The 57,671-nt window shown below is 69.8% G+C and carries 46 protein-coding genes and 1 tRNA gene (1 of these 47 running past the window's edge); 28 read left to right on the top strand and 19 right to left on the bottom strand.

The features are described from left to right. Positions 1–1,511 carry the 3' portion of a TIM-barrel domain-containing protein gene (locus tag DLJ58_RS22680; RefSeq protein WP_244219083.1) on the top strand. 1,264 nt of this gene lie to the left of the window's left edge, so the window shows 1,511 of its 2,775 coding nt (coding positions 1,265–2,775); its start codon lies off the left edge, out of view; the stop codon is at positions 1,509–1,511. Between the two features lie 88 nt (positions 1,512–1,599). Here DLJ58_RS22680 and DLJ58_RS22675 read toward each other — a convergent pair whose 3' ends face one another. Genes DLJ58_RS22675 through DLJ58_RS22660 form a run of 4 tightly spaced genes read right to left on the bottom strand, consistent with a single transcriptional unit; the run spans position 1,600 to position 7,241 of the window. Beyond that, positions 1,600–3,198: an RICIN domain-containing protein gene (locus tag DLJ58_RS22675; protein WP_124859046.1), complete on the bottom strand. Its 1,599-nt coding sequence runs from the start codon at positions 3,196–3,198 to the stop codon at positions 1,600–1,602. Then, entirely contained in the window at positions 3,199–3,792 is a 594-nt protein-coding gene (locus tag DLJ58_RS22670) for a LamG domain-containing protein (RefSeq protein ID WP_158629619.1), read from the bottom strand. Then, positions 3,789–6,140 carry a family 20 glycosylhydrolase gene (locus tag DLJ58_RS22665; protein ID WP_124859042.1) on the bottom strand — a complete coding sequence of 784 codons (2,352 nt, stop codon included), beginning with the start codon at positions 6,138–6,140 and terminating at the stop codon, positions 3,789–3,791. The genes DLJ58_RS22670 and DLJ58_RS22665 overlap by 4 nt, the downstream gene beginning before the upstream one ends. A 27-nt stretch (positions 6,141–6,167) precedes the next feature. Next, positions 6,168–7,241, bottom strand: a complete 1,074-nt coding sequence (locus DLJ58_RS22660; protein ID WP_124859040.1) for a right-handed parallel beta-helix repeat-containing protein — start codon at positions 7,239–7,241, stop codon at positions 6,168–6,170. 397 nt (positions 7,242–7,638) lie between these two features. Between DLJ58_RS22660 and DLJ58_RS22655 the strand changes: the two genes are divergently transcribed. From DLJ58_RS22655 to DLJ58_RS22645, 3 genes are read left to right on the top strand one after another with little or no spacing between them, the layout of a single operon-like run. Next, positions 7,639–8,658, top strand: a complete 1,020-nt coding sequence (locus DLJ58_RS22655; RefSeq protein ID WP_244219082.1) for a 1-phosphofructokinase family hexose kinase — start codon at positions 7,639–7,641, stop codon at positions 8,656–8,658. After that, entirely contained in the window at positions 8,634–9,530 is an 897-nt protein-coding gene (locus DLJ58_RS22650; protein ID WP_124859038.1) for an SIS domain-containing protein, read from the top strand. The genes DLJ58_RS22655 and DLJ58_RS22650 overlap by 25 nt, the downstream gene beginning before the upstream one ends. A gap of 9 nt (positions 9,531–9,539) precedes the next feature. Beyond that, the gene (locus DLJ58_RS22645) at positions 9,540–10,382 is read left to right on the top strand and encodes a class II fructose-bisphosphate aldolase (protein WP_124859036.1); all 843 of its coding nucleotides are present in this window, start codon (positions 9,540–9,542) and stop codon (positions 10,380–10,382) included. 64 nt (positions 10,383–10,446) lie between these two features. On the opposite strand, the gene DLJ58_RS22640 is transcribed toward DLJ58_RS22645, so the two are convergent. Next, on the bottom strand, positions 10,447–11,640 hold the full coding sequence (locus DLJ58_RS22640) for an ROK family transcriptional regulator (protein ID WP_208741275.1): 1,194 nt from the start codon (positions 11,638–11,640) through the stop codon (positions 10,447–10,449). A gap of 103 nt (positions 11,641–11,743) precedes the next feature. After that, complete coding sequence (locus tag DLJ58_RS22635) at positions 11,744–14,176, bottom strand: family 20 glycosylhydrolase (RefSeq protein ID WP_124859034.1); 2,433 nt, start codon at positions 14,174–14,176, stop codon at positions 11,744–11,746. Positions 14,177–14,505: 329 nt separating this feature from the next. On the opposite strand from DLJ58_RS22635, the gene DLJ58_RS22630 reads away from it, so the two are divergent. From DLJ58_RS22630 to DLJ58_RS22605, 6 genes are read left to right on the top strand one after another with little or no spacing between them, the layout of a single operon-like run. Continuing rightward, entirely contained in the window at positions 14,506–15,321 is an 816-nt protein-coding gene (locus DLJ58_RS22630; RefSeq protein WP_208741273.1) for an ABC transporter permease, read from the top strand. Further along, on the top strand, positions 15,318–16,100 hold the full coding sequence (locus DLJ58_RS22625; RefSeq protein WP_124859032.1) for an ABC transporter ATP-binding protein: 783 nt from the start codon (positions 15,318–15,320) through the stop codon (positions 16,098–16,100). The genes DLJ58_RS22630 and DLJ58_RS22625 overlap by 4 nt, the downstream gene beginning before the upstream one ends. Then, positions 16,097–17,095, top strand: coding sequence for an aliphatic sulfonate ABC transporter substrate-binding protein (locus DLJ58_RS22620; protein ID WP_124859030.1), 999 nt, complete (start codon positions 16,097–16,099; stop codon positions 17,093–17,095). Before DLJ58_RS22625 ends, DLJ58_RS22620 begins: the two co-directional genes overlap by 4 nt. Positions 17,096–17,123: 28 nt before the next feature. Next, entirely contained in the window at positions 17,124–18,536 is a 1,413-nt protein-coding gene (locus DLJ58_RS22615) for a sulfatase family protein (protein ID WP_208741271.1), read from the top strand. Then, a complete protein-coding gene (locus tag DLJ58_RS22610) occupies positions 18,533–18,919 on the top strand; it encodes a YidH family protein (RefSeq protein ID WP_208741269.1) in 387 nt (128 codons plus the stop codon). Before DLJ58_RS22615 ends, DLJ58_RS22610 begins: the two co-directional genes overlap by 4 nt. A gap of 32 nt (positions 18,920–18,951) precedes the next feature. After that, complete coding sequence (locus DLJ58_RS22605; RefSeq protein ID WP_124859028.1) at positions 18,952–19,275, top strand: DUF202 domain-containing protein; 324 nt, start codon at positions 18,952–18,954, stop codon at positions 19,273–19,275. Positions 19,276–19,335: 60 nt separating this feature from the next. On the opposite strand, the gene DLJ58_RS22600 is transcribed toward DLJ58_RS22605, so the two are convergent. The 4 genes from DLJ58_RS22600 to DLJ58_RS22585 all read right to left on the bottom strand — a co-directional run bounded on the left by DLJ58_RS22600 (position 19,336) and on the right by DLJ58_RS22585 (position 29,999). Beyond that, positions 19,336–21,969: a discoidin domain-containing protein gene (locus DLJ58_RS22600; protein ID WP_158629618.1), complete on the bottom strand. Its 2,634-nt coding sequence runs from the start codon at positions 21,967–21,969 to the stop codon at positions 19,336–19,338. A 75-nt stretch (positions 21,970–22,044) separates the two neighbouring features. Then, positions 22,045–24,315, bottom strand: a complete 2,271-nt coding sequence (locus DLJ58_RS22595; protein WP_124859025.1) for a family 20 glycosylhydrolase — start codon at positions 24,313–24,315, stop codon at positions 22,045–22,047. 31 nt (positions 24,316–24,346) lie between these two features. Beyond that, entirely contained in the window at positions 24,347–27,100 is a 2,754-nt protein-coding gene (locus tag DLJ58_RS22590; protein ID WP_158629617.1) for an alpha-L-fucosidase, read from the bottom strand. 109 nt (positions 27,101–27,209) lie between these two features. Beyond that, complete coding sequence (locus DLJ58_RS22585) at positions 27,210–29,999, bottom strand: glycosyl hydrolase family 95 catalytic domain-containing protein (protein ID WP_124859021.1); 2,790 nt, start codon at positions 29,997–29,999, stop codon at positions 27,210–27,212. Positions 30,000–30,215: 216 nt separating this feature from the next. Here DLJ58_RS22585 and DLJ58_RS22580 point away from each other — a divergent pair, with 216 nt between their 5' ends. Continuing rightward, positions 30,216–31,094: an amidohydrolase family protein gene (locus tag DLJ58_RS22580; RefSeq protein WP_244219081.1), complete on the top strand. Its 879-nt coding sequence runs from the start codon at positions 30,216–30,218 to the stop codon at positions 31,092–31,094. 287 nt (positions 31,095–31,381) lie between these two features. Here DLJ58_RS22580 and DLJ58_RS22575 read toward each other — a convergent pair whose 3' ends face one another. Then, positions 31,382–32,113 carry a FadR/GntR family transcriptional regulator gene (locus DLJ58_RS22575; RefSeq protein ID WP_124859017.1) on the bottom strand — a complete coding sequence of 244 codons (732 nt, stop codon included), beginning with the start codon at positions 32,111–32,113 and terminating at the stop codon, positions 31,382–31,384. 138 nt (positions 32,114–32,251) lie between these two features. Between DLJ58_RS22575 and DLJ58_RS22570 the strand changes: the two genes are divergently transcribed. From DLJ58_RS22570 to DLJ58_RS22535, 8 genes are all read left to right on the top strand, one after another. Next, entirely contained in the window at positions 32,252–33,877 is a 1,626-nt protein-coding gene (locus DLJ58_RS22570) for an ABC transporter substrate-binding protein (protein ID WP_124859015.1), read from the top strand. A gap of 102 nt (positions 33,878–33,979) precedes the next feature. Further along, positions 33,980–34,936, top strand: a complete 957-nt coding sequence (locus DLJ58_RS22565) for an ABC transporter permease (RefSeq protein WP_124859013.1) — start codon at positions 33,980–33,982, stop codon at positions 34,934–34,936. Continuing rightward, on the top strand, positions 34,936–36,894 hold the full coding sequence (locus tag DLJ58_RS22560) for a dipeptide/oligopeptide/nickel ABC transporter permease/ATP-binding protein (RefSeq protein ID WP_124859011.1): 1,959 nt from the start codon (positions 34,936–34,938) through the stop codon (positions 36,892–36,894). Before DLJ58_RS22565 ends, DLJ58_RS22560 begins: the two co-directional genes overlap by 1 nt. Beyond that, positions 36,891–37,964, top strand: coding sequence for an oligopeptide/dipeptide ABC transporter ATP-binding protein (locus DLJ58_RS22555; protein ID WP_124859010.1), 1,074 nt, complete (start codon positions 36,891–36,893; stop codon positions 37,962–37,964). The genes DLJ58_RS22560 and DLJ58_RS22555 overlap by 4 nt, the downstream gene beginning before the upstream one ends. Continuing rightward, on the top strand, positions 37,961–38,899 hold the full coding sequence (locus DLJ58_RS22550; protein WP_124859008.1) for a dihydrodipicolinate synthase family protein: 939 nt from the start codon (positions 37,961–37,963) through the stop codon (positions 38,897–38,899). The genes DLJ58_RS22555 and DLJ58_RS22550 overlap by 4 nt, the downstream gene beginning before the upstream one ends. 2 nt (positions 38,900–38,901) lie before the next feature. After that, the gene (locus DLJ58_RS22545; protein WP_124859006.1) at positions 38,902–39,849 is read left to right on the top strand and encodes an ROK family protein; all 948 of its coding nucleotides are present in this window, start codon (positions 38,902–38,904) and stop codon (positions 39,847–39,849) included. Continuing rightward, positions 39,846–40,526 (top strand): N-acetylmannosamine-6-phosphate 2-epimerase, encoded by a 681-nt coding sequence (locus tag DLJ58_RS22540; RefSeq protein ID WP_124859004.1) that lies wholly within the window; start codon positions 39,846–39,848, stop codon positions 40,524–40,526. Before DLJ58_RS22545 ends, DLJ58_RS22540 begins: the two co-directional genes overlap by 4 nt. Before the next feature lie 86 nt (positions 40,527–40,612). Continuing rightward, complete coding sequence (locus DLJ58_RS22535) at positions 40,613–41,578, top strand: acetylxylan esterase (protein ID WP_124859002.1); 966 nt, start codon at positions 40,613–40,615, stop codon at positions 41,576–41,578. A gap of 22 nt (positions 41,579–41,600) precedes the next feature. Here the strand turns inward: DLJ58_RS22535 and DLJ58_RS22530 are convergent, their stop codons facing one another. Together DLJ58_RS22530 and DLJ58_RS22525 are read right to left on the bottom strand one after the other, a co-directional pair. Then, complete coding sequence (locus DLJ58_RS22530; protein ID WP_030333674.1) at positions 41,601–42,056, bottom strand: RrF2 family transcriptional regulator; 456 nt, start codon at positions 42,054–42,056, stop codon at positions 41,601–41,603. Positions 42,057–42,063: 7 nt separating this feature from the next. After that, entirely contained in the window at positions 42,064–43,056 is a 993-nt protein-coding gene (locus tag DLJ58_RS22525) for a helix-turn-helix transcriptional regulator (RefSeq protein ID WP_124859000.1), read from the bottom strand. A 202-nt stretch (positions 43,057–43,258) separates the two neighbouring features. On the opposite strand from DLJ58_RS22525, the gene DLJ58_RS22520 reads away from it, so the two are divergent. Beyond that, entirely contained in the window at positions 43,259–44,035 is a 777-nt protein-coding gene (locus tag DLJ58_RS22520; protein WP_091402122.1) for a glucose 1-dehydrogenase, read from the top strand. Between the two features lie 114 nt (positions 44,036–44,149). Here DLJ58_RS22520 and DLJ58_RS22515 read toward each other — a convergent pair whose 3' ends face one another. Beyond that, a complete protein-coding gene (locus DLJ58_RS22515) occupies positions 44,150–44,581 on the bottom strand; it encodes an SsgA family sporulation/cell division regulator (protein ID WP_007457244.1) in 432 nt (143 codons plus the stop codon). Positions 44,582–44,875: 294 nt separating this feature from the next. Between DLJ58_RS22515 and DLJ58_RS34295 the strand changes: the two genes are divergently transcribed. Both DLJ58_RS34295 and DLJ58_RS22505 read left to right on the top strand, forming a co-directional pair. Continuing rightward, positions 44,876–45,526, top strand: coding sequence for a TIGR02611 family protein (locus DLJ58_RS34295; RefSeq protein ID WP_425271336.1), 651 nt, complete (start codon positions 44,876–44,878; stop codon positions 45,524–45,526). 50 nt (positions 45,527–45,576) lie between these two features. Beyond that, positions 45,577–45,648, top strand: a tRNA-Val gene (locus DLJ58_RS22505). 731 nt (positions 45,649–46,379) lie between these two features. On the opposite strand, the gene DLJ58_RS22500 is transcribed toward DLJ58_RS22505, so the two are convergent. Further along, positions 46,380–46,838, bottom strand: coding sequence for a carboxymuconolactone decarboxylase family protein (locus tag DLJ58_RS22500; protein ID WP_124858998.1), 459 nt, complete (start codon positions 46,836–46,838; stop codon positions 46,380–46,382). Between the two features lie 87 nt (positions 46,839–46,925). On the opposite strand from DLJ58_RS22500, the gene DLJ58_RS22495 reads away from it, so the two are divergent. Next, entirely contained in the window at positions 46,926–47,801 is an 876-nt protein-coding gene (locus DLJ58_RS22495) for a sigma-70 family RNA polymerase sigma factor (RefSeq protein WP_124858996.1), read from the top strand. Positions 47,802–48,183: 382 nt separating this feature from the next. Here DLJ58_RS22495 and DLJ58_RS22490 read toward each other — a convergent pair whose 3' ends face one another. Together DLJ58_RS22490 and DLJ58_RS22485 are read right to left on the bottom strand one after the other, a co-directional pair. Next, positions 48,184–48,762 (bottom strand): HD domain-containing protein, encoded by a 579-nt coding sequence (locus tag DLJ58_RS22490; protein ID WP_124858994.1) that lies wholly within the window; start codon positions 48,760–48,762, stop codon positions 48,184–48,186. After that, positions 48,759–49,886, bottom strand: a complete 1,128-nt coding sequence (locus DLJ58_RS22485) for a helix-turn-helix domain-containing protein (RefSeq protein ID WP_124858992.1) — start codon at positions 49,884–49,886, stop codon at positions 48,759–48,761. Before DLJ58_RS22485 ends, DLJ58_RS22490 begins: the two co-directional genes overlap by 4 nt. Before the next feature lie 778 nt (positions 49,887–50,664). Between DLJ58_RS22485 and DLJ58_RS34115 the strand changes: the two genes are divergently transcribed. After that, on the top strand, positions 50,665–50,838 hold the full coding sequence (locus tag DLJ58_RS34115; RefSeq protein ID WP_167362340.1) for a hypothetical protein: 174 nt from the start codon (positions 50,665–50,667) through the stop codon (positions 50,836–50,838). Positions 50,839–50,967: 129 nt separating this feature from the next. Continuing rightward, positions 50,968–51,228, top strand: a complete 261-nt coding sequence (locus tag DLJ58_RS22470) for a hypothetical protein (RefSeq protein WP_124858986.1) — start codon at positions 50,968–50,970, stop codon at positions 51,226–51,228. 87 nt (positions 51,229–51,315) lie between these two features. Here DLJ58_RS22470 and DLJ58_RS22465 read toward each other — a convergent pair whose 3' ends face one another. Next, positions 51,316–51,558, bottom strand: a complete 243-nt coding sequence (locus DLJ58_RS22465; protein ID WP_124858983.1) for a hypothetical protein — start codon at positions 51,556–51,558, stop codon at positions 51,316–51,318. Positions 51,559–51,760: 202 nt separating this feature from the next. Between DLJ58_RS22465 and DLJ58_RS22460 the strand changes: the two genes are divergently transcribed. Both DLJ58_RS22460 and DLJ58_RS22455 read left to right on the top strand, forming a co-directional pair. Next, positions 51,761–53,098: an MFS transporter gene (locus tag DLJ58_RS22460; RefSeq protein WP_124858981.1), complete on the top strand. Its 1,338-nt coding sequence runs from the start codon at positions 51,761–51,763 to the stop codon at positions 53,096–53,098. Between the two features lie 141 nt (positions 53,099–53,239). Beyond that, positions 53,240–54,652: an FAD-dependent oxidoreductase gene (locus tag DLJ58_RS22455; RefSeq protein ID WP_124858979.1), complete on the top strand. Its 1,413-nt coding sequence runs from the start codon at positions 53,240–53,242 to the stop codon at positions 54,650–54,652. 48 nt (positions 54,653–54,700) lie between these two features. On the opposite strand, the gene DLJ58_RS22450 is transcribed toward DLJ58_RS22455, so the two are convergent. Continuing rightward, a complete protein-coding gene (locus tag DLJ58_RS22450) occupies positions 54,701–55,519 on the bottom strand; it encodes an NAD(P)-binding domain-containing protein (protein WP_124858977.1) in 819 nt (272 codons plus the stop codon). Between the two features lie 267 nt (positions 55,520–55,786). Between DLJ58_RS22450 and DLJ58_RS22445 the strand changes: the two genes are divergently transcribed. After that, a complete protein-coding gene (locus DLJ58_RS22445) occupies positions 55,787–57,439 on the top strand; it encodes a WxL domain-containing protein (protein WP_124858975.1) in 1,653 nt (550 codons plus the stop codon). The last annotated feature ends 232 nt before the right edge of the window (positions 57,440–57,671 follow it).

Genomic DNA, 57,671 nt, shown 5'->3' with positions numbered 1-57,671 from the left:
GGGACGACATGCGGTGGACCGTGCCTGCCGTCGCGGGCGCCGGGTTGTCCGGCCTCAACTACGCAACGGGTGACGTCGACGGGATCTTCGGTGGCAGCCCGAACACCTACGTGCGGGACCTGCAGTGGAAGTCGTTCACACCGGCGTTCATGACGATGTCCGGCTGGGGCGCGACCAATCCGGCGCCCGGCTACCAGGACAAGCAGCCCTGGCGCTACGCCGAACCGTACCTGTCGATCAACCGCCGTTACCTGCAACTCAAGATGCGGCTGATGCCGTACCACTACACGATGAGCCGGGTGGCAAGCGTGACAGGCGTGCCGGCGACTCGGGCCCTGGTGCTGGAGTACCCGAACGACCCGGTCGCCCGGGGCAACGCCACGTCTGGTGAGTTCATGGCGGGCGACGCGTTCCTCGTGGCGCCTGTGGTCTCCGACACCGAGCTGCGCGACGGCATCTACCTGCCGGCCGGCACCTGGACCGACTACTGGACCGGGCGGGTGTACCAGGGACCGCTCACCCTCAACGGGTACGCGGCACCGCTGGACCGGCTGCCCCTGTTCGTCAAGGGCGGCTCGATCGTGCCGATGTGGCCGCAGATGAACTACACAGGTGAGAAGCCGGTCTCCACGCTCACCTACGACCTGTACCCGCGCGGCTCGTCGAGCTTCACGCTCTACGAGGACGACGGCATCACCCGCGCCTACCAGGGCGGGGCTTACGCCACCCAGCAGGTCCGGATGGCCGCGCCGACGTCCGGCACCGGAACGGTCACCGTCGACGTGGGTGCCTCCACCGGTGCGTACGCCGGCAAGCCGTCGTCGCGCTCCTACGAGTTCAGCGTGCACCTGTCGGCCGCCGCACAGGCGGTCACGGTCGCCGGCCAGACGCTGCCGAGGTTGAGCACGCGCTCCGCGTACGACTCGGCGAGCAGCGGTTGGTTCTACGCGGACGGGATCCTGTGGATCAAGGCCGGTGCGAGGAGCACCGCGTTCCAGACCCGGATCGACGGCGCCGTGCTGCCGGTCCCCGGCACCGGCACGGCGACACCGCCGATCCCGAACGACAGCTGGCGGCTCGTGTACGCCGACAGCGAGGAGACGAGCGCGGAGAACGGCAGGGCCACCAACGCGTTCGACGCAGACCCGGGCACTTTCTGGCACACCGCCTGGTCGTCCACGCCCGCGCCCCTGCCGCACGAGATCCAGATCGATCTGGGCGCCACGTACCAGGTGGACGGGCTGCGGTACCTGCCACGGCAGGACGGGGGCGTGAACGGCCGCATCGGCCGCTACGAGGTGTACGTCTCGGACAGCCCGAGCGCCTGGGGCACGGCCGTGGCGTCGGGGACGTTCGCCGACACGTCGACGCAGAAGGTGGTGCCGTTCGGCGCTGTCCGCAGCGGCCGGTACGTGCGGCTGCGGGCGTTGAGCGAGGCTGGTGACCGGGGGCCGTGGACGACGGTGGCCGATCTGGCGATCACCGGAACCGCGGTGACGTCGGGGAGTTGATCCCCGCGCGGCCCGTCGGACAGGGTTGCCGCCCTGTCCGACGGGCCATCAGCACATCCCGAGACCGGGATTGGTGCCGGCGCGCGGACTAGGACAATGACCACTGTTGGCGGGTCGCGCCGGTGGCGGTTCGCTGGATGACGTCAGCGCCGTTGTTCGTGATCGTTCCGTCGAGATCGAGCGCTCGACCACTGTTGCGGTTCGTGATGGTGAAGTGGGTGCCGACTCGCGTGATGCGCCACTGCTGGTTGGCCGCACCCGTGTACGTCCACTGGATGACGTCGGCGCCGTCCGCGGTCGAGTTGCCGGCCACGTCGAGGGCGCGGCCACTACGGCGGTTGACGATGCGGTGGAACCCGTCGCCGACGGGAACGATCGACCACTTCTGGTGCAGGGCACCGTTGTCGGCCCACTGCACCGCGTCGCCACCGTCACCCGGCGCGGCGACCGCGACCTCCATGACCTTTCCACTGGCCCGGTTGGTGAGCGTGTAGTTCGCGTTCGGGTCGAACGAGCCGTTCAGGGCGTCGAGTTCCTTGAGGCTGAACCGGGTGGTCATGATGTACGGGTAGCTCGTGTCGGTCGGGTCGAAGTATCCGTACGACGTCAGCACGAACGTACCGTCCGGAAGCACGACGTTGCCCGCGTAGCCGGTGTCGCCGCTCTTGACCGAGGGCGTGAAGTCCTCCAACAGTCGGACCCGGTACTGACCCTCGCGGGAGTTGACCAGATCGTCGTAGGTCCCGACCCAGGCCACCCAGTCGCCGGCCACCCACGCCCCGGTGTTGCTCACGCTGTTGCGGATGATGTCGCGGAAGGTGATGACGAGCCGACCGGTGGCCGGGTCGTACGTCGCGGCGTGGCGTTCGCCCATGAGGGCGCCCTGCATCTCGCGCGGCTCGGTCCAGGTGGTTCCCTCGTCGTTCGAGAACGCCACCATGGCGTTGGTGCGCTTGTTCTGCGCCCGGGCGAGCAGCGCGAGCTGGCGACCGTTCGGCGAGCGGATGATCTCGATCTCGCAGAGGCCGGCATATTTCTCGATGGTGTTGTGCGCGGCGAGGAGCCGGGTCGGCGTGCTCCAGACGGCGTTGCCGGCGGCGTCGAACGTCAGGTAGGTCTTCCAGTTGTTGTATCCACCGTCGTGGAAGATGCCCATGTAGCGGAAGTCCCAGGACCCGTCGGCCTTCTTGAGGCGGACCAGGGTGGCGTGGGCCACGAAGCCGCTGAAGCCGGCGTCGGCGAAGTGGTGGGTGAATTCGGACCAGGACTGGCCGTTGTCGTCGGAGTACGCGGTCTTGAACCCTCCGGGACTCGCCGGAAGGCCGCTGATCAGCAGCAGTCGGATGCCCCCGGTCGGCCTCACCACCTTGTAGAGGGTGGGGGTTTCCTTGCTGGTGGCCCAGCTCGCTGGCGTGGGGAGGCGACCCGACCAGGTGCGCCCACCGTCGTCGCTGCGCTTCAGGATGATCTGGCCGGTGCCGTGGCCCATGGGGTAGACGGTGAAGATCGTGCGTCCGTCGTCGAGCAGGACGGAATCGGGGTGCCCGAGGTACTGCCCTGCCTGGCGGTCGGTGAGCACCTGGCGGCGCGTGTCGTCCTTCAGGTCCAGGAACGGGATCGTGTAGTCGATGCGCATGCTGAGGTCGCTGATCTCACCCGCCGAGAGCGTGGTGCCGTACACGCGCACTTAGTCGAGGTCACCGCTGTAGTGCCACTGGGCTCCCTGCGCGTCGACGTTGCGGCCGATCCACATTCCGTTGAGGTCTCGGACGTTCGCGAAGAACCTGGTGGATTGGTGCGTGGCGCGCACCGATCCGTCGACGTAGAGGCGGGTGCCCTCGGCGCCGACGGTCAGGATGGCGGTGTGCCAGACGCCGTCGTTGTAGGGGCCGCCGGTCGACGTCACCTGGGTGGCGTAGGCCCCGTTCTCCCGGTTCTCGAAGTAGACCGATCCGCCGTTGAGGGAGAACGACAGGTTGCTGGACTCGTCGACGGTGTGCGACGCGCTGAAGAAGCTCTTCGCGACGGCGGAACTCGTGGACCGGAACCGGACCGCGATCGCCCCCTGGGTCAGGTTCGCCACGCCGGACACGTCGGCCGACTTGTCGAGGAAGGTGCTGCTGCCGTTGAACGGCTGGTTGACCGGATAGTTCAGAGTCGCCGTTGCCGCGTGTCCGGCGGATGCCGGCATCAGCAGGCTCAGGAGGAGCGCCAACGCGACTGCGGCGGCGGTGCCGGCCCGGGCCGCCAGGCCCGGACGCGCCCTCGAACGGCCGTTCATCGGGTGATGGTCCATTGCTGTTCGGTACCTCCGCGGTAGGTCGACTGGACGACGGTGGCACCGTCGTTGGTCGCGGCATTCGCCACGGTGAGCGCCTTGCCGGAATTCCTGTTGATGATCTTGTAATGCGTGCCGGCCGGAATGACGCTCCACAGCTGGTTCGCGCCGCCGTGGCTCGTCCACTGGACGACGCTCGCTCCGTCGGCGGTGGACGAGCCCGACACGTCCAACACCTTGCCGCTGCTGCGGTTGACGATGCGGTGGTAGCCGCCGCCGGCCTCGACGAGATTCCACCGTTGGTGCGCCGCACCGTTGCTCGACCACTGGATGGCGCCACCGCCGTCCCCACTGCCGACCGGCACCTCGAGCACCTTGGTGCTGTTGCGGTTGACGACCCGGTACTCGGTCGACGGGTCGAACGCGGCGGCCGGGGTCGCCGCCCGGGACACCTCGACCTTGTCCGCCGTGACCGCGGTGCCGGACGAACTGGCGTTCCTGCTGTTCAACACCCGCACCCGCAGGACGTGCGAGCCCTGGGCGAGCAGCCCACTGGTGAAGACCATCGCCTGGTCCACCCGCGTCGGGGAGTACAGGTCGACCACCGTCTCGGGACCGCCGTCGATCGAGATGCCCGCCCGCCCGTGATTCGCCGCCCTGGCGGCGAAGAGCTTGACCTTGTTGCCGGTGAACCGGACCTGGTACGCGCTGTCGAGCGTGCTGCTGTAATGGTCGTCGCCCTGGAACTGTCGGGCGCCGTTGGTCCCGTACTGCCAGGTGCCCGAGTAGCTGAACTGGTTGTCGCCGGTTCCCGTGGTGTTGTCGTTGACCTGGACCACGCTCGGCACGCCCGGGGCGTCCCCGATTGCGTCCACCCGGGTGAAGAACGCCTCCACGGTGCTCGATCGCGGGCCGCCCCACAGCCGCTCGGCGAGGACCTCCGTCGGCCGCTTCGCGTACTGGTCGAACCACTCGTCCGTCTGGTGTTCCACAGCATCCGACCAGCGCGCGATCTTGTAGCCGTTGACCTTCACGTTCGGGTCCGGAGCCCAGCTCTCGTAGACGTTCTTCGCGTTGACGTAGAGGTTCAGGCCGGGAGTCACGTACAGGGTGCTCTCCGGTACGCCGACCACCGTGTAGCCCAGGTTGTAGAAGTAGTTCAGCGACCCGGTGTACGGCGTGAGGACGATGCTGGTCGCCGGCTTGATGCTCGTCTGCTGGCCGTTCGTCTCCCACCAGTTCCAGAGCTGGGCCGTCTTGCCGTACGACCGCACCTTGTCGTTCATCAGGTTCATGAACTCGGTGAAGACGTCACCCGCGTGGGGGAAGCCCCGTGCCTGTGCATAGCTGACCAGCTCCGGACAGCTGTTCTTGGCGGCGTCGGTCTGGTATTCGTCGCCGCCGATGTGGAAGTAGGGGCCGTCGAACAGCGGCACGAACTCCGACAGCAGGTTCATGACGAACGTTCGCGCGGAGTCCTTGGTCAGGTTGAGCGTCCAGCCGCCGTTCGATCCACCGGGCCAGGGCGCGTAGTCCATCGACGCGCAGGAGAACCGCATCGTCGGGTCGTACGTCGTCATCGTGGTCGCGTGGCCCGGCAGGTCGATCTCGGGAACGATGGTGATGTGGTACCGCTTGGCGACGTCCTGCATGCGGCGCAGGTCGGCCTTGCTGTAGGACTGGGCAGAGGCCAGGCCGGGGTACCGGTCGCTGCGCAGACGAAAACCGTTCCACTCGGTGAAGTGCATGCGCAGTGTGTTCAGACGCAGCCACGCCATGCGCCGGAGAAGATTCTCCAGGTAGTCCATCTCGTAGAAGTGCCGGCCGACGTCGAGCATCACCCCGCGTTCGCGGTACTGCGGGTAGTCGCGGATGGTTCCCGCCGGCACTGTGGTCGCCGTCGCGCTCTGCTTGATCATTTGCAGCAGGGTCTGGGTCCCGTAGTACACACCGGCCGTGGCGTTTGCGCGGACCACCACCTGCGACCCGACGGTCATCAGGTATCCCTGGTCGCCGATGCCGGCATCGCTGACGGCGAGCGTGAGCAGGATGTCGCCGGTCCCCGATGTTGCCGACGAGATGATCGGCACGTCGACACCGCTGATCGCGCCCAGGTCGACGCGTAACGACGTCGCCGCCACCGACAACTGGGCGGCATGCGCGGGGTCCACCAGGATCCGGGACGCTGTGGTCAGCGTCCAGGTCCCCGTCCCCCCGGTCCACTCCCGGACGCTCGGTGCGACCTGGGGCGCGGGGTTGGCCGCGCGCGCCGCCGACGGAACCTGAAGCCCCAGGCCCGCCAGCAGGGCGGCGAGTGCGAGAAGAAGTCGCTTCTTGCGGGTGGAGAACACTGTTGCGTACCTCCGGTCGGGAAACGCTCAGAGCGGCAGGAGATCCTTGACGTTTCCCTGCAGCACGGGCAGGCCGCCGCTGTTGGCCTGATTGCCCAGCAGGTGCACCGGAGCGGTGCCGGTGCAGCTCACTGTGAGATTCGACAGGGTGCAGCCGGACAGCATCCAGCGGGTGCCCTGCAGGTTCGTGGCGCGGATGTCGCTGTACCAGAGGGTGTTGCCGGTGAAGGTCGGCGGCAGGACGCCGTCGACGACCACGCCGGTGCCGGGATTGCGGCCGACTCCGCCGATCGGGAAGGACAGCGCGCTGCTCCATCGCACTGGTACGCCGCCGTTGCAGTGGTTGATGGTGTTGCCGGTCAGGCTGCCGTGCCCCCAGTTGTCACTGGCCAGCGAGCCGTACGGGCTGGTCTGGGCGAATGAGTAGTAGGCGCCGTAGCAGCCGACGACGACGTTGCCGTTGATGGTCCAGTTCCCGGACGAGTTCCAGATCGCGAGTCGGCAGGATGTGAAGCTGTTGGCGGTCAACTGCGAGTATTCGCTGCGGTCCGCCAGTGAGACACCGAAGTGGCAGCGGTGAAAGGCGTTGCCGCTCACCTTGAGCCGGTAGCCGAAGTAGTCGTCCGCCGCCGATCCGGTCACCGCCAGGCCGGCGCCGCGCCAGTTCGTGAAGTCGCAGTCCAGGATCCGTACGTTGTTACTGCGGCTGATCCGGACGCCCACGTGCGCGAACTGCGGTGCCGAGTCGACCGGGCTGGTCTGGCGTCCGAGGAAGTGGACGCCGCTGACGCTGACGTTGTCGCGGCCCACTATGGACAGCGCGCCGGCCTGGTCGGTCGGAACGGTGACCGTCGCGCCGTTGCCGACGATGAGGCAGCGATCGGGCAGGGCGACCGTGGCGGGCAGGGTGTAGGTGGCACCGGGTGTGAGCTGCACCTGAGGTGTGCGGGCCAGGACGGTGTTCCAGTCGTCGGCCACGCCGAGGACCGGTAGGGACGTCGAGGCGATCGCGGCGTCGGCCCGGCCGGGCGGCACGACGGCGGCGAGCGCGCCGGCGGCGCCCGCCAAGGTGATCGCGCGGCGGGGGATTCGTGTGGTCATGGTGGCCCTTCGGGCTGCGGGGTGAACGTCCCACGTCAGATGTCGGACGAACTTACGAGCGTTATCGACGTCCGTCAAGGCGTTCGTCGTGCCATCAGGAAGACCGCGGTGCGGATCGGTCGGCCACTCCGACGCGCTTGCAACTTTCTGCAATCAACCTGGGGCTGGACGCGTGCCGCACCGGATTCGCGACAGGCTCCTGCTGCCATCGCTGATCGACCGCACGGCTGGCTTTCCCGTGTAAAGAGGGGATCGGAGCGTGGTCGACGGGCCTTGACGGCGGCCGGGCCAGATCCCTAGGGTCTGCAATATCGTGATTGGTTCCGTCGCCACAGTGTCACGAAAGATCACGAGTGCTCGTGTAACCGGCACCTTCCGAAAGGGGCGGATCAATCACATGACCGCAGACGGTGCGCCGCAGACCCGCAAGCGCCGTGACCTGATCATCTCGGTGTCGCTCAATCCAGCCTTGGACATCACCTATGTCGTGCCCGAGCTGGTGCCCGACACGTCGCATCGGGTGACGAGCGTGGTTTCCCGGGCCGGAGGCAAGGGCCTCAACGTCGCCCGGGTCCTGCGTCAACTGGGCGCCGATACCCTCGTCCTCGGCCTGCTCGGCGGTGCCGCCGGCGAGCACATCCAGGCCGAACTGGCGACGGCCGGCCTGCCGGCGCAGTTCACCCATCTCAGCGGCGAGACCCGCCGGACGGTGACCGTCCTCGCGCAGGACACGGCGACGGTCCTCAACGAACCCGGCCCGCACGTCACGGCGGCGCAGTGGGCGGCGTTCCGGGACGTGTTCGCCGAGCGGGTCCGCGCGGCGCGAGTGGTGGTGCTGTCCGGCAGCCGGCCGCCGGGCGTGCCCGACACCGCGTACGCCGATCTCGTCACCATGGCGCAGGTCGCCGGGGCCGAGACCATCGTGGACGCCGAAGGATCGGCGCTCCGACACGCGCTGGCTGCCGCGCCGACGCTGGCGAAACCGAACGCCCACGAGGCGGCGGACCTGCTCGGCCGCCCGGTACGCAGCCGCGACGAGGCTGTGGCGGTGGCACACCGGCTCGTCCGAAGCGGCGCCAGCGCCAGCGTGGTGTCCCGCGGCGCGGACGGATTCGTGGCGGTTACCGGCGGGGCCGCCTACAACGTGCGTGCGCCCGAACGGGTGGCAGGTAACCCGACCGGCGCCGGCGACGCCCTCGCGGCCGTGCTCGCGTACGGGCTCCTCACCCGCGCGCCCTGGCCGGACGTCCTCGCCCGGGGCGCGGCCGTCTCGGCGGCCGCCGTGGCCTGCCCGTGGGCGGGCGAGTACGACGACGACGTGGCTTCCCGGCTGCTGCCCGGAACCACAGTGGAAAAGCTGCAAGAGCACCGCGCCGACAGAGAGCAGGAACCATGTCGCACGTCGCCTCCGAGATAGCCACGCAACCCGAGACGTGGCGTCGCGCCGCGGAACTGGTCACTCGACCTGAGGTAGCGCGGGCTCTGCCTCAGCCGGGCGAACGGGTCGCCGTCGTCGGCTGTGGCACGTCGTACTTCATGGCGCAGAGTTTCGCGGCGCTGCGGGAGTCGGCGGGCCAGGGGGAGACCGACGCCTTCGCCGCCTCGGAATTCCCCGCCGGCCGGCGCTACGACCGGGTGGTCGCCATCACCCGCTCCGGCACCACCACCGAGGTGATCGCGCTCCTCGAACAGTTGCCGCCCGGCAGCCGCTCGACCGTGCTCACGACCGATGCCGACCGGCCGGTGACCCGGCTGGTGAGCGACTGCGTCGTCCTCGACTTCGCCGACGAGGAGTCGGTGGTGCAGACCCGCTTCGCCACCACCGCGCTCGCCGCTTGGCGCGCCGGTCTCGGAGAGGACCTGACCGAGCCGATCGAGCAGGCGCGGGCCCAGCTGAACACCCCGGTCGACCCGGACGTCGTCGGTCGGAGCCAGTTCACCTTCCTCGGCACCGGCTGGACCGTGGGGTTGGCGCACGAGGCGGCCCTCAAGCTGCGGGAGGCCGCACAGATGTGGGCCGAGTCGTACCCGGCGATGGAGTTCCGGCACGGCCCGATCAGCGTGGTGGACCACCGGTCCGTGGTCTGGATCTTCGGACCGGTGGTGCCGGGCCTCCGCGACGACCTGGCCGCCACTGGCGCGATCGTCGTGCACGAGGACGTCGACGCCATGGCGCACCTCACCACCGCGCAGCGGCTCGCGGTCGAGCTCGCGAACCGTCGCGGCCTGCACCCGGACCAGCCCCGGCTGCTCACCCGGTCCGTCGTCCTGACCGCGCCGGTTGCCTGAGGACCACTGATGACCCTCGTGCCCACCGCCGACCTGGTGGCGGCGGCCCGAGCCGCCGGCACCGGCGTGCTCGCCTTCAACGTGATCACGATCGAGTACGCCCAGGCGATCGCCGTCGCGGCGGAGCGTGCCGGCCGGCCGGCGATCCTGCAGATCAGCCAGAACGCCGCGCGCTACCACTCGGGCCTCTCGGCTATCGCCGCTGCGACGGCCGAGGTCGCCTGGAGGTCCAGCGCGACCCTGTCGCTGCACCTGGACCACGTCGACGACATCAGTCTGCTGGAGCAGGCTCCCGACTCGGGCTTCAGCTCCGTGATGGTCGACGCGTCCGCGCTGGCGTACGCCGCCAACGTGGCCACCACCCGCAAGGCGACCGAGTGGGCGCACGAGCACCGGCTGTGGGTGGAGGCCGAACTCGGCTACGTCGGCGGTAAGCCGGACGCTCCGGCAAGCGCCCACACCGCCGGCGTCCGCACCGACCCGTCCGAGGCCGCCCGGTACGTGGCCGAGACCGGCGTCGACGCCCTGGCCGTCGCGGTGGGCAGCTCGCACGCGATGGCCGACCGCACCGCCTCGTTGGATCTCGACCTGGTGGCCGCGATCCGCGAAGCCGTACCCGTGCCCCTGGTGCTGCACGGTTCCTCCGGGGTGCCGCTGGACCAGATCCGCGCCGCGGTCGGTCATGGCATGGTGAAGATCAACGTCGGTACGGCCCTCAACGTGGCGTTCACCGACGCGGTCCGTGGCGCTCTGCCGGCGTCTCGGGACCCGCGTCGCTACCTAGCAGCGGGACGCAGCGCGGTGACCGGCGTTGTCGAACGACTGCTCACGCTCCTGCCCGCGACGCCGTAACCGTCCGCCGCGTAGCCGGGCGGTGCGCTGGTCCTGTGCCGCATTGCCGGGCCGCGCGCTGCTCCTACGCCGTGGGGAGGGTCGGCAAGGGCTCTGACATGTTGAGCCGCAGGGCGGCCGCGACGGCGCCCAGGGCACCGCCCTCGTCGCCGAACTGGGCCGTCACGACGTCCAGGCGGCGGGTGTGTCCGGGGATCGCCAGCTGACCGATGGCCGTCCGGACCGGTTCGAGCACCGCTTCACCGGCATGGGCGAGGGTGCCACCGATGGCCACCTTGCCCGGGTCCAACTGCACCACCATTCCCGACAGGACTCGGCCGAGCAGCGTCGCGGCGTGCCGCACCACGTCGGAGACGATCGGCTCGCCGGCGAGTGCCCGCGCGACCAGATCGGCCGGGTCCGCGACGGTGACACCGCGCCGGGCGCACTGCTCGATCAGTGCCGACGGGCGGATCAGCAGCTCAAGGCAGCCACGGCCACCGCACGGACAGGGGTCGCCGTCGGGCTCGACGCTGACGTGACCGATCTCGCCGGCCGCGCCGTGCGCGCCCCGGGCGAGCCGGCCGTCGACGATGAGCCCGCCGCCCACGCCGTCACTCCACCGGACGTAGATGGCGTCCCGTACGTCACGGGTCGCCCCCCAGGTGCCTTCGGCCAGCGCGGCCAGTCGGGAGTTGTTGTCGGTGACGACGGCGACGCCGTACCGGTCCTGGATTCGCGTGCTGACCTGCTTCGCGGCTACCGAGGGGCTGCCGCTGCCGCCGGCCGAACGGCTCCGACCGAACACCAGGCCGGGCAGGCCGAGGCCGATCGCCTCCAGCGCCCGCAGGTCGATGTCGTGCTCCTGAACGAGGTCGTCGATCAGCTTGATCGCGGCGTTGGCTCGTCGGGCCGGCCCCGCCGTCAGCGTGATGGGGCGGCTGCCCCGGGCCAGGATGTCGTGACCCAGGGTGGCGACGATGACAGTGATCGTCGCCCGGCCGAGGTCGATGCCGACGATGCGGCCGGCGGACGGGTTGAGGCTGACGGTCGTGGACGGCCGTCCCCGGCCCCGGTGGCCGGACAGCGAAGGCTCGCGCTCGACGACCACACCGCGGGCGATGAGGTCGCCGATGATGTCGAACAGCGTGGTGCGCGACAGCCCGGTCAGTCGGATGAGCTCGGCCCGGCTGAGCGGGCCGACGCTGCGGAGCTGGGCCAGCAGCACCTCGGTGTGTGCCAGCCGCACACGCTGCATGGCATCCGGGCGTTCGATCACCGGACCATCATGACCGATGCCTCGTTTCCCATGTCGTTGCGGCAGTGTACGGGCGCGGTGGCCGGCGCCGTCACCAGTGCGAGGTGACGGCGCCGGCCGCTGGTCAGGGTGCTCGGACCGTGACGGTCAGCGCCGCCTCGACGGGGGAAGCCCCGGCCGAGCGCGCCGACAGCGTCCCGGTGTACGTCCCCGGCGTGCCGAACGTGCGCCGGGACACCATGGTGAACGCGCTGTTGATCTGCATCGCCGGGATGCTCGGCTCGCGCGTGGCGGTCGGCGTCAGCGCCTCCACCCGTCCGTCACTCCAGGTGACCGTGGCGCCCAGGTCGGCGGAGCGGAGTCCGGGGGCGGTGACCGTCCAGGTGGCGCCGGCCGGTGCGCCGACGACCGCGGTGGCCGGACGGCCGATCGCCTGCTTGCGCCACAGCACGTCGGCGGTGGGGAAGAAGTTGACGCCCTGGACCGTCAACCGGCCCCCGGCCACCGACAGGCGCGTGGTGAAGTCGGCGTAGTCGCGCTGCGCCTGCGGCGTCCATCCGACCTCGGCGGTGGCCACGAGGCGCGGGAAGCTGTAGTACTGCGCCTGGCCGATGCGACGGATGAACTCGCCCCAGAGCGCCGATTCGACCCCGAGCACGCTGGTCTCGGCGATGTTCGGGATGAAGGTGCCGGGGTCCCAGTTGTAGTGCCGGTCCAGCCCGCACGGTCCGCCGCACGCCCAACTGCCGCCGAGCGGCTGGCGGGAGTCCTGCTTCTGCGGCACGTACGTGTGGGCGGCGGGGGAGAGGACGACACGTGCCCCGCGGCCGGTTACCGCGTTGGCCACCGCCGTGCGGTCGCCGTTCCAGAACTGCACGACGGCGTTGTTCCGGGGCAGCGCGGTGCCGGCGTACTCGTTCCAGCCGACAACTGTCTTGCCGAGCGACGCGACTGTCGCGGTGAAGGCGTCGACCATCGTGGTGTAGTTCGCGTGGCTGGTCACGTGCGCCTCGTCGCCGCCGATGTGCAGGTACGGCCCCGGCGTCATGGCGGCGATCTGGGTCAGGACCTGCGTGACGAACTCGTACGTCGTCGCGCTGGCCGAGTCGAACGTCGAGTAGCCGACGTTGCCGGTGCCGTTGGCCGGGACGGTCCGCTGTCCGGCGGCCGGTTTGGGCTGGGCGCCGGTCGTGTTCAGCTGGGGGATGGCGTGCAGCGCCGCGTTGGTGTGCCCCGGCATGTCGATCTCCGGAATGACCGTCATGCCGTTCACGCCGGCGTAGCGCACGATCTCGGCGTAGTCGGCCTTGGTGTAGAAGCCGGTGACACCCAGCTCGGTGCCCATCAACTGGCCGCTGTCGTTGTAGGTCATGGCGGTACGGCCACTGACCGTGGTGAGCAGGCCGTAGTCGATGCCCGCCGGGTTGCTCGCCGGGTTGTCGAGGGCGATCCGCCAGCCCTGGTCGTCGGTCAGGTGCAGGTGCAGGCGGTTGATCTTGTATTGGGCGGCGCCGTCGATGTACGCCTTGATCTCGTTCACCGGGTAGAAGCTGCGAGCGACGTCGAGCATCATTCCGCGGTGGGCGAAGCGTGGGTAGTCGGAGATCGTCACCGCCGGCACCCTCCACGTGGCGTCGACGAAGGTGTCGGACTCCACCCACTGGGGGAGGAGTTGCCGCAGCGTCTGCACGCCGTTGAGTGCGCCGTTCGCCGTGTCGGCGCTGATCTGGACCTTCGCGGTGGTGGCGACGAGCCGATACCCCTCGGCGGCATGCCCGGCTGGGCCCTTGCCGGCGCCGACCTCGATGACGATGGGCGCGGGCGCTGTGCTCTGGGTGACCACCGGCAGGCCGTACCCGGTGGCCGGGCGTAGCTGGCCGGCGAGGTACGTCGCGGGCGCGGTCGCCTGCGCCCCGACCGCGACGATCGGCGTGTTCCGGTCCAGCGTGTACGGCGTGCCGCCGTTCTCCGTCATCGACGCGGGTCTGGGCAGCAGGCCCAGCGAGGGCGCGGGTGCGGGCGCCGTCTCGTTCCAGATCTCGAATTCGGAGATCGAGTAGCCGTAACCCGCCCACCGCTGGTGCCCCTGCATGCGTACGTGGGACACCGGCTGCGCCGAGTTCACCGCGATGACGTCCGTCCGGGGGCAGGTGTCGCGTTGGACGCGGGCGACGTCTGTCCAGGTGGTGCCGTTGGCCGAGGTCTGCAGCGTGAAGTCACGGGCGCACGCGTTGGGCCAGGCGAGCACGACGTGGTCGACCGTGGCAGGGGTCGCCAGCCGTACCTGCACCCAGTTGGCATCCTGGTACTTCGACGACCACCGGGTGTTGCGGTCGCCGTCGTTCACGTGCGCGGCGACGAAGTCGGCCCGGTCGAGCTCGACGCTCGACGCCGTGGCCGTGCCGGTCCGGGCCAGATTCACCGGCGCGGCGGCAGCCGCGGCCGGCGTGCCGGAGGTGACCGGCGCGACGAGCGTCGCGGCGATCAGCAGGGCGACGGGGGCGGCGATCAACCGGCGTCTCGATTCGGTGCTGTAGCGGGAGCGTGGAATCGACATGGGACTCCTTGGGCCGTCGCCCGGAGCGCCGGGCGGCTGGGATGGCTCGGTACGCCGCAGTCTGACGAGAGTCATCAATTTAGTCAATGCGCCGAACAATATCCGGCACCCCCGGCGGGGTGGCGGGCGTTGTCATCGCAGCGCAATCACCCATAGTGTTGCTGGTCAGCAGACATCGGATGTCTTATGAATCGAGACAGCGCCCCCAGCTCGGTCATTTTAGTCCGGAGGGTTGACATGATTAGTCGGTTCACCAAAGATTCCCTTACCTTGAGCGCCACCCGCCCCGGAAGGCGCGCGCAATCCGACCTGGGCTACGGAGGGTCACCGTGCCGATAGACGTTCAGCCGCCCCGGATCCGCGGGCCGGAAACCACCCGCGCGGCGTCGCCACCACGCCGCGCCATACCGCTGCTGGCGTGGAACGTGATCGCCGTCGTGCTCGGCATCGGCATCTGGACCGTGCTCGCCCGGGTCGGGGTGTCGGGCCTTCCCGGCCCGCAGGCGGTCGCCGTCCGCGCCGGTGAACTCGCCATGGACGGCACCCTGCTCGACGACAGCATCGCCAGCCTGCGTCGGGTGCTCATCGGATTCGCGCTCGGCACCGCCCTCGCGATTCCGGTCGGCTTCCTGATGGGGTGGTACCAGACGGCACGTGGCCTCATCGAGCCCTACGTGCAGTTCTTCCGCACGATCCCGCCCCTGGCCGTCATCCCGTTGGCCATCCTGCTCATGGGCATCGGAGAGACGCCGAAGATCTTCGTCATCTTCCTGGCCGCGTTCCTGTCCTGCGTCGTGTCGACATTTCAGGGCGTGGTGAGCGTCGACCGCACCATGATCAACGCGGCCCGGGTGCTCGGCGCCAACGACGCTGTGGTGTTCCGCCGGGTCATCGTCCCCGCGTCCACCCCGTTCATCCTGGTCGGCATGCGCGTCGGCCTCGGCGCGGCGTGGGCGACCCTGGTGGCCGCCGAGCTGATCGCCGCGCAGGAAGGCCTCGGCTACCGCATGCAGCAGGCGCAGATCTACTACGACCTGCCGAGCATCTTCGTCGGCCTGATCACCATCGGCGTGCTCGGCCTGATCATGGACCGGCTCCTGCTCACCACGGAGAAGCGCCTCACCGGATGGCAGGAACGCCGATGACCGAGAAGATCTCCTTCCGCTCCACCAGCCGCACCTTCGAGGTGGGCGGCAGACCGTTCCACGCGCTGCAGAACGTCGACCTGGACATCGCCGACTGTGAGTTCGTCACCGTGGTCGGCCCGTCCGGCTGTGGCAAGTCGACCCTGCTGAACATCGCGGCCGGCCTGGTCGAACCCACCGGCGGTGAGGTGCTCGTCGACTCGCGACCGGTGCGTGGGCCCGGCCCGGAACGCGGCGTCATCTTTCAGCAGTACGCGCTGTTCCCCTGGCTGACCGTGCGGCAGAACGTCGAGTTCGGTCTCCAGATCGCCAAGGTCGGGCGAGCGGAGCGGCGGCGACGGGCGCAGCACTTCATCGACCTGGTGGGCCTCACCGACTTCGCGGACGCGCTGCCCCGGATGCTGTCCGGGGGCATGCGGCAGCGGTGCGCCATCGCCCGCGCGTACGCCGTCGACCCCGGCGTCCTGCTCATGGACGAACCCTTCGGGGCCCTGGACGCCCTCACCCGGGTGCAGATGCAGGATCAGCTCCTGGCCACCTGGGGCTCCGAGCGACGCACCGTCATGTTCATCACCCACGACGTCGACGAGGCCGTCTACCTCGCCAACCGGGTCGTCGTCATGGCTGCCCGGCCCGGCCGGGTGCACGAGGTCATCGACGTCGACCTGCCGTACCCCCGCACCGAAGCGGTTCGCCTGTCACCGGAATTCTCCCGGATCCGCAATCGGGTCTGGCGCGCCGTCTACCACCAGACCCCTCAGGAAGGTGCATCACAATGAGCCCTCTCTCCCGTCGCTCCCTGCTGACCGGCCTCGCCGGCCTGGGCACCGCCGCAGCCCTCAGCGCCTGCGGCGACGACGAGTCCGGATCCGGCGGCTCCGGCACCGAGCCGGTGAAGCTGGGCTACATCGCCGACTTCACCGGCGCGAGCCTCATGGCGATCGCCGACGACAGGAAGCTGTGGGCCGAACACGGTCTCAAGCCGGACCTGAAGGTCTTCACCAACGGCCCCCTGCAGGTGCAGGCGCTCGGCGCCGGCGACCTCGACTTCGGCTACCTGGGCCCTGGCGCGATGTGGTTGCCGGCCTCCGGCAAGGCCCGGGTCATCGCCATCAACTCGCTCGGTTTCGCCGACCGGGTCATCGCCCAGCCGGGCATCACCTCCTTGGCCGCGCTCAAGGGTAAGAAGGTCGGCGTGCCGGAAGGCACCTCCGGCGACATGATCGTGCGGCTGGCCCTGCAGCGCGCCGGCCTTTCCATCGACGACGTCGAGAAGGTCGCGATGGACCCGAGTACGGTCGTCACCGCGTTCGGGTCGGGTCAGATCGACGCGGCCGGCATCTGGTACCCGCTCATCGGCACCATCAGCAAGCGGGTGCCGAAGCTGACCGAGCTGGCCAAGAACGACGACTTCTACCCGGCCATCAGTTTCCCGTCCGCCTACGTGGGCCGCAACGACGTGGTGACCGGCAAGCCGGACCTGGTGAAGAAGGTGCTCGCGGTGCTGCGTGCCGCCAACGACGAGCGGGCGGCCAACGTGGACCGCGCGGTCGAGGTCACCGCGAAGTTCCTCAAGTCGGCCCCGGTCGACCAGTTGCGCGCCGAAGCCGCCAACGCCCGGTTCCTGCCGTCCGCCGAGCTCGCCGCCAAGTCCACCGACGGCACCGTCGCGGGTTGGCTCACCGGTCTCAACGGGCTCTTCAAGGACCTGGGGAAGCTGCCGAACGCGGTCGACCCGAGCACCTACTACGACGCCGCCGCGTACGCGTCCTGAGTCGAGTCGCGTGAGAAAGGATCAGCACGTGCGGCCCAACATCGTCTTCATCATGGCCGACGACCACGCCGCGCACGCGGTGGGCGCCTACGGAAGCAAGATCAACGAGACTCCACACATCGACCGTATCGCGGCCGGTGGTGCCCTCCTGGAGAACTGCTTCTGCACCAACTCGCTCTGCGCGCCCAGCCGGGCCACCATCCTCACCGGCACCTACAACCACGTCAACGGCGTGCAGACGTTGTCGACCGAGTTCGACAACCGGCAGCTCGTCTTCCCGGAGCTGCTGCGCCGCGCCGGTTACCAGACGGCCCTGGTCGGTAAGTGGCACCTCGGGCACGGCCCGGAGCACGACCCCCGGGGGTTCGACTACTGGGAGGTCGTGCCCGGCCAGGGCCGGTACCGCGATCCAGTGTTCATCGGCATGGACGGCACCGAGCAGGTCCGCCCCGGCTACTGCACGAACATCATCACCGACCTGGCCGTCGACTGGCTCGACCAGCGCGACCCGCAGCGACCCTTCTGCCTGCTGGTGCACCACAAGGCGCCGCACCGCAACTGGGAGCCCGACGACAAACACCGCGACATGTACGTCGACGACGTGGCCGTGCCGGGCTCGTTCGACGACGACCACTCCGGGCACGCCGCCGCCGCCCGGGCCGCCCGGATGCGGGTGGACCGGGACCTCACCGCCAACGACATCAAGGAGATGCTGCCACCACACCTGGACCCCGACGAGGCCGCCCTCTGGACCTACCAGCGCTACATCAAGGACTATCTGCGCTGCGTCGCCAGCGTCGACGACAACGTCGGCCGCCTGCTCGACTATCTCGACGAGCACGGACTGACCGACGACACCATCGTCGTCTACACGTCGGACCAGGGCTTCTTCCTCGGTGACCACGGCTGGTACGACAAGCGGTTCATGTACGAGGAGTCGCTGCGGATGCCGTTCCTGATCCGCTACCCGGCGGAGATCCCGGCCGGCTCCACCACCAACGCGCTCGCCATGAACGTCGACTTCGCCCAGACGTTCCTCGACTACGCCGACGTGCCGGCCGATGCCCGCATGCAGGGACGCTCGCTGCGACCGCTGCTGCGTGGCGAGGACGTCGACGACTGGCGGCAGTCGGTGTACTACCGCTACTGGGAACACGACGACGACGAGCACCACGTGTGGGCGCACTACGGCGTACGCACCCACGACCACAAACTCGTCTACTACTACGCCGACGGGCTGGGTCTGCCCGGCACCTCCGCCACGGCGCAGGAGCCGGAGTGGGAGCTGTTCGACCTGCGCGCCGACCCGTGGGAGATGCGCAGCGTCTACGACGACCCGGCGTACGCGCGGATCCGGACGACGCTCACCGACGAGCTCGCCCGGGTCCAGCAGGAGTGTGGTGACGCCCCGTGGCAGCCCCCGACGTCGGTCACCGGGTGACGGACGAGTCAGTCACCCCGATTGAGCCGACCGGACCAGCCGACCGCCGCTGGCCACGCCGGGTCTACGGGGTGGGCACGGAGCCGGACCCGCGGTTCACCCTCGCCAACGAGCGCACCTTCCTCGCGTGGCTGCGGACCGCGCTGGGTCTCATGGTGGCCGCCGCGGCGGTGAAGGCATTCGGCACGGAAGGCTCGCAGTGGGCGGCGGCCGTGCTGGCGGTGCTCGCCGTCGGGGTGGCCGTCGAGGCGTTCCCTCGTTGGAGCCGCAACGAACGGGCGCTGCGGCTCCAGCTGCCGTTGCCGTCCACCCCCGTCGCGGTCGTGTCGGCGGCGGGGGTGGTCGTGGCCGGCCTGACCATCCTCGTCGTGGTGCTGATCTGATGTCGGTGCTGATCTGATGTCGTGGTGCTGATGTGACGGAGCCACCGCGGCTCGCCGACCGGGGAGCACAGGCCGAACGCACCCTGCTGGCGTGGCTTCGTACGGCGTTGGCGACGGCCACCGTGCTGGTGGCCGTCGGACGGGAACTGGTGCCGCGTCATCCGTTTGCGGCCGGACTTGTGCTGGCCTGCGCTCCGCTCGCCGTCGCGGTGGCCGTCCTGGCGCGGCGTCGGTATCGGACCGTCCGACTGCCCACCCACCTGGGTCAGCCGGAAGGTGCCGCACTGCTGGCTGCTACCGGAACGTTGGTGGCGGTCGGCGGTGTGGCGATTCTCGCCCACGTCCTCGCCCGCTGAGGGCGACGAGTGCTGCCGTCCCGGGGCGGCGATAGGGGCGCCCCGGGACGGCGAGGGCGGTCAGGCCGTCGAGCCGTACAGGTTGATCTCGGCGGCGGAGGCGTAGCCGGCCCCGTTCGCGGCGCGGGTGGTGCGCAGGCGTACGTGCCGGGCCGTGGTGGGCGCGAAGACCGCTGTCTTCAGGGTGCTGCCGGAGCCGAAGGTGCCGGCGGTGACCTGGGTCCAGGTGGTGCCGTCGGTGCTGGTCTGGATCTGGTAGTCGGCGATGGTGCCGTTGGTGCCACCGTCCTGGCGGGGCAGGTAGTCGAGTTTGTCGACGCGGAAGGTGCCGCCGAGGTCGATGGTGATCTGGTGCGGCATGGCGGCGACACCGCCGACGTAGCGGGTGTGCCAGATGGTGGCGGGGTTGCCGTCGATGGCATTGGCGGCGGCGCCGTTCTCGCCGACCGTCTCGACGCTGTCCGCCGTTGCGGTCCAGCGGGCGCGCGACAGCTGCGGGCTGTCTCCACCGCCGATCGCCTCGTCGGTCGGCGCGGCCTGGAAGACGGCCACCTCGAACGGTGCGAGGGTGATGCTCACCGGTGCGGCGGGACCCGACACGAAGCCGGATCGGCGCCCGTCGCGTTCGGTGAACTTGTACCGCTGGTGGGTCCCGCCGGGCAGCTCGAAGACCGTCTGCGGGTTGACCGTGAAGCTCTGCGCGGATGCCGACGGGTTGCGCAGCATCAGCATCCCCTTCGACGCGCCGGCCGAGGAGTTCCAGGCGGCCGTGCCGTAGACCGTCCCGGCGGCCGGGTCACCGCCGACCCAGTGCACGTCGCTGAGCAGTCCCTGGTTGGCGCGAGCCCACTTGGCGTTGGCCGCCACGGTGTCCCAGAACCAGGCAGCGCCCGGCCTGCTGGCGTCGACGAGCGTGTTGCGGACGTACAGCTCCTGAAGGCTCAGGCCGAGCGCGAAGTAGGCACGGATGTCCTGCGACACCTCGGCCTGCACGCTGGCCTTGGTCAGGTCGTAGTCGGCGGTGAACTGCGGTGTCCGGTCGGAGAAGATGATCCCGTGGTTCATCAGGCTCGGGATCGGGAACAGCGGGTTCTGCACGGTGTTGTTGCGGAACGTCTCCGAGTCGCGGTAGTTGACGTAGCGCTGCTGTGCGCTGCCCGCGCCGACCAGGCCCGCGTCGTGCCCGTCACGCCAGATCGAGTCGGTGTACCACAACCAGTACGGCGATCCCCAGGTGCCGACGGTGGCGTTGACGAACACGTCCTTCTGGTGCGCCCGCAGATCCCCCGTCAGCCCGAGCAGTGCCTCGTAGTCGGCGATGTAGTTCGCGTTCGGGCCGGACTGGTAGAGCCCGCCGCCGATGCCGTCGAGCTTGAAGCCGCGTACCCCCTGGTTGTCCATCATGTCGAAGGCGACCGACCGGAACCGGTCGTAGTAGCGGCTGCCGCCGAGTTTGAACTGACCGCCGCTGTGGGTCTCCAGCCGCTGGTCGGCCGGCTTGCTCGCGTTGATGGCCTGGCGGGTGGCGGCGCTGGTGCCGTACCCGCCGAAGGGTGACATCCACACCGACATCGACGCGCCGTACTGCGCGGCGGCGGCCTTCTGCGGTGCGAAGCCGGTGGCGAACTGGGTCGGGTCGAACGACCAGACGTTCAGATTCGTCTCGTCGACCCGTGGTGAACGCAGGTAGTCCCAGCCGTCGTCGACCCAGAAGCTGTCGATGGTGGCGCCGCGGTTGCGCAGCTGGGTGCCGAACAGGTTGATGGCCCGGGTCAGCTCGGCGCTGTTGATGACCTCGCCCGGTGGCTTGAGGTCCAGCCAACTCTGGTAGTGCAGGAACGTCCGGCGGTCGTGAGCCCGTTCGCGTTGCAGGTAGTACTGGAACGAGCGGCGCAGCTGCCCGACTGGGGCGACACCGGTGGAGGCGGTGTAGACCCACGACGTGCCGGCGGTGAGGTCCCCGGCGCGCGGCACCGCGATGTCGACCGCCGACCCGGTCACGGTCGCCTTCGCCATCGGGTTCTCGATGCCGACGAACACCGTCTCGCTGCCGGTCGTGCCGTGCGCCACCGGGCTGCCGTCGTCGTTGCCGAGCACCCGGGCGTTTGCAAGGTTGAGTTCCACCAGGCGCAGCGACGTCACGTCGAACGTGCCGGCCACCGAGCGCACCGTGAAGCTGTGCTGCACCGAGTTGGCCCCGCCGCGCAGCCGCACCTGCCACTGCACGTCGAGGGTCCGCGCGCCACCGCCGTACCGGAAGGTGGTGGTCACCGCCTTGCCGGCGAAACGTTCCGCCAGCCGTGCTGACGCCGGGTTCGCCGGCAGGTCGCTGACCACCGGGGCGGCGGAGACGCTCGTGTTAGCCGTCGTGACGGTGCTGCCGTCGGCCAGGGTGAGGGTGAAGAGCCCACGCAGGCTCATCGGCACTGTGGCGTTCGCCGCCCGGTTGTCGAACCGGGTCAGCGACACCGTGCTGCCCTGCACGCTCCACGCGGTCGACAGCGCCGCGTTGGCCAGGGTGAAGCTGCCGCCGGAGAGCGACGCCGTCGCCGCGCCCGGCTGGACACCAGGGAAGACCAGTCCGGCGGCGTCGGTGTAGGTCGGGTCCGCCGGGACCGCCGCGCCGGCCGGGGCCGGATGGCCCCCGACCGTCGCGACGGCACCGGCGATCAGACCCAGAACGATGGTGGGCACGACGAGCCGCCGTGGCCGTGCTGTCGACGAAGATGGCAGGGGCATGGCGTGCTGCATCGTGCCTCCATCGGTGGTTCAGGCGGTGGGGGTGCTCCAGCGTTGGTTGGCGCCGTTGGTGCAGGGCCAGAGGATGAGGCGGGTGCCGTTGGCGGTCCCGCCGCCGTTGGCGTCGAGGCACTTGCCACCGGTGCGGTAGCTGCTGGTGGCGGCGTCGTAGGTCCAGCGCTGGTACGTGGCGGTGGAACAGGTGCGGATCACGATCGCGGTGCCGTCGGTGAGGCTTCCGTTCGCCGGCTCCAGGCACTTACCCAGGGCGGTGAGGGTGCCGTCGTTGCGGTGGGTCCACGTCTGGTTGCCGCCGCTGTTGCAGTCCCAGAGGTTCACCGCCGTGCCGTCGGTGGTGTTGCTGCCGGGAATGTCGATGCAGCGGCCACTGGCGGTGCCGGTGATCGCGCCCTTCTTCGGCCCGTAGACCTCGAACTCCCACAGCGAGTAGCCGAACGTGGTGGCTCGTTGGGTGCCCTGCATGCGCACGTACCGGGCGGTGGTGTTGAGCACGTGTTCGTCGGTGCCGCCGTCCCCGGCGGTGACGGTCACCGCCGTGGTCCAGGTGGTGCCGTTGGTGGAGGTCTGAATCTGGTACGCCCGCGCGTAGGCGGCCTCCCAGCGCAGTGCCACCCGGGACAGCTCCTGGCTGCTGCCGAGGTCGACCTGGATCCAGCTCGGGTCGGTGTAGGCCGAGGACCAGCGGGTGCTGATGTCGCCGTCCACCGCCGCCGACGCCGGGAAGCTGGCCGTCTCGGTCGACGACGCGGTCACCGGGCGGTTGGTCGCCAGGTTGCCGGTCGCCACGGCCGGGCCGCCGGGAGCCCGGCCGATGCGGTCGATGATCGGGGTGAATGCGGTGTACGCGGCGACCGGCTTCGGCGAACCCCAGGTCTGCTGGGCGATCACACGCAGGATGGTCCGGATGCCCGCGGCGATCTGGTCCTCGGTCTCGGCGTCCGGGTAGTCACACCAGATGTGCAGCACCGTGCCGAGGTTGCGCGACGGATCGTTGACGGTGTTGTTGCCCTGGAAGCGCTCCGGGGTCCAGGTCTCGTACGCCCACGTCACGTTCGGCTTGCTGATGGCGGGAACGTAGTAGGTCGGATCCCACGCCTGGTTGGAGATGGTGTGCCCCCGGTCCAGCAGGGCCTGCGGGGTGATGCCGTAGTTGTACCAGACCTCGACGTGGATGTTGGACGCCGGCCGGATGGTGCCGTCGGTGCCGATGCCGTCGTTCCACATGCGGGTGGTCTTGCCGCCGGCGCGGACGATGTCGTTGGCCCAGTTGATAAAGCCGTAGTAGGCGTCCTTCGCTGTGGCGTTCGGCCCGTAGGTCGCGCGGGCGTACGTCAGCAGCTGCGGGTAGGCCGCGTAGTTGCCGACGTACTCGTCCGCGCCGATGTGCCAGTAGCGGCCGGGGAACAGCGGCAGGAACTCGGTGATGAGGTCCCGGGTCAGGGTGTAGGCACCCGGCTTGGACAGGTCGAGGTAGTAGGGGTTGCGGTTGCCGTTGGTGTCGGCGAGTTGCAGGTCCGGGTGGTCGGCCAGAATGGCGTTCATGTGACCGGGCATGTCGATCTCGGGAATGACCTCGATGTGGTACTGGGCCGCCAGGGCGATGAGGTCGCGGATCTGCTGCTTGGTGTAGTACTGCTCCGACACCACCTCCGGGTGAATGGTGCTCTCCAGCCGGAATCCGAACGTGTCGGACAGGTGCAGGTGCAACCGGTTCATCTTCAGGTAGGCGAGCTCCTTGACGTGCCGACGGAGCCAGTCAACGGTGAAGTACTTGCGACCGACGTCGACCATCATGCCGCGTTCGGACTTGGTCGGGCTGTCGGTGGTCGTGCCCGCCGGCACCGTGCTGGACTGCTTGAGCAGTTGCAGCACCGTCCGGGTGCCGTAGAAGGCGCCGGCGTCGGTCGAGCCCTGGATGGCGATGCTCGACCCGACCGTCATCGTGTAACCCTCGGCGGGTTGGCTGCCGCCCAGGGTCAGCCGGATGTCGCCGGTCGCAGCGGCTCCGGTGGTGACCGGAACGGTGCGGCCGGTCAGATCCCGCAGGTCCGCGGCGAAGGTGGCAGCGTCGTCGTTGAGCTGGGCGGTGTACGCGGGATCCACCACGATCCGGGTCGCGGCGCCGAAGGTGTAGCTGCCGGTGCCCGCCGTCCACTGCTTCAGCGCCGGGATCACCTGTAGGTCACCCGGTACGGCGGCGGCCGGCGTGACCGGCACTGTCAGCAGTGCGGCGGCCAGAGCTCCCACCGCTCCGGTGACGCTGATACGTCGAAGACGCATGAACCGTTCCTCTCGGAAAAGGGTTGGGAAATCAGCAGGACGCCGGGTTGGCGGTGCTGTCGGTCGCGTACGCGGTGAGCGTCGCGACCTGCGGTACGCCGCGTGCGGCGGTGACCCGCAGCCGCAGCCGGTCACTCGTCACGGCGGCGGACAGCGGAACGATCCGCTTGTAACCGACCGTTCCGGCGGCGGCGACCTGTTGCCAGCCGCCGTTGATCCAGGCGTCCACGGCGAACGCCTCGATGCGCTGGCCGTTGCCGACCGACTCCTGCACCAGGACCCGGTCGAACGTGCGGGCCCGGCAGGCGGTCAGCTCGACCGCGCCGGTGGTGGCACCACCCGAGGGCGACCAGTACGTGCCCAGTGCCGCGTCGGTGAGGGCGGCGTGGGTGCCGGTCGCGCCGGCCTTGGCGAACAGCTCCCGGCCGTACCGTGAGCGTTGCGCGGTGCCGAACCCGTCGAGGGCTGTGACGTCCGGCGTGTCGATCACGCCGGCCCGGTTCGGTGGGACGTTGAGCAGCAGGTTGGCGTTGCGGCCCACCGCATTCTCGTAGAGCTGCATCAGCGCGGCCGGCTGCTTGACCGAGCCGTTCTGGCCGGAGTGCCAGAACCAGCCGGGCCGGATCGACACGTCCGCCTCGGCCGGGTACCACGACAGGTACGTGACCGTCCCCAGGTTGCGGCCGATCAGCGCGCTGGACCCCAGGTCGCTCGACGCGGCACCGGTGAGCATGTCGTCGTCGCGGTTCAGCGCGCCGGGATCGGTGCCCTTGAACGGCAGTGCGCTCCACTCGTCGGCCCGGAACGCCCCGGACTCGGAGCCGACCCAGCGCACGTCCGGGCCGTTGATCGCGATCGTGGCGTTCGGTTGCAGGGTCCGGATCAGCCGGTACCAGTCGGCGACCTGGTACGGCTGCGGGTACGCGGTGTACGGGTTGGCGCCGTCGAACCACACCTCGGCCATCGGCCCGTACTCGGTGAGCAGCTCGTAGAGCTGGTTGAGGAAGTAGGCGTTGTAGTCGTCGGCCTGGTACGCGTACGTCTGGGTCGGGGTGCGGGTGTCCCCGGCGACGAGCGTCGGGATGGTCACCGCCCGCTTGGCGCTGCCGTTGCCGAACCGCTCACCGCCGCGTCGGCCGGGGATCTCCGCGCCGTCGGCGGGGGAGAGGTAGAAACCGACGGCGAGACCGGCCGCGCGGGCGGCATCGACTGTGGAGCGCAGGATGTCGCTCTGGCTGGTCCGACCCCACCAGGGGCTGCTGCGCACCGAGTGGGTGCTGTAGCGCGACGGGTAGAGCAGGAACCCGTCGTGGTGCTTGACGGTGAGGATGACCTGCTTGAACCCGTTGCGCTTGAGCACGTCGATCCACTGAGCGGGGTTGACCGTCGTCGGGTTGAACTGGGCCGGGTCTTCGTTCCCGCTGCCCCACTCGACGTCGGTGAAGGTGTTCATGCCGTAGTGCAGGAACGCCGTCAGCTCCCGCTGCTGCCAGGCCAGCTGGCCGGCGGTGGGGGTGACCTGGGCGGCCTTCTGCCGGATCCGGTCGAGGGTGTCGCAGGGGTCGACGGCGATGACGTTGGCCGGGCTGACCGGGCCGCTGCTGCCGGGGTTGCCGGCGCAGCCGGGCGGCGGTGGCGTGCCCCCGCAGACCGGCGCGTCGAGCTGGAAGTCGACCGGACCGGCGGCGCCGGTCATCGTCGCGAGGGCGATGGCGTCCACAGTGCCGTGCCAGCCACGGTTACGGGTTCCGGCGTCGTTGCCGAACGTCAGCAGGCCCTGCGACGCGTTGGCCGCGGCGACCGGAGTGGTGACTGTGGTCCCGATCTGGCAGCCGTTGACGTAGGCGACGAGACGGGCTGCGGAGTCGCTGACGTACTCGTAGGCCAACGCCACGTGGGTGTCCTGCGTGTCGGACAGGTTCGGCCCGCTCTGCCGGGTGTCGTAGTACGGGGCGTCCGGCCCGTACATGCCGAACTCCGTGGTGGTCTGCGAGCCGCTGGCGTAGCGGTAGTAGCCCCCACCGGCGAGGCTGAGCACCGTGTCGAAGGTGATCGTGGCGCCGCTCTTACGGCGTACCACAGCCTCGGCCAGCAGGCTCTTGTTGACGTACTTCGCACTGGTCACCGGGATTCGTGGGGTGAACCCGATGCCGGTGCCCCCTCCGGTGAGCGTGACGGCCGGACCGCTGATCGTCTCGCTGCCGGCCAGCCGGGTGAGCTGCCCGTCGACCAGTTCGCCGGTCGACGGCGTGTAGCCGGTGGTGGAGGTGAAGGTGCCGCTGAAGCCGACGTCGAGCAGCGATTGGTAGTCGGCGGCGGCGACGCGCCACTGTTGGTTGGTGGCGGTGCCGCAGGGCCAGAGGATGACGGCGGTGTTGTTGGTGGTGCCACCGCCGTTGGCGTCGAGGCAGGTGCCGGTGGCCTGGTTGCGCAGTGTCTTGGCGGTGGTGTCGTAGGTCCAGCGTTGGTTGGTGGCGGTGCCGCAGGTGGTGATGGTGGCGGCGGCGCCGTTGGTGGTGCTGGCGGCGGTGAGGCACTTGCCGCGGTTGCGGATCGTGGTGTCGGCCTGGCGGGTCCAGATCTGGTTGGTGGCGCCGGTGCAGTCCCAGAGGATCAGGGCGGTGCCGTCGGTGGTGGCCGCGCCGGGCACGTCGACGCAGCGCCCACTGGCCACCCCCGTGATGGCGCCGTCCCCCGGAGCCGCGACGGCCGGTGCCGCCGGTGGGGTGAGCTGGACCAGACAGGTGGCGAGCAGGGCCAGGGCGGTCAGGGCGGCCCCGCTCACACGCGGACGGTGGCGGCGCAGGGTACGGGTCATCGGACGTCCTCTCCGGGAACGGGCAGGGAGGGGTGGTGCGGTGGGTGGCGTGCGCGGGCCGGCGGCCCGATCGGTGCTACATCAGCCACTGTTGGTTGGTGGCGGTGCCGCAGGGCCAGAGGATGACGGCGGTGTTGTTGGTGGTGCCACCGCCGTTGGCGTCGAGGCAGGTGCCGGTGGCCTGGTTGCGCAGGGTTTTCGCTGTGGTGTCGTAGGTCCAGCGTTGGTTGGTGGCGGTGCCGCAGGTGGTGATGGTGGCGGCGGCGCCGTTGGTGGTGCTGGCGGCGGTGAGGCACTTGCCGCGGTTGCGGATGGTGGTGTCGGCCTCGCGGGTCCAGATCTGGTTGGCCGCCCCGGAGCAGTCCCAGAGGATCAGGGCGGTGCCGTCGGCGGTGGCCGCACCCGGTACGTCGACGCAACGGCCACTCGCCACACCGGCGATCGTCCCGGTCGCGGCCGTGGAGACGGCCTGGTAGCGGTGCCCGGCCTCGGCCGTGAACGTCACCCGGTCACCCGTGCGGGTCACCGGCACGGTCTGGTTGGTGGTGAGGTCCACCAGCGACGTGGTGGCCAGCATCGGGTTCCGGACGGTGAGGGTGCCGCTGCTGCCGGCGGTGAGCGTGATCCGGCTGGCCAGGCGGTTGCGCCACTCGGCGTCCACAGTCACGTTGCCGCGTGCCTTCAGGCCGCTGACCGAGCCGGTGGGCCAGGCCGTCGGCACCGCCGGAAGGACGTCGACGACACCGTTCTGGCTCTGCAACAGCATCTCGGCGACTCCGGCGGTGGCACCGAAGTTGCCGTCGATCTGGAACGGCGGGTGGGTGTCGAACAGGTTGGCGAGCGTACTGCTCTTGAGTTGCTCGCTGAGCATCTTGTGTGCGTGGTCCCCGTCGAGCAGCCGAGCCCAGAAATTGATCTTCCAGGCCTTGCTCCAGCCGGTGCCACCGTCGCCGCGTGCCGTGAGGGACACCTTGGCGGCGTTGGCCAGGGCCGGGGTGGTCAGCGGCGAGATCTGCCGGCCCGGGTGCAGGGCGTACAGGTGCGAGACGTGCCGGTGGTCGTTCGTGGGGCTGTCCCAGTCCGCCTTCCACTCCTGCAACTGACCCCAGGACCCGACCCGCAGGCCGGGGTCGAGCTTGTTCAACGTGGTCTGCCACTGTGCGCGCAGGGTGGCGTCGACGCCGAGCGTGGTGCTCGCCTCGATGGTGTTGGTGAGCAGGTCCCACACGATCTGCTCGCTCATCGCCGCGCCGGCCGAGAAGTCGCCCTGCTCCGGCGAGTAGCTGGGCGTCACGACCAGCTTGCCGTCGCGCGGATCGACGCGCAGGTTGGCCCGCCAGAACTCGGCGGCCTCCTTCATCGCCGGGTACGCCTGATCGCGCAGGAACGTTGTGTCACGGGTGAAGCGGTAGTGCTCGTAGAGGTGCTGGCACAGCCAGGCCGCTGCCTCCGGGAACCAGAAGGCGGTGGCCCAGTCCTGGACGCCGGTGAAGCCGTACGGGTTGGTGCTGAGGTGGGTGACCCAGCCGGTCGTACCGTAGATGTTCTGCGCGGTCACCCGGCCGGGCGCCCGCAGCGCGTCGATGAAGTCGAACAGCGGCGTGGCCGTCTCGGACAGATTGGTGGTCTCCGCCGGCCAGTAGTTCATCTGGACGTTGATGTTGGTGTGGTAGTCGGCCTGCCAGGGCGGGCTGTTGGAGTTGTTCCAGACGCCCTGCAGGTTGGCCGGCAGGGAGCCCCCGCGCGACGACGAGATGAGCAGGTACCGGCCGAAGGAGAAGTACAGCGACTCCAGCGCGCGGTCCTGGGCCCGTCCGGCGGCACCGGTGTAGGCCGACCGCAGGTCGTCGGTGGGGATGTTCGGCATCTGCCCGCCCACGTCGAGCCGGACGCGGTCGAAGAGCTTCTGGTAGTCGGCCAGGTGGGCCGCCCGTAGCGCCGCCCACGTCGAGCTCGCCGCGCCGTCGACGGCCTGGGTCACCCGGGTGTGGGGGTCGACGCCGCGATAGGTGGGGTAGGTGTCGGCGTACGACGTCGCGGCGGACAGCACGACGAGAGCCGAGTCGGCGCCGGCGACCGTGATCCGGTCGGTGCCGTCGGTCCGGCTGCCGCCGGTGGTCACCACCCGGTACTGGGTCTCGTGGATCAGCCCGTTGCCGGGCAGTGTGCCCCGGGCGGTGATCCGGCCGTTCGCCACCGTGACGGTGCTGCCGGGCTGGGCCGAGACGGTGCGAAGGACGAAGGAGATCTTCCCGGCCTGGCTGGCCGACAGCCGGGCGACGATCACGTTGCGGGGGTAGCTGGCGACGTACTCACGCTGGTAGGTCACCCCGTCGTGGGCGTACCCAACGCGGGCGGTGGCCTCAGCGAGGTCCAGTTCGCGCCGGTAGCCGCTCACAGTGGTGGGTGTGCCGGACATGTCGAGGTACATGTCGGCCAGGTTCTGGTACGAGCCGAATCCGGTCGCCGGCTGGCCGAGCGCGGTGGCGACCGCGCCGGGTGCCATCCGGGCGTCCCGGTCGATCTGCGCTTGCACCCCGGCCAGGGCGCCGGGCCGTGGTGACGTCCAGTTGCCGTGGTTGTATCCGGTCGTGCCAGGCCCGCCCGTCCACAGCGTCTTCTCGTTGAGCTGGAGGCGTTCGGTCTGGATGCCGCCGAAGACCATGGCGCCGAGCGCGCCATTGCCCAGCGGCAGCGCGTTGCTCTCCCAGTTGGCAGCCGGTTCGTCGTACCAGAGCGCGAGTTCGGGATCGGCTGCGGCTGCGGCTGTGGCGAAGCTGGTGGACACGCATGTCAGGGACGCGGCCACAAGAAGGGCCGCGCTTGCGGCGCGCAGGATCGTCCGGATACCGCCGGTGACAGGCATAGGGCCTCCTCTATGCCACGGGAGTTAACGTGGGATGTTTATTTTTGTCAATGGCGCGGACCTAAGAGTTTGGTGACGCCGTCCGCGCGGAGGACCGTCCTGTGTGGTCGTGAAATAACAGTTCATCCGGGCTATTGATTTAGACATCGACCCATGTTAGACATCTGATGTCAGAGCTATGATCTCCACAAACATATGATGTATGTGGGAGGTGGGGTGCAGCCTCTACCGGGCGCCCGCGTGCTGACCGTCGATGCGCACCATCACCTCTGGGAAAATCCGCCCGCCTACGCCTGGCTCGACGACGACCGGATGCGGTCGGTCCGCCGCCCGTTCACCGTGGCCCAGTGGCAGGCGCAACTACGATCGGCCCAGGTCGACTACTCCGTTCTCGTGGAGGGCGGGCGATGCGACGAGGCGGAGTCGGACGACCTGCTCCGGTGGGCCGCCGAGGCACCGCAGATCGCCGGTGTGGTGCTGTGGGCGGACCTGACCGGTCCCGGGTTGGCGGCCCGCATCACCAGGCACCTTCGGCGCTTCGGTGGCGAACGGGTGGTCGGTGTCCGCGCCCAGATCCAGGCCGAGCCGGACCCGAACTACCTGGACCGTCCGGACGTGCGTCACGGCCTGCGTGTCGTTGCGGCGGCCGGGCTGGCCTTCGACCTGGTCGTTCGGGTGGACCAGCTGCCCGCCGCAGCCCGGGCTGCGGCAGCGCTGCCGGGCGTCCGCTTCGTTCTCGACCATCTCGGCAAGCCGGAGATCTGGGCTGGTGCGGAGGGGTTCAACCGGTGGCGCGGACCGCTCGCGGCGCTGGCCGAACTGCCCAACGTCACGGCCAAGGTGTCGGGTCTGGTGACGGCGGCGGACTGGGACTCGTGGCGCGCCGCCGACCTGCGACCGTTCGTCCGCGAGGCGATCGTCCGATTCGGACCGGAGCGCCTGATGTTCGGTTCCGACTGGCCGGTGTGCCTGCTCGCGGGTAGCTACGGCAGGATCCGGGCCGCGCTGCACCAGGTGTTGCCGCCGCTGACCGAGGCAGCCTCCCAGGCGATCTTCGGAGGCACCGCCGCGCGCGTCTATCAGTTGGCGGTGTGAGAGCCGCGGTCACGGCACGCACCGTGACAACAGCGTGCTGGACGTCCCGGAGATCCCGCGGATCCTCGCGCCGGCCGCCACGGCGATGGCCGTCGAGTGGATGGGTGCCGGGCGTGGTGACCGGGCCGTGGCCGCTGACCGGCGTCGCCGTCCGACTCTCCGAACAGCTCAACCGTCAGCGGCACGACCAGTGGTCACCCCTGGCCGTCATGACGACCCAGGCACGTGACGACATGGCGTGGGTCGCGGGTCCTCTGCCGGAGTCCGTAGGTGGTGATCGTGGCGAGTCAGGCCTGTACGACGCGGGCGATGCTCGCTCGGATGGGTGCGTAGTGCTCGGCGATGGCAGCCTGTAGGCCCTCCACGTTGCCGGCTGCGACCGCGTGCACGATTGCCCGATGCCGCTGGGCGGTGATCAACCGGTCCTCCTGCTGAGTACGCAGTGTGGGGGCGACGATGGCCTGTACCTGCCAGAACGCCTCGGTCAGTTGGAGGATCAGGTCGTTGCCGAGGGGTTCCAGCAGCTTCACGTGGAAGGTCCGGTCGACGTCGAGGAAGTCCATGCCCTGGGCGGCCAGACTCTCCATCTCGTCGGCGAGCGCGGAGAGAGCAGCCTGGTGCTCGCTGTCCAGAACGGCGATGACCTGGGCCGCGAGCCCCTGTTCGAGGGTCTGCCGGACGTCGACGACCTGTCCCAGCACGTGATGGTCCTCCTCGCCGCTGAGGAGGCCGCGGAAGGTCAGACCCTCCACGAGGGCGGCGAGGGACATGCGGCCGACGAAGGTGCCGTGGCCGTGCCGCACCTCGACGATGTCGAGGGCGGAGAGGATCTTGACGGCCTCGCGGACGCTTGAGCGGCTCGCGCCCACCGCCTCACACAGCTCCGCCTCGGTGGGCAGAATGTCTCCCGGCTTGAGGCGGTTGCGGAGGATGTACTCCTTGATCTTGGCCCCCACCTCCTGCCGGCGGGGACCTGGGCGCTCCGCACCGCGTAGCGGGGATGCGTCAATGGTCGTCATCTGCCACTTGCCCTTCGTTCACGGATCTGACACGCTCACCCTATCGGCATCAGATGTCTGACGTCAGACCCCATTATCTTCGAATCCCTCAGCGCGAGCGGTAACGCGGGCGCATGAAGAGCCTATGGAGGCAGCTACGTGAGCACCACCGTTGAGCCAAGGGAGAGTCGGCGCCGCCCCCCGCGCCGGTTCCGTTCGTTGGCCGTCGCGTCCACCGCGGCAACCCTCGCTCTCGGACTGGTCGCCTGCAGCGGCGGCCCGGCCTCGACCAACGCCGTCGAGGGAAGCGGGGGGAAGACGTCGATCGAGACCACCCTCGCGTTCACCCTCTCTAGCGGGTTCGACCCCGGGAACGCCTCGTCGGCGGTGGCGACGGCGGTCAACCAGCACACCTTCGAGGGTCTGATCGATCTTGACCCGGTTACCCGGGAACCATACCGCGCACTCGCCAAGGAAGACCCGGTGGCCAGCGCAGACGGGCTCACCTACACCGTGGCGGTGCGTGACGGTGCCAAGTTCTCCGACGGCACCCCCGTCACCGCCGAGGACGTCGCCTGGTCCTTCACCCGCGTGCTGAAGCCGGCCGACCCCAAGGCCCCGCCGCTGATGCAGGGGTTCGTGTCGTTCATCGACTCGGTGACGGCCAAGGACGCGACGACGGCCGAGTTCAAGCTCAAGTACCCGTTCGCCCTGTTCGCGGAGCGGATCGCCGTCATCAAGATCCTGCCGAAGGCGAAGACCGCGGACGCGGCCGCGTCGAAGGCTTTTGACACCGCGCCGATCGGCTCCGGCCCCTTCAAGTTGGACAGCGCGTCCAAGGAGTCGGGTGTCAAGCTCAGCAAGAATCCGAACTACAACGGCCCGCGTCCGGCCAAGGTCGAGACGATGACCTGGAACACCACCTCGGAGGCTTCCGCCCGGGTGTCGGACCTCCAGGGCGGCCGGGTCCAGGCCATCGAGTCGGTGCCGTACCTGAACGTCGACTCGCTCAAGGACAAGTACACCGTCGATGTGAAGCAGGCCTTCAACCAGGTCTTCCTCATGTTCAACTCTTCGGCGGCGCCGTTCAACGACAAGCGGGTGCGCCAGGCGCTGCACTACGCGATCAACAAGGACGAGGTCATCAAGACCGCCCTCAACGGCTACGGCAGCCCGGCGACGAGCTACCTGGACGAGGGCAACAAGGACTACCAGAAGGCCGCCACCGTCTACGACTACAACCTGGAAAAGGCCAAGAGCCTGCTTCAGGAGGCCGGTGTCGCGAACCTGTCGTTCCAGCTCGACACCACTGACAACTCGGTCGTGAAGGATGTCGCGCCGCTGGTCATCGAGCAGTGGAAGAAGATCGGCGTCACCGCCAGCCTCAACACGGTGCCGTCCTCGGCGATCTACGGTGACATCGTTCCGAAGGACACCTTCCGGGTGCTGATGGCCACCGGTGACCCCAGCGTCTTCGGCGTCGACACCGACCTGCTGATGCGCTGGTTCTACTACGGCGAGACCTGGCCGGGGCAGCGCTACCGGTGGAGCGCCGCGGACCGCAAGGCCATGGCCGACCTGCTCGACAAGGCGGCGCAGACCTCCGACGAGGCGGCCCGCAAGGCTCTGTGGAAGCAGGCCCTGGACAAGGTGGCCGACGAGGTCCCCCTGTACCCGATCCTGCACACCAAGGTCGTCACCGCGTACGACCCCGCGAAGCTCTCCGACTTCTCGGGTGCGTCGACCACCGGCCTGTACTTCCTGGGCGCCAGCCGAAAGGGCTGAGCTCCACCTCGGGGGCCCCTGGCCCCTCCGCGTCCCGCCCGGCCCTCAGTCCCTGAGGGCCGGGCGGGACGTCCCGGCGGCCCTCGACGAGAGAAAGACACCATGCTGAGCGTTCTGAGCCTGGTCGCGCGACGACTCCTGACCCTGATACCCCTGGTGCTGGGCATCACGATCTTCGTCTTCGTGATCATGCAGTTCTCCCCGATCGATCCCGCGCTGTCCGTCCTGGGCGATCAGGCGACCCCCGCGCAGGTGGCCGCGTTCAAGGCCGCCAACGGGCTCGACGACCCGCTGCCCCTGCGGTACCTGCACTTCCTGGGCGACCTGCTCCGGGGCGATCTCGGCGTGACCTTCCCGCCGTCCGTCCCGGTCGCCGACAAGATCGCCACCGCGCTGCCGCTGACCATCCAGCTGACGGCCCTCGGCATCGTCGGCGCGCTGGTCATCGCGTTGGCCCTCGGCATCCCCGCCGCGCTGTACCGCGACCGTTGGCCCGACCAGGTCATCCGGTTCGTCTCGATGGCCGGTATCGCCATGCCGTCGTTCTGGCTGGCCCTCCTGCTCATCCAGGAGCTGTCGGTCCGCCGCCCCGTCTTCCCGACCGGCGGGTACGTCAACCCCGGCGACTCGTTCTCCCTCTGGCTGCAGTCCCTCGCCATGCCCGCGCTGGCCCTCGCCGTGCCGGTCGGCTGCTCACTGGCCAGAATCGTGCGGACGTCAATGGTCGAGGAGCTCGACAAGGACTACGTGCGGACGGCGATCGGCGCCGGGCTGCCGCCCCGCGTGGTGGTCGGACGCAACGTGCTGCGCAACGCGCTGGTCAACCCGCTCACCGTGCTGGGCCTGCGAATCGGCTACCTGCTGGGCGGCACGGTCGTCATCGAGGCCATCTTCTCGCTGCCCGGCATGGGCACCCAGATCATGAGCGCGGTCCAGCAGAACGACACCGCCCTCGCTCAGGGAACCGTGCTGACGATCGCCATCTGCTTCGTCCTCGTGAACCTGGTGGTCGACATCCTCTACCTCTTCGCCAACCCTCGACTGCGCGGAGCCCACTGATGCGTCGAACACTCACCGCCCGGCTGTCGGCTCCCGGCATCGCCTTCAAACGGCTCAGCGTCACGGCGCGAATCGCACTGAGCTTCGTCCTGCTCATCGTCGTGGTGGGCATCTTCGCGCCGCTGATCCTGCGGCACGACCCCGCGCAGGCCGGGCTCGGTCCCGCGCTGACCGGCCCGAACGGCGACTACTGGTTCGGCCTGGACAAGCTCGGACGCGACGTGTTCTCGCGGCTGGTCGCCGGCACCCGGCGTTCGTTGATCGTGGGCTTCGGCAGCGCCGGCATCGCCCTGGTGATCGGCGCGATCCTGGGCGCGCTGGCCGGAACCAGCCGGCCCGCTGTCGACGAGGTGGTGATGCGGTGCCTCGACGTCGTCATGGCCTTCCCCGCCATCGTGCTCTCCGCCCTGCTGATCATCTCGTTCGGCAAGAACAGCCTCCTGGTCCTCGTGGTTGCGATCGGTTTCGTCTTCGTGCCCTCGATCGCGCGTATCGTGCGCGCCAACGTGCTCTCGCAGTATCGCGAGGACTACGTCTCGGCCGAACGGATCATCGGCGCGCGGCGACCGCACATCCTCTGGCGGCACATCCTGCGTAACTGCGCCGCCCCGATCCTCGTCTTCGTCACCGTCATGGTGGCCGACGCCATCGTGTTCGAGGCGTCGCTCTCGTTCATCGGTGGCGGGCTGGCACCCCAGGAAGCCGCCTCCTCGTGGGGCTCGGTCATCGCCTTCGGCAAGGAAATGGTGCAGATCGGTGGCTGGTGGGCCACGTTCTTCCCCGGCCTGCTGATCCTGCTCACCGTGCTCGCCCTGAACGTGCTCTCCGAAGGGATGTCTGACGCCTGGGCCGCCCCGGCGGCGCGGCGTGCCACCGCCACGAAGATCGGGGACGCGCAGGAGGAGGCGCAGCCCGGCTCCGGTGAGGTGGTGCAACTGCCCGGCCTGGCCGAGGCCGCGCAGCGGCTGCGCGAGCGTGCCCGCCCTCTCCCGGAGGGGGAGCCCGTCCTGGAGGTCCGGAACCTGTCGATCGGGTTCGAGGGACGCCACAGCGGCGTCGACATCGTCGACGACCTGACCTTCGACATCCGCCCCGGCGAGGTCCTCGGCCTGGTGGGGGAGTCCGGCTCCGGTAAGTCGCTGACCTCCCTCGCCGTGATGGGCCTGCTGCCGCAGGGCGCCCGGGTCCGCGGCGAGGTCCGCTTCGCGGGCACCGACCTGCTGACGATGAGCACCAAACGACGCCGTGCCCTGATGGGGCGCGAGATCGCGATGGTCTACCAGGACGCCCTCTCGGCCCTGAATCCCTCACTGCGCATCGGCCCTCAGCTCGCCCAGATGATCAGCCGTGGCGGCACCCGGTCCGCCGAGGAGCTGATGGAACTGGTGGGCCTGGACTCGCAGCGCACCCTGTCCGCGTACCCGCACGAACTCTCCGGTGGGCAGCGGCAGCGCGTGGTGATCGCCATGGCGCTGTCCCGGGATCCGCGCCTGATCATCGCCGACGAGCCGACCACCGCGCTCGACGTCACCGTCCAGGCGCAGGTCATGGAGCTGCTGCTGCGGCTGCGCGGCCAGCTCGGCTTCGCGCTGATCCTGGTCAGCCACGACCTCGCGCTGGTCAGCGACGTCGCGGACCGGGTCGTGGTGATGTACGGCGGGCAGATCGTCGAGAGCGGTGTCACCGCCGACGTGGTCGGCGCGCCGGCGCACCACTACGCCCGAGGTCTTCTCGGTTCCGTGCTCTCCCTCGAGGCCGGCGCGGAGCGACTCACCCAGATCCGCGGCGTGGTGCCGTCGCCGGCCGACTTCCCACCGGGCTGCCGGTTCGCTGATCGCTGCCCCATGGCCACCGACGTCTGCCGGGAGGAGACGCCCCGCCTGGAGGGCGCCACCGACCACCGGTACGCCTGCCACCACCCGGCCGTCACCGTCACGGAAGGGGAGCTGGCCCGATGAGCGCGTCAGTCCCACACCAGTCGATCGTCGAACTGCGCGACGTGCACGTGGTTCATCGCACCCGTGGTGGCGGCATGTTCAGCCGCGAGCGGGTGTACGCCCTCACCGGCGCGGACCTGACCGTGCGTGCCGGCGAGACCATCGGTGTCGTCGGTGAGTCCGGCTGCGGCAAGTCCACGATGGCGAAGGTGCTGGTGGGCCTCCAGCGGCCGACGAGCGGCACGGTTGCCTTCTCCGGCAAGGACGTCTGGTCGATGAACGCGGCGGAACGCCGACTGCACATCGGCGCCGGCGTCGGCATGATCTTCCAGGATCCGGCGACGTCGCTGAACCGGCGCATGCCGGTCCGCGACATCCTGCGCGACCCGCTCGACGTGCACCGTCGCGGCACCCGCAAGGAGCGCGAGGAGCGTGTCAGGGAGCTGATGGCGCTGGTCGGGCTGCCCCGGTCGGTCGCCGACGTGCTGCCGAGCCAGCTCTCCGGCGGCCAACGCCAGCGGGTGTCCATCGCGCGTGCCCTGGCCCTGGAGCCGGGGCTGGTCATCGCCGACGAGCCCACCAGCGCCCTCGACGTGTCGGTCCGGGCGCAGATCCTCAACCTGCTCCTGGACCTCAAGGAGCGTCTGAACCTGGCCATGGTCTTCGTCTCGCACGACATCCAGACGGTCAAGCGGATCAGTGACCGCGTGGTCACCATGTACCTCGGCCGGATCGTGGAGCAGACACCCGCCGCCGGGCTCCCCGAGGTCGCCCAGCACCCGTACACCCGGGCGCTCTTCTCCGCCACGCCGGGTTTGCTCTCGCCACTCGACCCGATCCCGCTCGTTGGTCCCGTTCCACTCGCCACGAAACCGCCGACCGGATGCCCGTTCCGCACCCGCTGCTGGAAGGCGACCGACGGCTGCGCCATCGAGATGCCGCCGGTCCGGTCGGGCGACGGCGGCGCCGGCTCCCACGAGTTCCGGTGCTACCACCCCGTTCCTGCTGGATCCAGCAACACAGAGCTGGTCGAACTCGCCAGAGCAGCGACCGGCCGCACCACCCCCCTACACGTCGAGGAGTCAGCGTGACCACCCCAACCCCGCGGTTCGCCGGAGTCGTGCCGCCGGTCGTCACCCCCCTGACCGAGGAGGGGGCGGTCGACGTCGCCTCCCTTGAGCGACTCGTCGAACGGATGCTCACCGCCGGCGTCGACGGCATCTTCGCCCTCGGCAGCTCCGGCGAGACGGTGTTCCTCACCGACAGCCAGCGGGACCAGGCTCTCGAGACCGTCGTGAAGACCGTCGGCGGGACCGTACCGGTCATCGCGGGCTGCATCGAGCCGACCACCCGCCGGGTTCTCGACCGGGCCGACGCGTCGACGCGCCTGGGCGTCGACGGCCTGGTGGCCACCGCCCCCTTCTACGCCATCGTCGGCCCCCACGAGGTCGAGCGGCACTTCCGGTCCCTCGCCGCTTCGGTCGAGCTTCCGCTGCTGGCGTACGACATTCCGGTCTGCGTGCACACCAAGCTGTCGCCGGGCCTGCTGAGCCGACTCGCCGCGGAGGGCGTCCTCGCCGGCGTCAAGGACTCCAGCGGTGACGACGTCTCGTTCCGCCAACTGGTGCTGTCCATCGCGGAACACGCGCCGAACGCCGGCTTCAGCCTGTTGACCGGCCACGAGGTGGTGGTCGACGCGATGATGCTCGCTGGTGCCTCCGGTTCCGTCCCCGGCCTGGGCAACGTGGACCCGGAGGGCTATGTGCGACTCCACCGGGCCTGCGTGACCGGCGACTGGGACACCGCCCGCGCGGAGCAGGACCGACTGACCCGGTTGTTCCGGATCGTCGACGCGGCCGACCCGGCGACGGCGGCAGGGGCGACCCGGGGCGTGGGCGCGTTCAAGACCGCCCTGGCCCTGCTCGGCGTCATCGACAGCAACGCCGTGTCGCTTCCGCTGCGACCGCTCGACGCCGATGAGGCGAGCCGGGTGCGTGCCCAGCTGGAGCTGGCAGGACTGCTCTAGCCATGTCCGAGGCACCCAAGCCTCCGGTCGTCGACGTGGCGGTAGCCGCGCTCGACATCGGGGGCACCAAGACGGCCGCTGCCATCGTGACCCGCGACGGCGAGGTCGTCGACCAGATCACCGTCCCCACCCCTGGCCGGGCCGGGGCGACCGCCATCATCGACACCGCAGCCGACCTCGTCGGTCGGCTGCGGGCGAGGGCGACGGGAACCCGCATCCGCGCCCTCGGCGTCGGTAGCGCCGGGGTGATCGACCACCGGACGGGTCGGGTGCTGTCGGCCACCGACGCCCTGGCCGGTTGGGCCGGCACGGACCTGAGCGGCCGACTGCGGGCACTGCTGGACCTGCCCGTCTCAGCCATCAACGACGTGCACGCGCACGCCCTCGGTGAGGCGCGACACGGCGTGGCGGTCGGCCACCAGACGATGCTCTTCATCGCGGTCGGCACCGGTATCGGTGCCTCGTTCGTCGTCGACGGCACCGTGCTGACCGGCGCCCACTCCGTGGCCGGCCATGCCGGCCACCAGCCCTCGCCGTACGCCGGGCAGTTGCCCTGCACCTGCGGCGGGCGGGGGCACCTGGAGGCGATCGCCTCCGGGCCCGCCCTCACCGAGGAGTACGTGCGGCGTACCGGTCAGCCGGTCGGCGACCTGCGCACGGTGGCCGCACGCGCGGCGGACGGTGACGCCACAGCCCGGGAGGTGGTCCTGCTGGGCGGGGCCGCCGTCGGCTCGGCGGTCGGCGGGCTGGTCAACATGCTTGACCCCGCTGTCGTCGTCATCGGCGGTGGTGTCGCCGGACTCGGCGACACCTGGTGGCAGGCACTCCGGGGCGCCGTGCGGCGGGAGACGCTGCCCAGCCTGGACGACGTGCCCGTCCTGGCCTCGACCCTCGGATCGGACGCCCCACTTCTCGGCGCCGCCGCACTCGCCTGGGAGGGCACCGCATGAACAAGCTGATCGAGCAGCTCCGCCACCGCCTTGTCGTCTCCTGCCAGGCGTACCCCGGTGAGCCGATGCGCAGCCCGGACACGATGCGCCGGGTGGCCCTCGCCGCCGCCCAGGGCGGCGCCGCCGGCATCCGGGCCCAGGGCCTGGCCGACATTGCGGCTATCCGGCAGGCGGTCGACCTGCCGCTGATCGGTCTGTGGAAGGACGGGGACGACGACGTCTTCATCACCCCCACGCTGGAGCACGCGCTGTCGGTGGCTCGGGCCGGCGCGCACGTCGTCGCCCTCGACGGCACCGCGCGGCCCCGGCCGGACTGCCGAACCCTCCGCGACACCATCACGGCCGTCCACGAGCTGACCGGGGCTCTGGTGATGGCGGACTGCTCCACCCTCGCCGAGGGGATCGCCGCCGCCGCGGCGGGCGCTGACCTGGTCGGCACCACCCTGTCCGGTTACACCGCGTACACCAGCAAGCAGCCCGGTCCCGACCTGGACCTGGTCGCCCGGCTCTCCACGGCGATCGACGTGCCGGTGGTCGCGGAGGGCCGGATCCACACACCGGCCCACGCGGCGCAGGCGCTGCGGGCCGGGGCGTGGACGGTGGTGGTGGGCACGGCGATCACCCACCCCACCACCATCACCGGCTGGTTCACGTCGGCGATGGCTGACGCCCGGTAGCGCACCCCGCCGCCCGGCGGTCCCGCACGCACAGCCGGGCGGCACCCCGCACCAACTGACAATCCTGCTGTCACGGAGGCCAAGCTGTGGCTTTGAGCGATCTCACCGTCGCCGACTGCTGGGCGTACCGACCCGACCTGACTGTTCCGGAGGACCTGGACGCCTTCTGGGGGCGGACGCTGGGTGCCGCCAGTGCCGCAGCGGCGACGTACGAGCCCGTCGACACCGGCCTCACCCAGATCCACACCTTCTCGGTCACCGTCCCCGGCTACGGCGGCGAGCCGGTGCACGGTTGGCTGCACCTGCCGGCGAATGCCACCGAGCCGTTGGCGTGCGTGGTCGAGTACCTCGGGTACGGCCGAGGCCGTGGGCTGCCGCACGAGAAACTCTTCTGGGCCTCGGCGGGCTTCGCGCATCTCATCATGGACACCCGGGGTCAGGGCTGGAGTGCCGCGCCCGGCGGCACCGCCGATGCGCACCGGTACCCAGCAGGCACCGTTCCGGGTTTCCTCACTCGCGGCGTCACCAGCCCGGATGACTTCTACTACCGCAGGCTGATCACCGACGCGGTCCGGTTCGCCCAGGCTGCCCAGGAACATCCCGCCGTCGACCCCGACCGGGTCGTCGTCACTGGCATCAGCCAGGGAGGTGGCCTGTCGCTGGCGGTGGCCGCGCTGTTCCCGGGCGTGGCGGCGGCCATGCCCGACGTGCCCTTCCTGTGTGACTTCCCGCGCGCCGTCCGGGTCGCCACCGAAGGCCCCTACGGCGAGGTCGCCGAGTATCTCGCGCTCCACCGTGACCAGAGCAGTCAGGTGTTCCGTACGTTGTCGTACGTCGACGCCGCCGTGCTCGCACCCGGCGCGACCGCGCCCGCGCTGTTCTCCATCGCGATGATGGACCGGATCTGCCCGCCCTCGACCTGCTTCGCCGCCTACCACCGCTACGGGGGCGACAAGGAGGTGCGCGTGTACGAGTTCAACGACCACGAAGGTGGCGAGGCGCACCAGCAGCTCGAACAACTCGCCTGGCTGCGCAAGCTCTTCGGCCGCTGAGGACAGCACCCGCTGGCTGGCGTCAGCGCGGCTCCCACGCGTCGGGCAGCGCGGTGAGCTTGCGGACGTGCGCGGGCAGTCGACCGCTGACGATCTCGGCGAGGCTCACCTCGTCGACGACCCGCCGCACGGCGGCGCGCACGGCCACCCACAGGCCGGGCAGGTTCTCCGCCGAGCCCTCGTACCGGGTTTCCTCGGGGCGCAGCCCGCGTACCCCTGCGAGTGGGCCCTCGACGGCGCGCAGCACCGCGCCGACGGTCACCTCGCGTGGTGGGCGCGCGAGGGTGTAGCCGCCCTCGGCGCCGCGTTGGGCGCGGACGATGCCGGCCCGGCGCAGATCCGCAAGGACCGCCTCCAGGAACTTGCGGGGCATGTCCTGCTCCGCGGCGATGGCCTGGGTGGACAGCAGCGAGGGGTACGCGGTGGCGAGGCTCAACGCCGCCCGTACCGCGTAGTCGCCGCGCGCGGAGATCTGCACCCTGCCATCATGCCCGCCCGGTGCCGCCCGGCCCTCCGGCGGGCGGCCCGGACCTCGTGGCGTGCCCGCCGTTGGCGGGTTCGCCCGGGGTGCCGGTGCGGAACCAGCCGCCGTTGACGCCCGTCGACTCGGCCGGCGGTCGAGGTCGGACCACCCGGCCGGCCACCGGTTGATCACGGGTGGCCCGGAATGTGCCGGGGCTGACCCCGACCTCGCGGGTGAAGAAGCGGCCGAAGTTTGTGGGTTCGGAGAAGCCGAGCCGCCGGCCGATCTGGGCGATCGGCTGATCCGTCGCGGTCAGTAGCCGGCTGGCCTGCAAAGCGACCCGCTCGTCGATGACCTGTTTGGCGCTGCGACCGGTGACGGCCAGGCAGGCTCGGGTCAGGGTCCGCACCGAGCAGCCGAGTTGGGCCGCGTAGTCCTCCACCCGCCGGGTGTGCGGGTAACTGTGCTCCACCTCGCGGCGGAACCGGTGGAACGTCTCGTCCTCGGGTCGGGACGGCGACCGGTCGTCGTGGGCCACGGCCAGCCGCAGCAGCAGCACGGCCAGTTGATGCCGGAGCAGCGCGCGGGCGGTGGGGCCGTCGGGGTGCCGCCGACAGTCCACCGCCAACTGGCTCACCTCGCTGATCACCGCGTCCTCGTCCTCACCGGCCAACTGCCGCCAGGTCGCGGTCGTGGTCAGGTCGACGTCGAAGTCGCGCAGCGCCTCGGGATGCCAGGCGACCACGGTGGCGTCGAACTGGGGGCCGGCGCAGCGCAGCACCTGGCCGGGGCGGACCCGAAGCAGTGTGCCGGGCCGGCACGGCAGCAGATGAAAGTCGAGCTCGGCGTCGCCGTGCCTGCGCGTGGTGAGAATCAACAGCTCCCGCTCGACGATCACCGGCCGACGCCAGCCCGGGGCACCGGCAAGGTCGGCCAGCGCGAACGTGGCTATCTCGTCGGTGACGGGAGACGCCGTTCCGATCGATGGCGCGGGGGAGGGATCGGTGGAGACCATCGCCTGCGACGGTAGCCCGAACCGCAGGTCACCGCATCCCGATCGACGTTCGTAGCGGAATTTGCGGCAAGCCGCGGGCTTGTCCCGCTCCCGGCGGCCGGGCTACGTTACCCGGCGGTAGCGCCGCCGGTCCGCGGTCCGCCCGGCATCCGCCGGCCGCCCGACCGGCCGACGGCCCCCGCCGACTCGCGATGGGATGGGCATGACGCAGCTGTTTTCGGTCGAAGGTAAGACGGTCCTGGTCACCGGCGGTTCGCGGGGGATCGGGCTGATGATCGCCCAGGGCTTCGTCCGGGCGGGCGCACACGTGATCATTTCGTCGCGCAAGGCGGACGTCTGCGAGGCGGTCGCCACGACCCTGTCCGCCGAGGGCCGCTGCGAGGCCATCCCCGCCGACCTCGGCGACGACGCCGGTGCCGAGACGCTGGCCGCCGCCGTGCGCGAGCGCTTCGGCCGCCTCGACGTGCTGGTCAACAACGCCGGCGCGACCTGGGGCGCACCGCTGGAGGACTACCCCGAGGCCGCGTTCGACAAGCTCTGGGCGGTCAACGTCAAGGCCGTCTTCCGGCTCACCACCGCGCTGCTGCCGGCGCTGCGCGCCGCCGCCAGCGCCGACGACCCGGCCCGCGTGATCAACATCGGGTCGATCGACGGCATCCGGGTGCCGATGATGGAGGTGTACGCGTACTCGGCTACCAAGGCCGCCGTGCACATGCTCACCCGCAGCCTCGCCCACCAACTCGCCGGTGAGCAGATCACCGTCAACGCGATCGCGCCCGGCCCGTTCGAGAGCAAGATGATGGCGTTCGCGCTCGACGACCCGGCGAGCCGGGCCGCCATCGAGCAGCAGGTGCCGCTGGGCCGCATCGGGCGCCCCGAGGACATGGCCGGCACGGCCATCTACCTCTCGTCGCGCGCCGGCGCGTACCTCACCGGGGCGGTCATCCCCGTCGACGGCGGCATCACCACGCACGGCTGAGCACCGGCCGACCCGGGGCGCACTGTCCGCGTACACCTCGGGTGTGTGCCGGGGCCGCGCGGACTCGGCAGATCCGCGCGGCCCCGGTGTGGCCGGTGTTGCCCGTTCGGGCGGTCAGCGACCGGCGAGCAGCCGGTTCACCGCCGTGTCGACGTCCAGGTGCTCGGCCTCACGGCCGCGCGGGACGACGACGTAGGTCCGTCGAAGGAAACGCACCAGGACGCTGCGCGGCACCTCGAAGAGGGCGTTGCCGTCCGGTGACGAGAGGGCCAGCGCGACGAAGTCGCCGCGCGGTGTGGCCCAGGGCCAGACCCGCACATCCCCGATGCCGGCCGGTTCGTCCAGGCCGGTGACCAGAAGTTCGCGAGCGAACGACCAACTCACCGCCTCGCCCCCTGCCGATTCGGCATGGAACAGGACATGGACCGCATACGGGTCAGCAGGGTCGTAACGCAGACTGGCACGCACCGGCAAGGCGGTGGCGTCAGGTGCGACGAGCCTTAGCGACGTCTCGACCTCTACGGTCGTCGGTCGGATGACACTCATGGACGTTCTCCCCCCGGCACCGCTGCGGAACGCGCGTGTCCCGCTTTTCCCATACTCAGGTGCTACTCCTGGCTACGCTCCGCCATACGCTGACTTCACCCAGTGGTGGGAAGGGGGACGGAAATGCCGCGTGAATGTGAGCATTCATGTAGGATTTCCGGTTCTGCCCAGTGCGGGATCCCGCCCGGTATCGGGTGGCTCAGTCGTCGACTTACTCCGGTAACGTCCAGTCGGCCGTTGCAGTGACGGGCCCGAGCGACACTGGGGGGTGAAATGGTGACGAAGCAATCCTCAGTGGATCCGACGGCGGCGCCCGGCCCGCCGAAAGTCGCGGTCCGAGCAGCCGAAAAGCGGGGGTACGGAGTGCCGATGGAGCAGCCCGAACGGGCCGGTCGGCCGGCGTCCGACGCCGGTCGTCCCGGTGGTGATGGCGCCGGTCGTGTTGGCGGCGCCGCCGTTGGTCGTGGCGGCGGCACCGGTGTTGGTGGCGGTGGCGACGCCGACGCTGGCCGTGGTGGCGGAATCGCCGTGCAGGAGCGTCCGCGCCGGCCCCGCTGGCGTGAGCGGATCTCGCTGACCCTCGACCTCATCCGTGCCAATCCCACCGGCCGGATCGCACTCAAGATCTTCATCGCGATCGCCGGGGCGCTGGTGGTGACCATCGGCATCGCCCTCATCCCGCTTCCCGGGCCCGGCTGGCTGCTGGTGATCGGCGGCCTGGGCATCTGGGCCGTCGAATACCACTGGGCGCGTCGGCTGCTCGGCTTCACCCGCCGCCACGTCCACGGGTGGACACGCTGGGTGACGAGGCAGTCGCTGCTGGTGCGAATCGTGCTCGGCTCCGTCGGCCTGGTCTTCGTGGGCGCTGTGGTCTGGCTGTCCCTCAAGTACAGCCTCGGCATCGACGTGGTGGCCGAGGCGATGCACTACCTCGCAACGCACTGACCCCGGATTTCCGGTCCGGTTCCACGATCGGGTAGAGTCAGTGGCGCTGAGGGCGATTAGCTCAGTGGGAGAGCGCTTCGTTCACACCGAAGAGGTCGCTGGTTCGATACCAGCATCGCCCACTCTCAGTTTTTGCAGGTCAGAAGCCCGTTACCGGAGTCATCGGTAACGGGCTTTGCGGTATGTGCCGCTTACATTGGGAGCAGATTGGGAGCAGCGGCTCTGGTTGGGTAGTCCTGCCGGCGGCTACAGGGCAGTCCGATGCCCCGATCGTTCGACCGCCACCGTTCAGATGCAAGCTCCGGCAGCCTCATGAGGGCTCCGACAACAACAGCCTCGTGGCTGCCCTACAGCCAGGCGATCTGCGGCGCCCTGGCGGCGCGGTGGTACCTGAGAAGGCCGGTCGAAGGTCCGAGACGGGCTCGGCGCAAGGTATGGCGAACCAGGGCTGGCCCGCTCTGGCTGATCGCCGGGACACCCGCTGAATCGCATTGTGCATCGTGGTCATCACCTCCTCGATGTGCTGCGCGTTCGATGATGACGACGCAGAGTGAGAGCGCCGCAGCGTGAACCGTCCATGGTGTCTGGAACGGAGGTGAGCCACCGGGTGCGACCGTTAGACGGAAGTTGCGGTCCAGGCCGCAGGCGTAGATCGTGTCGGCCGGTGTTCGCATCGTGGGTCCGCGGCCGGAGCGGGTAAGTGGTTGCACCCTGATTGGTCGGCCCGTGTTTGCGAATGATGATCGTCCAGCGCTGAGGGCTAGAGCATCGGTCTCCTAAACCGCGCGTCGGGGAGCGAAGGAGGCCCGTCGAGGGATCGCTGGGATCCTTCGACGGGCCCGGTCGCCGGGGCTCAGCCCCAGGTCTGGCCGGCCGGTTCCTTGATGGTGCGGTTGATCCGGTTGAAGAAGTTGGTCAGTGCGATCTCCAGGTTGATCGCGCCGATCTGCTCGTCAGTGAAATGGGTGTTTACCTCTTCCCAAATCTCGTCGGTGACTCCCTGCGCGCCGTCCTGCAGCCGGGTGGCGGCCTCGGCCAGCGCCAGTGCCGCGCGCTCCGCATCGGTGTAGAACGGCGCCTCACGCCACGCCGCTACGTTGTGTAGCCGCTCGTCGGTATCACCGGCCTTCTTCCCACCGGCGACACTGGCGTAGACGCACGCCGAGCAGCTGTTGATCTGACTGGCGCGCAGATGGACCAGCGCGAGCAGCTTCGGGTCGACGCCCCCGGCGGAGATCGCCTTCTGCAGGTGCCCGACCGCCTTCCACACGTCGGGGTTGTTGGTGTCCTTGTTCTTCAGTCGGTTCTGCATGGCAGGATGCTCTCCTTGGTCGGGGTTACCTCGCGGGGCTGGTGCCCGTCACCCCTATGACGGAGCAGCTTCCAGGGAGGTAACACCATGTCCGGCACCCATCCCGCCGACCCGATCGCCGAGGCCTTCGAGGCGCACCGCGGCCGGCTTACAGCTGTCGCCTACCGCGTGCTCGGCTCGCACGCCGACGCCGACGACGCGGTCCAGGAGGCGTGGCTGCGTCTCTCCCGCCAAGACACCGACACCATCCACAACCTCGGCGGCTGGCTGACCACCGTGGTCGGCCGCATCAGCCTTGATCTCCTACGCTCGGGCCGCACGCGCCCGACAGTCCCACTCGACGACCATCTGCCCGAATTCGCCGTGACGCTTGACGATGGTCCGGCTGCGGAAGAGCTTGTGGCGCTGGGCGACTCGGTGGGCCTGGCGCTGATGACGGTCCTGGACTCGCTGCGCCCCGACGAGCGCCTGGCGTTCGTGCTGCACGACGTGTTCGCCGTCCCCCACGGGGAGATCGGCACCATCCTCGGCAGGTCCACCGACGCGACCAAGATGCTCACCAGCCGCGCCCGCCAGAAGGTGCAGGCCGCCCGGCAGTCCGCGAGCGACCGACAGCAGCAACGTGAGGTGGTCGAGGCGTTCTTGGCCGCGGCCCGCGAGGGCCAGTTCGAGCGGCTGTTGGAAGTTCTCCACCCCGACGTGACGTTCACCGTCCACACCCAGGACGGCCAGTTCGTCACGCTCGGAGCCACCAATGTCGCCACCCGCGCCCAAGTAGGGGGCGGTGCTGCACGAGGACACGCAGCGACCGTCAATGGCCGCCCCGGCGTTATCTCCTGGAACGAGAACGGTACGCCGCTGTCCTTGCTCGCCTTCACCGTCGCCGATGGCCGCATCACCGAGATCACCGCTGTGATCGACCCAGCGAAGCTCGCGCTCATCGACCTGCCAGACCCAGTGTGAGCCGCCATTGCCCCGCATCGGGCCTACACCCTTGACTGTGAAGCGCCCGATTAGGTTTCCGCGCCGCGCCCGTCTGTAGCTGTGAGATCACGGGACACGGTAACGCGCGTGAGCAACCGGATAGACGTGCACAGGACTTGTGAGCGAGACGTCAGGCATCGAGGTGGCAAGAGCCGGCAGCTCGCCTCCGCATTCCTCGGCGGAGAGCGGAGCCCTTGGAGATGGCGTCAAGATCAGGCCGTCTCCAGGCCGTCTGAGGTGCACTAGCAGTGACCACTGGTGACCGTCTATGACTTCTTCACGCCCAGTTCACGGGGCGTATCGTCCAGTTTGATCGACTGCGCTCATCGCCGAGATCAATACAACGCCAAGTGTTGGGCGCTCACTCCTGCGGCGGGGGAGTGAGCCAGGCCAGGGGTTGTCCGCTGAGGGCGGCATCGGCAAGGCGGTGGGCGCTGGCGGTCTTCAGAGCGGATCGTGAGCTGTCGATCCAGCGCTGCACGTTGTCGATGCCTTGGTGGCGGTATTCGACGGCTTGGACGAGGCATTCCAGCTTGTCTGCGTCGCGGGCGACGACAGCTTCCAGCGTTTCGCCAGCTTCGTATTCGGCGACTGCCCCGGTGATGACTTTGGCGACGGCTGGGGGACAGGCGGCGACCTGGTCGGCGGTGACGGCGGTGTTGGGTACGGCGGTGAGATAGCGCTTGGCGATGTGCGGGATGTCGGTGATTCGGGTTTCCTGGGTGTCGTGCAGGGTGCAGAGCATCGAAACTCGGGCTGGGTCGGCGCCCTCCATGGCGGCGAGCATCATTCCGATGAGCGCCGTTCGGAAGGAGTGCTCGGCGATGGACTCGGGTTGCTTGACGCCGGCGAACCACCAGCCGGTCCGGGCGGCGCGTTTGAGGACGCCGGCTTCGAAGATGAAGTTCATCGCTCCGGCGGCGTCGTGGTCGTCGGTCATCTGCCCGTCCCTGTGCCGGTGAGTCCGTCCGCCCGCAGGCTGTAGACGATAGAGGTTAGTTCCTGCCGCGACTGCGCGGAGATCCGGTCACTGTCCAGGAGCGGGACACTGCGGTCGAGGAGCGCCCGAGTCGCGGCGGGGTTGTCGAGAGCGAGACCGCGTCGTGCGGCCAGCAGAGCCCAGACGTTGTGGATGTTGAGGTCGGCGAACGGATGCTCTGGATCGAGGCGATGGACCAGGTGCCGAAGAAGGATTGAGCCGTGCCAGTCAGTGAGCGCTTCGGGCATGAAGGAGTCGTCGCGGTGGCGGTACGGGATCTCGCCCACCCAGTAGGCCGAGTAGTTGAGGGCTGCTCGCTCGCAGGCGTCGTCGGGGTGTGCGCGAGCGATGAAGTCCCGTAACGGTTCCGGGTCGCCCTGGTTGGCGAGGGACGTGACGACGGAGCGGGCGTCGGGCCACAGCGGTGACCAGGTGCGAAAGGTGGTCGTGCGGTGTGCTCGGGCGGTGGTCTGGGTCAGCCAACCTGCTGCTGCCTTGGTGGGGTCCATGCCGGCAAGGAAGCAGGCTTGCCGGTGCAGCAGCACGTTCCGATGCCGTCCGGCTGCGGCGCGATCGGCGAGCACGTGAAGGTGAGTGAAGAACGCTCGTTGCTCGTCGACGGGCAGAGTTGGCCCGGACGCGACTGGACCGCGCCGGGGATGGGCGGTAGGTAGCCCTCTGGCGATGGTCGGTGTCTGCCCGAGGACGGCCCAGAGGATCAAGTCGGTCAGACGGTGGGTGAGTACGGACCAGCCCAGCGGCTGTTCGGCGATGTCAGAGCGGCCCACATGTTCGTCGAGGACGGCGGCGAGGATGAGGTCCGCTTCGGCGGCGTCGTCAAGTGCTGCGAGCAGGATGGTGTTCGCGCCGAGCCGTCCGAGCCGGCGTCGGACGGCGATCGCCTGCCCGAGCGGTACCGCGGTGAATGGTCGGCGCCCGGATTCCCAGCTCTGCACGGTCACGCGATCGACGTCAAGGTCCATGGCGAGCTGCTCCTGCGTGAGCGGGATGGACTCCCGGATCAACTTGAACAGGTAGCCGGTCACCCCACCGCGATGCGGTGCTGATCGTCCGTGACCTCTCATACGCCATCCCTACGTTGACCCGTGGTCGACGTTCCGCCGTGAAACCAATGCTGCGGCAGCTCATCTGGGCTGCTCACTCGTACTGCGGGTGAGTCCCACCGCCGCCGTCGCGATCGTAGCGTCGCAGTTACTGAACGTTCCAGATCCGGTCCCGTCGTTTCGGGGTCGGCCGTGGAGTGCTGCCCGGAGGAGGGAGCCAGGGATGCGGGACAGGACACCTCCATGGCGACGAGTGACCTACGACCAGTACCTGATCGCGGTCGCGATGACCCTGGCACGGCGACACCGCCCAGCGTGGTCGTGGCGGAGGTGGAACTGGGTCTGCCGCTGTGGAGCGGAACTGCCCTGTCGCAGCCGACACCGCATTCCGATCAACCGAGGGCACTGGCCCGCCGAGGAGGAGCAGTGAGCAACGAGGCCGTACATCTGCCCGGGAGAGACCGCCTTTGCACCGGCTGGCGGGCGTGGTGGTCGCGGCTCACGCCGTACCCGTGCTGGCAGGTGGACTGGGCGACCAACCGGCGGACGAGGTCCCTGACGGCGGCGCTGCCCAGGGGCCCCGCATGACCACGCACGTCCCTGTGCTGCCGATTTGGAGTTGTGGCGGCTGCGATGCGCCCTGGCCCTGCCGCACGCGGCAGCGCGAGCTACGCGCCGAGTTTGACAACGCTCCGATCTCCCTCGCTCTCTACCTAGGTGCCCAACTGGCGCGGGCCTCCGAGGACCTGACCTGGGTGCCGGCGGGTGCGCTGCACAGACGCTTCCTCGGCTGGCTTCGGTGAGCATCCTGCGGCCGGGCGACGAGAAGTTCCACTACAGCGACGGCTCGCACAAGTGGATCCCGCCAGACCCGGACTACGACCAGGAGGTCTGGGACGAACAGGTCCGCCAACACAAGCACGGCCACCTCAGGAACGAGCGCCCAAAGGTCCGCATCCAGCGCCTCGTCTGATGCCAGCAGTACAGCAGCGAGCGCAACCCTGCTACTTGAGCAGCTCATCGCCGGGTGGCGTTCCTTCGGGACGAAGCGGTCGAGGCTGAGGGGGTGAGGTGGGGATCGCTGTCGTGGCAGCATGCGGCGGTGACCTTCGATGATGACCGGTACCTGGATGCCTTCGTCGACTACAGCAGGGGGCATCATTTCGTTCGGTTGGACGTCGAAGTGCCAGCGGAGACTCTGACGGAAGGGTTGGCCGGTCCCGATGACGACGTGCCGCACGGCTCGTTGTGGTTGTCGGCGGACCGGGCGGAGGCGCTGGCTAGGTCGTTGCTCAGTTGCGCGGCAGAGGTGAGGGAGCAGAGCCGCAGGCGTGAAACGTCATCAAACAGCGAGCAACAGTGAAAGCCCGATGCGCCTCTTGAACAGGCACCCGCCGTTGGCTGTGCTGGTGGGGAGGTTAGGGCTCCAAGGTCCGCTTCAACGTCCGAATCAGGAGTTCCTGGCTCGCACGAAGTCCGCGTAGTCCTCCCCGGCAACCCCGCGGTTGACCCAGCGATCCGGCGACGCCCCGGTCGCACGCTCTGCTAATTCCAACGCTTGGGCCGGGTCTTCAACGTGACCGATCACGCGGCCGGGCCCTGGGTAGTCCTCGCCGTCCGGGTCCAGCGAGGGGAACACCGACAGGTCCCGGCGGTTCTCGTCGTCCAGGTCCTGCACGTCATGAATGGACACGTTGTAGCCCTCTTTCCAGGGCCAGCGGCGTCGTCGGCCTCCTGAGCCCGCCGGTCGTGCAACCGGGGACGGGTCGACGGCGCCGGACCGGGACCGGGTGGCGAGAAATGGCCCGCACCGACGCCATCACGTCCGGGCCCTGACCCGCTAGTGTGTGGAAACAGCGTTTCCATTTGTGCCATCACAGGGCAGGGGGACCAGCGTGCATCGCAGCCAGGAAGACATTGCCGCCGCGCCGGAGGCCGGCGAGCAGACCACCACGTTCGGCCCGCTCCAGCTCTCACCGGGCACGACCCGGACCAACATCAGCGGGTACTACTGGCTGGCGCTGACGTCGATCATGACGTTCACGTTCATCCCGGCCGCGCAGACGGCACTACTCACCTCCATCCTGGGTGTGCCCAAGGGGGAGCAGGGTTCGATCGTGGGCACCGCCGGGCTGATCAGCGAAATCGTCCTGATCGCGGCGGTCGGCCTGGCCGGTGCCTGGTCCGACCGCCTCGGACGACGCCCGATCGTGGTCGGCGGCTACGTTCTGCTCGGCCTCGGCGTCGGCATGGCACCGTTCCTCGGCTCGGTCGTGCCCTACTACCTGGCCCGGGGTGTCGCCGCCGTCGGCGTGGCGATGGTCACCGTGATGCTCACGGCCGTGGTCGCCGACTACGTCCGGGACACCACCCGCGGCAGAGCCAACGGCATCGTCGGCTTCTGCAACGGTCTCGGCGCGCTCGTCACGTTCTTCGTGCTGATCAAACTGCCCGACATCTTCGAGGGCGGCGGGATGGACACGATCGCCGCGCTGCGGGCGACCTACCTCATCGTCGGCGGGCTGGCCCTGCTCACCGCGATCCTGATGGGACTCACCCTCCGGGGCGGGCTGGCGACAACGCACTCCGAGCACATCCCGATCCCCAGGCTGCTGCGCGAGGGCGTCGCCGAAATCCGGCGCCCCGGCGTCTCCTTCGCCTACCTCAGCGCCTTCGTCGCCCGAGCTGACCTGGCGCTCGTCGGCGCCTACCTCACCCTCTGGGCACAGCAGTACGGCACCCAGCAACTAGGGCTCAGCGAGGCCGAGGCGCTGGCCAAGGCAGGTCTGTTGCTGGGAGTGGCCAACGGCATCGCGCTGATCGGGGCACCGGCCATCGGCATCATCGCCGATCGGCTGTCCCGCACCGACGCGGTACTGATCTCCCTGGGGACCGCCGCCCTCGGCTACACCGCCACGATCTTCGTCGGGGACCCGTTCAGCCCGCTCGGCTACGCCGTCGCCGCGCTGATCGGGCTCGGCCAGGTCAGCGCCGTCATCTCCAGTCAGGTGCTGATCGCCGAACAGGCTCCCAGCCGTACCCGGGGCTCGGTCATCGGAACGTTCGCGCTCAGCGGCGGCATCGGCATCATGATCGCGTTCGCCGCCGGTGGCACCCTGTACGACAACTGGCGTCCCGCCGGCCCGTTCGTCCTGTTCGGCATCCTGGCCGGGCTGTCCTGCCTGTACGGCCTGGCCGTCCGATCGAGGATCCCCAACCACCCGGTGGACTGAAACCCCAGCGGCACCCCGCGGTGCTCGGCACACTCGCGGGGCCGAACGATCACTGCCGAACGGCTCGCCCAGGACGTTTGACGGCGTCCGACTTTATGGAAACACTGTCACTTCCACGGAAACGCAACGGGAGTGCCGGAGGTGGGTGTGCCGACCACGATCGTTGTGGGCGCCGGGCCGGGTGGCCTGGCCTGTGCCATCGCCGCCGCCGACGCGGGCGGCACCGTGCTGCTGTTGGAGAAGGCGCCGGACGTTGGGGGTGCCCTGCCGTACTCGGGCGGGCACCTGTCCGCCGGCGGCTTCTCGCTGCAGCATGAGCGGGGCATCAGCGACGACCCCGAGCGGCACTTCGACGACGTCTGGCGGATCAGCCGGGGCGCCGCGCGGGCCGACCTGACCCGGCTGACGCTGCGCGAACAGCCGGCGGTGCTGGAGTGGCTGCTCGCCGCCGGGCTCATCGTCGATCCGGGTACGCCCCGCATCGTGTACGGGCACGAGCCGTACCGCACGCCGCGGACCGTCCACGCCACCACCGTCCCCGGCGGTCCGGCCATTCTGGCCGTGCTGCGCCCGATGCTCGACGCGCATCGGGCCGCCGGCCGCATCGATCTGCGCTGCGAGGCGCGCGTCACCGAGCTGCTGACCGAGGGCGGCGCGGTGGTCGGGGTGGCCACCGCCGACGGCGCGCGGTGGCGGGCACCCGCCGTCGTGCTCGCCACCGGCGGATTCGGGTACGCGCCGGAGCTGTTCGCCGAGCTGGAGGGCGCGCCGCTGACCACCTCGGCGGCGCCCACCTCGACCGGCGACGGCCTGCTCATGGGCCGGTCGGTCGGCGCCGGCCTGCAGGGCCTGGGGTGCTACATCCCCACCTTCGGCGGGCTGCCCCCGGTCGACGGCGACCTTCGGGTCGACTGGGCGCACCGGCCGCACCTGGTGGCGCCGGAGCGGCCGCCCTGGGAGATCTACGTCGACCGCGCCGGAAGTCGCTGGATCGCCGAGGACGAGCCCAGCATCGACCACAAGGAGCGGGTGCTGACCACGGTCGACCGGATGACCTTCTGGACGGTCTTCGACGCCCATGCCCTACGCGAGTCGTACCCGATGGTGCACGGCTGGAGCGCGGCCGAGCTGGACGCCCAGTGCGGCCGGCGCCGCGGCGTGCACCGTGCGTCCGGGCTGGCGGAGCTCGCCGGGCTGGCCGGCGTCGACCCGGCGGGGCTGTCGGCCACGGTGGCCCGCTACAACGGTTTCGTCGCCGACGGCCGGGATGCCGACTTCGGCAGAACGTACCTGCCGGCGCCGATCGTCGAGCCGCCGTTCTACGCGCTGGAGAACCATCCGGTCACCCTGATCACGTTCGCCGGCCTGGACGTGGACGAGCTGCTGCGGGTCCGCCGTGCGGACGGCACGACGATCCCCGGTCTGTACGCCGTCGGTGAGGTGATCGGCTCCGCCGCTGTCAATGGCAACGCGTTCTGCTCCGGCATGTGCCTGACACCGGCCATGGCCTTCGGTCGGCTGGTCGGGCGTCGGCTCGCGGGGACCGCCGGCTGAGCCGGTATCGGCCCGACAGTCCAGAGCGGACAGAGTTTCCGGGCCGAGTCAGTGCGCGAAGGCGAAGCCCTCCGCGCGCAGCTTGCCGGAGCTGATCGGCACGAACGGGGTCCTGATCTCACCCCGGTAGGTCAGCGCGGGCCAGCCACCGGCGGCGCAGAGCTCGTCGAGGACGGCCTGGTTGGTCTGCGGCACGACCGCGTCCGGCACCGCGTTGAACACGCCCGTGAGGTCGCGGGTCACCACGAAGTCGAGCGCGGCGGCGGCGTCGCGGTAGTCGATGCGGTAGTGCAGGGCCTCGGCCGAGAACGGCACGCTGCCGCCGAGCATCTCGTGGGCCAGCTTCACCCGGGTCGGATAGTCGAGGTCGCGCGGATGCCCGTACACGTCGGGGATCCGCAGCGCGGCGCCGCGCGGGGCGGCCAGCACGGCGGCCTCGGCGGCGGCGAAGTTGCGGGGGGAGGCGTCCGGGTCGTCGGTGACCGGGGTGGCCTCGTCGACCAGCGCGCCATGGCCGGCACCGTAGACCGACACCGAACTGGTGAAGACCACCCGGGGATGCACGGCGGCGGCGGTGCGCGCGGACGCGGTGAGCGTGTCGGCGTACTCGGCGATGCGCTGGTCGGCGTCGAAGGCTCGGGCGATGCGCGGGCTCACGGTGAGCACGACCGCGTCGGCGTCCCGGGTGGCCCGCTCGACCGCCGGACGGTCGCTGCCACGGAGGACCGCCACCTCGGTGCAGACGGGGGTCAGCTCGGGCACCCGGTCGGGGGAGGTGGTGGTGCCGATCACCTGGTGGCCGGCCGAGACCCAACGACGGGCCAGCTCCATGCCGACGTTGCCGCACCCGATGATCACGTAACGCACCTGGACCTCCTCATGGAAACGCTGTTTCCACACTCTGCCCCATCCCGGGCTCCCTGCCAAGGCCGTGCCGCCGAACCCGCCCACCGGCGCTGTGGTGGTGCGCGGAGTCGATCACATCGGCCGGCGTCAAATCGCCTGTCGGGCTATTGACAGGAGGGCGGGCCGGCTGCCTTTATGAACCTATCCAATTTTGGAAACTGTTGTTTCCGCTAGCGAAACAGCAGCCAGGGGTGCACCGTTCCCCACAGGAAGGAGAGCGGGACCGCAATGGGATTGCTCAGAACTACGGCAACAGCGGTGGGCGTGGCGGCGTTGGCCGCCGCCGCGACCGCGGTCTGCGTGTCCCCCGCGCAGGCGTACGGCCCCACCCCGGGCAACCTGGGATGCCGGCTGTACTTCAACGACGCCGGTACCGGCAGCTCGCCGACGAACTGGGCCGACTCGTTCGGGCTCACTCAGACGCCGGCGACGCCGAGCCCGGGTCAGACCGTGACGGTGACCTTCACCGCGGCGGCCGGTCCGAACAACGGCCCGGTCGCGATCAACCCCGGTGACGTGCCGATCGTCGTGGAGGCGGCGCTGGGTGGCTCGCAGAGCGGCCCGGTCACCCTCCAGCAGACCAACTACCCCGCCGGTCCGATCCCCGGCAACACCCCCACCGGCCCGATCACCGCCACCGGCACCTATGTGGCCGGAGCGACAGGAGCCGCGACGCTCACCGTCAACCGGGTGATCCTCAACAACCCGATCGCCAAGACGTACTGCTCCGCCGCCGGCGACCGGGACCACAAGGCAGCACCGGTCCCGACCTCCATCGTGGAGAGCTTCACCGTCTTCGGCGGCACGGTCTCGGTCACCTCGGTGACCGGCCAGACCGTGACCGGGGCTGCCCGGGCCGGCAACGTCATCAACTACGCGGTGACCGGTCTCGCGCCGTCCACCGCCCTGACCGCAACACTGCGCGCGGCCGACGGCACCGGAACGGCCGAAGGCTCCGGCACGGGCACGACCGACGCCGCCGGAGCCGGCACCGGAACGCTCACGGTGCCCAGCGGCGCCACCACGGGAGCACGTACCGTGGCGGTCTCGGACGGGACCAACACGGTCTCCGTCCCGATCACGATCCTCGGCTCGCCGGGCATCGCGATCACCCCCAGCGGTGGCGGCTCCGGCACCGTGGTGACGGTCACCGGCACCAACTGGAACCCGGGCAGCACCGTCACGATCGGCGGTTACAAGGCGCTCACCGGCGCCCCGCCGCCGCCCGCGACGAGCGACCCGGCAACGACGGCCACGGCCGGCGCCACCGGCGGGATCAACGCCACCTTCACCGTCACCGACAGCACCACCGCGTACGTCGGCGCGCAGTCCGGCGCCCTGTTCGCAATCTCCGCGTGGACCGGGTCGGCTGACTCGTGCACCGCCAAGACCGGCTCGGCCACGACCGGCAACTGCACCCTGTCGTACAACCTGTCGGAGACCGTGACCGCCGGAAACCTGTCGATGGCTCGCGCCCCCGGCACCGGCAACATCCCGTTCTCCGGCGTCACCGTCGGCGGCAGCGTGCAGACGGCGACGGGCAACCTGTCGACCGTCACGGTGACCGACCACCGGGGCAGCACCTTCGGGTGGAGCCTCGTCGGCACGGTCACCGACTTCACCGGCACCCCGGGCGGAACCATCGCCAAGAGCAACCTGTCCTGGACACCGGCCTGCGTCGACACCGCCGGCGCGACCAACGCGGTCACCGCGGTGGCCGGTACCCCGGGCACGGTCGACGCGGCGACGCTCTGCTCCGCACCGACCAGTGCCACCGGTACGGGCGGCAGCTTCGACGCCTCAGCCGGGCTGACCCTCTCCGTGCCGGCCAACCAGCTCGCCGGTACCTACGCCGCGACCCTCACGCTCACCCTGAGCTGAGGACCGCCTCGAGGTGGGGGCGGTCGGCCGAGCCGGCCGCCCCCACACCGACCAGTCGAAGGGTGGAACCGCGTGCGTCACCCCCTCTGGCCACGCCGCCTCCGCACCGGCGCGGCAGCGCTCGCCGCCGCCGTCGCCGCTGTCACGCTGACCGTCGTCCCGATCGGGCCGGCCGCGGCGGCGGACAACGGCGAGTGGGCCGTCGTGCCCACCCCGCCGGCCAACGCCGGAC

Source organism: Micromonospora arida (assembly GCF_003857035.1).
GTDB lineage: Bacteria > Actinomycetota > Actinomycetes > Mycobacteriales > Micromonosporaceae > Micromonospora > Micromonospora arida.
This window is presented reverse-complemented; position numbering and strand designations above follow the sequence as displayed.

Bases quoted from the DNA above. Each gene is read 5' to 3' on its own strand.
- DLJ58_RS22670 (WP_158629619.1), bottom strand. From the start codon at position 3,792: ATGAACGGCCGTTCGAGGGCGCGTCCGGGCCTGGCGGCCCGGGCCGGC.
- DLJ58_RS22660 (WP_124859040.1), bottom strand. From the start codon at position 7,241: ATGACCACACGAATCCCCCGCCGCGCGATCACCTTGGCGGGCGCCGCC.
- DLJ58_RS22655 (WP_244219082.1), top strand. From the start codon at position 7,639: ATGACCGCAGACGGTGCGCCGCAGACCCGCAAGCGCCGTGACCTGATC.
- DLJ58_RS22650 (WP_124859038.1), top strand. From the start codon at position 8,634: ATGTCGCACGTCGCCTCCGAGATAGCCACGCAACCCGAGACGTGGCGT.
- DLJ58_RS22645 (WP_124859036.1), top strand. From the start codon at position 9,540: ATGACCCTCGTGCCCACCGCCGACCTGGTGGCGGCGGCCCGAGCCGCC.
- DLJ58_RS22635 (WP_124859034.1), bottom strand. From the start codon at position 14,176: ATGTCGATTCCACGCTCCCGCTACAGCACCGAATCGAGACGCCGGTTG.
- DLJ58_RS22625 (WP_124859032.1), top strand. From the start codon at position 15,318: ATGACCGAGAAGATCTCCTTCCGCTCCACCAGCCGCACCTTCGAGGTG.
- DLJ58_RS22620 (WP_124859030.1), top strand. From the start codon at position 16,097: ATGAGCCCTCTCTCCCGTCGCTCCCTGCTGACCGGCCTCGCCGGCCTG.
- DLJ58_RS22595 (WP_124859025.1), bottom strand. From the start codon at position 24,315: ATGCGTCTTCGACGTATCAGCGTCACCGGAGCGGTGGGAGCTCTGGCC.
- DLJ58_RS22585 (WP_124859021.1), bottom strand. From the start codon at position 29,999: ATGCCTGTCACCGGCGGTATCCGGACGATCCTGCGCGCCGCAAGCGCG.
- DLJ58_RS22575 (WP_124859017.1), bottom strand. From the start codon at position 32,113: ATGACGACCATTGACGCATCCCCGCTACGCGGTGCGGAGCGCCCAGGT.
- DLJ58_RS22565 (WP_124859013.1), top strand. From the start codon at position 33,980: ATGCTGAGCGTTCTGAGCCTGGTCGCGCGACGACTCCTGACCCTGATA.
- DLJ58_RS22560 (WP_124859011.1), top strand. From the start codon at position 34,936: ATGCGTCGAACACTCACCGCCCGGCTGTCGGCTCCCGGCATCGCCTTC.
- DLJ58_RS22555 (WP_124859010.1), top strand. From the start codon at position 36,891: ATGAGCGCGTCAGTCCCACACCAGTCGATCGTCGAACTGCGCGACGTG.
- DLJ58_RS22545 (WP_124859006.1), top strand. From the start codon at position 38,902: ATGTCCGAGGCACCCAAGCCTCCGGTCGTCGACGTGGCGGTAGCCGCG.
- DLJ58_RS22540 (WP_124859004.1), top strand. From the start codon at position 39,846: ATGAACAAGCTGATCGAGCAGCTCCGCCACCGCCTTGTCGTCTCCTGC.
- DLJ58_RS22525 (WP_124859000.1), bottom strand. From the start codon at position 43,056: ATGGTCTCCACCGATCCCTCCCCCGCGCCATCGATCGGAACGGCGTCT.
- DLJ58_RS22520 (WP_091402122.1), top strand. From the start codon at position 43,259: ATGACGCAGCTGTTTTCGGTCGAAGGTAAGACGGTCCTGGTCACCGGC.
- DLJ58_RS22515 (WP_007457244.1), bottom strand. From the start codon at position 44,581: ATGAGTGTCATCCGACCGACGACCGTAGAGGTCGAGACGTCGCTAAGG.
- DLJ58_RS22500 (WP_124858998.1), bottom strand. From the start codon at position 46,838: ATGCAGAACCGACTGAAGAACAAGGACACCAACAACCCCGACGTGTGG.
- DLJ58_RS22495 (WP_124858996.1), top strand. From the start codon at position 46,926: ATGTCCGGCACCCATCCCGCCGACCCGATCGCCGAGGCCTTCGAGGCG.
- DLJ58_RS22490 (WP_124858994.1), bottom strand. From the start codon at position 48,762: ATGACCGACGACCACGACGCCGCCGGAGCGATGAACTTCATCTTCGAA.
- DLJ58_RS22485 (WP_124858992.1), bottom strand. From the start codon at position 49,886: ATGAGAGGTCACGGACGATCAGCACCGCATCGCGGTGGGGTGACCGGC.
- DLJ58_RS22445 (WP_124858975.1), top strand. From the start codon at position 55,787: ATGGGATTGCTCAGAACTACGGCAACAGCGGTGGGCGTGGCGGCGTTG.